The organism is Methanosarcina sp. UBA411, assembly GCF_002495725.1.
Lineage (GTDB): Archaea > Halobacteriota > Methanosarcinia > Methanosarcinales > Methanosarcinaceae > Methanosarcina.
The window spans coordinates 1-53,319 of sequence record NZ_DAGK01000016.1 but is presented as its reverse complement, the minus strand read 5'-3'; the positions used below and the strand labels follow the sequence as shown (position 1 = coordinate 53,319).

Genomic DNA, 53,319 nt, shown 5'->3' with positions numbered 1-53,319 from the left:
GGCATAAGATCCTTAAGAGCTGTGACTCCTGCAGTCATTGCATCGGCAGCCATCATAACATGTGGCAGGAACAGTTTCCCTCTCTCAAAAAGAATTCCTACCTGATTCATGCCTTCAGAAAGCCCTTTTTCTATAATTTCAGCCGGTTCCATTACTTCTTTTGCTTTCTCGACAGCAGCGAGCACTACATCTCTTTTACAGGAGATGACTGCATCAGAAAGCTCCTGAATAAGTTCTTCTTTAGTTGCCATTTTTTTATACCTCCATGAATACCAGAAGCTCCCTTCAGTGCCTGAAGAGAAAAAATGAATCTGGAATTCTAATCGGATATTATATAAATTCTGAATTATTTAGCCCAACCTGTATAGTATTTTCAAAAAAGGAGAGAAATTGAGTACTGCCTGCGCATTTGAATAGCCAGTGCGATCTGACTGCCCTAATGGACAGAGCCCAAGTTATGAGATTTTTTAATGATATTAAAAATTTCAATGCTATTTTATAGAATTAAAATTTAAGACCCGACAAATAAAAGTCCAATAAGAGAAATAGAATAATCTCAAATTGTACAATAAAAAGAGAGACTCGGTTACCTTAATATAAGTCCAAGAAAAATCAAAGGTTATTCTGGTTTTGGTGACCCCAAATTCGTTTACTTTAATTCATTTACTTTTAACTCGTTACTTTGAATTTATTACTTTGAATTTATACTTTGAATTTATACTTTGAATTTATTACTTACATTTTTGATTCTTCCATTATGCAGAACCTGATCTCCTCATGATATTCAGGAGTTTGTCTACAGTTCTTCAGGAAAAACTCAGGCTTTTCTTTTTCTTTGAGTAGTTCCGGTTTTTCGGCTTTCAGGCAGAAGTATTCCCCCTCAAACCGGAATTTCCTGAAAAGCTCGCAGGTCTCACAGAGACATCCTTCTTTTTTTCCATGTCCAGAAGATTTACCCTTAGAGCAAAACATCCCTTCACCGCCGGAATAGGAAGGACAGTTTTTGCAAATGCAGGCTTTAAGGTGATGGTATGAGTTGCAGATCCCAAAATATCTTCCATATTCTTCCCTGGTCTGCTGTATGATATCGAATTCTTTCTCCCCGGACTTTCTACTTATCCCGATATCTTCTACATCTTCTGCTGCAAGCCTGGAACTCAAAACACTCCTCCTGTATAAAGAAAGACATGATTTATAAGATGTCAAAATATATTATGTATTGCTTAAGGATTTGAAAAGTGCATTTTAGCTGCGGTAGTTAAAGGATTTTTGGATCCGAAAGGGTTATTGGAGAGTTGGTAACTATGGGATTCAATCAACTAGCTGAAAGCGATGAACTTATTCTTGGTGAAGCACTGGAAAGGCAGCAAATTCTGGAAAGAGTAATCAATAACAGCCTTATTATGGCTTTTCTCTGGACCCCAAACGAGAACTGGCCTGCTAAATACGTTTCGGAAAATGTAACCCAGCTTGAGTACAGCGCAGAAGATTTCCTGACAGGAAGGATAATGTATGCAGACATAGTCCATTCTGAGGATATAGATAGGGTTAGAAAGGAACTTAGCCGGTGCTGCGAGGCTGGAAATGACAGCTTTATACAGAGGTATAGGATTCTTACCGGGAAAGGGGAAGTTCGCTGGGTAGAAGAAAAAACCTTTATTCAGCGTGATGAAAAAGGAAATGTAGATAATTTTCAGGGAATAGTCAGGGACATTACGCAGGAAATTAAAAACGAAAAGGCACTGAGAAACGCTCTTCAAAGCCAGAAAGCCCTGATGGAAAAGCAAAAAGTTCTATTAGAGAAACAGAAAGCACTCGAAACCGTAATTAACAATAGTCCGATGGTAGTATTCCTCTGGAAAGCTGAAAAATACTGGCCCACTGTGTATGTGTCTGAGAATGTCAGGCAGTTTGGATACACTCCAGAGGATTTCATTTCTGGAAGAATCCTTTATGGGAAGATTATCCATCCAGAAGACCTCTTTCTTGTGGAACTTGAGCTTGAGGAAAACTGTGTAGAAGGAGGAAAGGAATTCAACCGTCAATATCGAATTCTTACGCAGGCTGCTGACGTCCGCTGGATTGACGAAAAAACCTTTATCCAGCGCAATGAAGAAGGAGAAGTTACTCATTTCCAGGGCATTATAGAGGATGTAACCCGACATGTAAAAAGAGCAGAACCTATAGATCGAAATCGGGAAGGTGAGAGGCAAAACTAACTGGAAGCCTTAAATTTAGACTGGGTATTAAATAACTTAAATTATTTCCGGAGTTTTTTCACAGATCAACTTAGTTGATATAATATCAAGAAGGTAAAAGTAAATATATTATTTAAATGTAATACTAATAAATAGTATAACTATTTAAAAGTAATACTAATGAATAGTTCAAATAATCACTATCCTATACTATCGTAATGGAAATTTCATATATTCATTTAGCTTTCATACTTTCTTAACAAATAACTATTTATGTTTGAGAATATTAAGAAGTGTTTGCAGGTTTTAATAGAACTGCAGGATCTGCAGCCTCTCCAAATGCCTGAGTGTAAGGACTGGAAACAAAGAATGCTGAGTAACACGGAAATATATAGAAAAAGTATCAAAAAGGATATAAGAACAAATTGTTCCCCAAAAAGCTAAAGAGGGTTACACCCCGAAACCGGCTCGGTTACAAGGAGTTTGAAAGAGTAATCTAACTGTTTTCGGGGTCAAATTTCAAGAGCTTAGTCTTTTCTATATCCAACGAAATAAATAGAGAATAGAACTAGCAGACCAACTATCTTCTCTTTTTTACTCTGAATCCCCAACTTACAGGCTCTACCTTAATTGATCAAAGGTTCGAATCCCTTCTACTGCACCAAATTCAAGGAAATCGGTGATTATATTCACCAATCAAATTTTTAAATTTGGTTACTTTTGGATTATTATTTTGTGTCATTCTATGAACTTATACACTCTAGCTATAAGTAATAAGCTTAAGTTTTTCATGCGCGATTAAAGCTTGTTTTATAAATATTAGAGATACTATTATTATTTAGATTAAAAACTATTTACTCTTAAATCCAGCGATAAAAGTGCTCATAAAAATCGTTCGATTGGAACTTAAATTTATCTGGTGGGGAAAAAATGAGAACGGAGCTTATTGTTTTAATTATTTTATTTAGCATATTTTTGTCAATAGGGTGTACGAATAAAAACGAGACAGATTACGTTAAGATTCAGAATTCTCAATATTATCCAGATTCAATCACAATATCTTCCGGTGATACAGTAAGATGGACAAATCTTGATTCAACTAATCATACAGTCGTGGGGACTGATTTCTCATCCGGTAACATAACAAGTCAGGACTCATATGATCATACATTCACGAAAGAAGGAACTTATAGTTATCACTGTTCAATTGAGCCTTCCATGAAGGGCGTTGTCATAGTAAAATAAAGTCTCTACAGAGATTCAAAATTGTTAAACCGGCATTCATAAATTTCCTTTTTAAATAATTCACTCTAATTAGTAAAACTATTAAAAGAGTGCATTTAGCGTATAATTTTTTTCTGTAATGCGAAGATGGTAAAGTTATAGATCCGTCTTGACAGTGCCTGACCTGCCCGTATTTTCATTTGGAATTAAAATTTGACCACAAAAAATACAGAATAAGGGAACTTCTTAAATACTTCATGTCGAAGCTTTGTTTAAAAGCTCCCTAAAGATTCTCATAAAAATTATAAATATCGCGGCAAAAATATAATAATTATGTTATAATTTCAATATAATATTAACTTTAGGATAATGTCACCTCATTTTCTTTGAAGTTCTGTTTTTTTCTCTCAGTTCTTATTCTTCACCGAACTTCTCACTCTCTAAAGTTATGATATTGTCAACCGACGACTCTCTCATCATATTGGCTTCCCCCTGTTCCATCCCTTCTTCGGATTCAAAAATCTTCCTAAGGTATTCGAGTACATCGTCTCTGAGGTTTTCATTTTCAAGAGCAAAGTCCACTATTGATTTTACGTATCCTAATCTGTCGCCGGTATCGAACCTTTTTCCCTTGAACCTACAGGCATAGATCATCTGTGACTTACTAAGAACCCGGATACCATCAGTCAGCTGGATTTCGTTTCCAACTCCGGTTCCAGCTTCTTTTATACCGTCAAAAATTTCAGGGGTGAAAACATAGCGGCCTATTGCTCCAAGATTGGAAGGAGCATTTTCAGGTGACGGTTTTTCGACGATGTCCTCCATTTCAAAGAGAGAATCATTGAGAGTTTTTCCCTTTATAATCCCGTAGCTGCTCAATTTTTCATAAGGAACCTCTTCAACTGCAAGCGTGGACCTACCATATTTTTCGAAATTTTCAATGAGCTGGGCAGTGCAGGGCTTGTCATTCACAATAATATCGTCTCCGAGAAGTACGGCGAAAGGCTCGTCTCCAATATGGTTTTCTGCCCTGAGGACTGCATCTCCAAGACCATTGGGCTCTTTCTGGCGGATATAGTGAATATCAACAAGTGAAGAAACGTCCCTGACAACCTTAAGAAGTTCAGTATTGTGCTTTTTCGCAAGGTGCATCTCGAGTTCAGGAGAATCGTCGAAATAGTCCTCAATTGCTCGTTTGCCCCTGCCTGTGATAATGATAATATCCTCAATTCCAGAGGCTATGGCTTCCTCAACAACGTAATGAATTACAGGCGTATCAATTATAGGAAGCATCTCTTTTGGCATTGACTTGGTGGCAGGCAGGAAACGGGTTCCAAGGCCGGCCGCAGGGATAAGTGCTTTTTTAACGGTCAAGTTTTACGCTCCAAATTATTTGGAAATATGATATTAAAGTTCTTAATTATATGAGATTTAAATTATACTTTACCTTATGATTAATTTTTCTCTACCGTGACATCAAAAAATCAAATAAAACTCAATTATAATGTAACCATTTTACTTTTCCTGAAGTTAGTAATATAAAAAACTAATATAAGTATAAGTTAATATAATTTGCAAAAAATCATGGAGCATTGTAAGAAAAAAGACGATAAACTTTGAAAAAGAAAAATGATAACCAAAAATTCCCTTGATGCAAGAATTATATGCATGCACTGATTCAGAATATCGGGGTCAATATCCTTTTGAGCTTTAACGGCACACTCAACGCAAAGTTCTTGCCCTTTGATCGTTACTGAATTTTCAACTTCTTTTCCACAACTTTCACATTTCCCCATTTATTTTCACCTTCAAGTGGCTGTATAAGTTCACATGTAAAGAGACTTCTTTACGGTATAATTAAATTCAGTATAAGAAGTAATTTTGCCTTTGGAAGAAATATCAAAAGTAACTTTAGCGATAGAATCTCACAATATTATACAAAGAGGCATGAATAAATTATTAACAAAGATATGATTAATAATATAAGGAATAAACTATTATTTAGGAGATATTTTAATTGAAACTCTAAAACCAAAATTAGCCGCAAGCTACAATCAGGATTTTGTACTGGACTACAATGCCAGAATATATAAATTGGAGATGCATACTTCCTAAAAACAGGAATATGAGGGGGAAATAATGGCAAAAAGATTAAAGGTCGCAAATCCAGCCCGCTGCATAGGCTGCTACTCCTGCATGATGGCCTGCGCAAGAACCTGGTATGATACCATATCTTTAAAAAACAGTCGAATTGATATCCAGACACGTGGCGGGATCGAAACTCCTTATTCTCAAATCGTCTGCCATGCCTGCATAGATCCTCCGTGTATGAGGGCCTGTCCGCTGGGCGCGCTTACCAAAAGGAAAGGAGGAGGAGTAAATCTCAATAAAGAAATCTGTGATGGTTGCGGAAACTGCATAGAAGCCTGCTTAATGGGAGCTATCCATCTGGATGCGGAGAAAAAAGCTGTAATCTGTAAGCACTGCGGCGTCTGCCCGAAGTTCTGTCCCCATGATGTTCTGGAAATGATTGAGGTTGAAGACAGCGGAGAAATAAAGATTACTGATACGGGTCCGGCTCCAGATACAAGCCCGGTTAGCTCGACGGCATCCCATAAAGACCTTTATGGAGAAGAAGAACATGGGGAGGAAAAATGACAACCGAGCAATATGCTATTGAGGGGCTTAAGAATGTACTATATATTGACCTAAACAGCCAGAGCTATTATGTTAAGGAAAGGCGAGACCTCTATGAGAAATATCTGGGAGGCGTGGGAGTTGCCACAAACCTCATGCTCGAAGAGTATAAAGAAGGTACAGGCCCGCTTGATCCGGAAATGCCAATCATCCTCAGCACAGGGCCCCTCTCTGGTGTATATCCTACCTGCACCAAGGCTGTTGCACTGTTCCGCTCCCCTCTTAATGGAGAATTAGGAGAATCCTATGCAGGCGGCCATCTTGCCATGTCCATGCGCTATTCAGGGTACGAGACTATTGTTATTAAAGGAGCCTCACGATACCCTGTGTATGTTGCAATCCACGACGACAAAGTTACCTTCAGGGACGCATCTTCCATATGGCATCTCTCTTCAGCAATTGATGTGGGAAAAATCCTGCGAGAAATCGAGCCAGGTGCAGGCAGACGCAGTATAATTCGAATTGGACCTGCAGGAGAACGAGGGATCACATATGCTGATGTCAATGTCGATACCTATCGCCATTTCGGACGCCTCGGGCTTGGAACGGTTTTTGGGGCAAAGAAACTTAAAGCTGTTGTTATTTCCGGAAACAAGGAGCTAAAAAGCCCTGAACACAAAGCCTATCGAAAGACTGTTAGCATGCTCTATGACATCATTGTGAAAACAGGACTTACTGAAAAATACCATAACCTGGGCACAAGCGAAAATATTCTGGTTTTAAACGAACTCAAAGGCTTGCCTACACGGAATCTACAGGCAGCCTCTTTTGAAGGAGCTGAAACGATTTCAGGAGAGCTTTTTGCCGAAAAGTATCTTCTCAGGCGGGTTTCCTGCGCGGGCTGCCCAATTGGGTGTATCCATGTAGCCATGCTAAAACGTGCCTTCTCAAAAGCGCATGAATATGAGGCTCTGAATATTTCCTATGATTTTGAATTAATCTATGCTCTCGGTTCGAATCTTGGCGTAGCTGATCCCGAGGCCGTGCTCGAACTGATTGACGCCTGCGAAAAAGCCGGAGTTGATATAATCAGCATGGGAGTTGTACTCGCCTGGGCTACTGAGATGCAGCAGCGCAGGGAAATTTCCACTAATGAGACTCTTGGGCTTAAACTTTCCTGGGGAGATAAAGCTGCATATCTTAGAGCAATAGACCTTGTAGTCCAGGCGCCAAATGAGTTTTACTCAGCCCTTGGAAAAGGGGTGGAGTATGCCTCAAAGAAGTACGGAGGAGAGGATTTCGCAATTCGACTTGGGGGGCTGGAAATTCCGGGTTATCACACAGGGCTTGGAAACGTGCTTGGACTCACGGTAGGCGCCAGGCACTCTCATCTCGACAGCGCAGCTTATTCCGCAGATCAGAAAGCATTTAATCAGCCAATTTCGGATGAGCAAATTGTTGATTATATAATCGAGGAAGAAGACCGACGCAATGTCCTGAACTGTATGGTTTCCTGCCTTTTTGCCAGAAATGTCTACACATACGAAAATATAATTCTGGCCCTTAAAGCTCTGGGAATAGAAAGAACCGAAGAGGAATTGAAAGCACTAGGAAAGGATATTTTCAGGAAAAAGTATGCATTGAAAAAGAAATTCGGCTTCAAGTTCGAAGACCTTAAAATCCCAAAAAGATTTTTTGAAACCCCCTCTACTACAGGGATGATCGAGGAAAAAAGGGTCAAGCAGGCAATGGAAATATACAGAGAAAAAAGGGGGATTTGAGTTAAGAGATCTCTTGAAGGCAGATTAGATCCTTTCTACATTTACTGAAATCCTGCTCGTATCAAGAATACTTGTCTACTCCCAATGCTACCTCTATTCCCAAAGGTAATGAAAAACCTCTGTATACCGCAAAAAGAGAATTAAAAGAAGAAACAGGTTTTGAGGTTGATGGCGAGTTTATTGATCTGGTAGAGTTGAACAGTCCGGATACAAGATGGTGCATGTATAGGCTCTTGAAAAAGACCTAGATGTAACCAATATTGTGAGTAATACGTTTACGCTCGTTAGTTCTTGCGAATCAAAGATTTATTACAATGGGATCGCGGAGGGGCACGAATACCCTGACTTTTATGCAAGGGATGAAGTGAACCCTTGCTGGCTTTTTGTTTTCGACTTTAATATCTAAATCGTCACTTCTTTGTAAAATGATCGAAAATCTGGCAAAGATTTAATGGCAGAGTTTCAATAACTTAGAACAAAGAAACCTTGTTAAAGAACACTATAAATCATTTCCGAGTAACCAGGAGAGAGGCCCGAAGCATACTCCATCCTTTTGAAGTTGTCCGACAATTCAATTTCAGGGCAAAAACACGTGAAAAATAAGGCATATAAAGCCTTTAAAGAGAAAAAGACGAATTTTGGATATTACCGATAGTAATTGTCGGACAGCCTCTTTTGGGTGGGATGGCCGTCCACAATTTTATTTTTCTTTATATTCAGAACTTTCAGAGTTCTGAGCCGGATTTACCCTATCGTGTATATACTCGCTTACCTGCTGCCCAGGTTTCAGCAACAACGGGAGGGTTTTTTGGGTCGAGGTTGCCCTCGAGGATTACGAGGTCCGCAACCATGCCTTTTTTCAGCATACCTCGCTCTTTTTCTTGTCCACCAGCATAAGCGCCACCTGCGGTATACATCCAGAGCCACTGCTCAAAAGGAAGCACCTGATCTGGAAAGATGACATTGCCTGCTCCATCGCTCATAGTTGATCCCATCACAGAGCCCTGAATCGGATCACGAGCGTCCATAAATCCTCCAGGATTATCACTGCTGGAAGCCACAATCACTCCTCCTTTAACAAGGTCACCATAAGCATACCACTTTCCATCATCTAACACAACCTGTTTTGTATTTTGAGCCCTGGAAAGAAACTGAGGCTGGATACATGCACATCCTCCCATGCCAGCAAGGCGTTTTATCTGTAATGAGTTTATGAGAGTTACATGTTCCAAGCGTGGGCGCATTTCAAATCCTGCTGGAGCCCGAATAGCAGCATTTTCAAAGGCTGTAAGTACAGCATCTGTTGTAGCGTTCCCAAAAGAATGGACACATACCTGGAATCCCTTTTCAACTGCTGAAAAGAGCATTTCCTCAAAATCATCCCGGTATTTACCGCTGTTTATAGTCTGCCCTCCAATTTTGAGAGAAAAGGCTACTGTTTCTGCTGTTGCGCCGTCAGCGAATAACTTGACTGGGCCCACACGCAGCCTTTTATCTCCCATTCCAGTGACCTGTCCTTGAAGCCGATGGTTTAGCTGATTATCAAGAAGAGTCCCTCCATGCGGCATCATTAGCACCGAGACCGGAAGCCGTCCTTCGTCGTGGAGTTTTTTATATGCCGCCTCAGCATCCGGTGTGACTCCCGGATCGTGGACAGCGGTGATGCCAAATTGGAAAAGCTCTTTAGCACGTGCCTCGATAAGGTCTGCAAGTGTGTCGATATCAGTTTCCATCACCAGTTTGAACACAGGAATCTGAGCAGATTCAACAAGTACTCCCGTTGGTGTTACGTCACTTTCCCGGAGAATAATCCCACAGCGTGGGTCAGGAGTCGCTCTGTTGATCCCCAGAAGTTCAAGTGCTTGGGTATTTACTACACTTTGATGGAATGTAGTCTGGATGAGAAGAACCGGCCTTTCAGAACTGACTTCATCCAGATCTTTTTTAGTCAGATCGACTCCTCCCATTCTGGCATCGAACCAGCCAAAACCGACAACCCATCCTTTTCCCGGTTCTTTTCGAGCCTGTCTTTTAATAGCCTCCAGTATAGCTTCCTTTTCCGTTAGGCCTATTAGGTTCGCCCAGGTAGGGAGAAAGCAACCAAATGAAGAAAGGTGATTATGAGAGTCAATGAAAGCAGGAAGTAAAACACGGTCTTTCAGGTCGTGAATTTCTGCATCTGGAAACGATTTCAGGATACTTGTGTCACCAACTGCAGCGATTTGACCTTCCCTGACAACTATGGCATCCGCATATTTTTGTTCCGGGTCCATAGTGAGTATCCGACCACCTTTGAATGCGATAGTTAAATTATTTTTTGCGTTAACAGTGTTATTCATAATTTCTCTCCTAAAAATCTCATTTTTTATTGTTTACGAGTCCCTGGCAACAGCTAGATCAGATCTTATTTCACTATTGCATGGGCGAAATTAGACAGGCAACACACTGGTCGACTTTCATTGATCCCCTTGAAGTAGATTTTTTTGTAATCCTCACTGGTCACGTTACAAATCCTGGAAAAACCGTGCTGAGAGATAAATGACTCTAACATTCCGTCCTTGACGCCGAATTTATAAGGCTCTCCCTTTTGTGCCATATCTTTTGTAGCATTCTTTATCTCATTCTGATTGCATGCGGTACACTGCACACCGCATATTCCATTCGTTCTGTATATGCTGGATTCGTATACGTAGTCGAAGATTATGGCACTTCCAGTTTCCGAGTTTTTTGAGATGAAATATAGCATCTCATCAACGGCTTTCGGTGGAAGGTAGTAAATGAGCCCTTCGATGATAAAAACGGTCTTCTGCGACTTTTTATATCCATGTTCCAGCAGCCGCTGGCCAAAATCTTCGGTCTCGAAATCAACTGAAACATACTCTACGTGGTCCGGAAGCGAACCAAAGATATCTTTGATTTTTTCAATTTTGACGCTTTGAGTTTCTGGGTGATCTATCTCAAAAACCTTTACATTACCCCTGAGACCTTCGATTCTGTATGCCCTGGTATCATATCCGGCGCCTAAAATGATCAGTTGCTCAAGACCTTCGTTTATTAATTTCTTTACAAAATCATCAAAATACCTTACTCTTGCTGAAAGTGAATTGTGCACTCCAGGGAACGGAGTTTTAGAAGGGTCATGGGCCGCCATTTCCATAAACACCAAATATTGCGGGCTAAGAAAGCGGGAGGCATAAGGGTCATAGCAGATGCGTTCACCTTCTGGCTTGAGCGATTCAAGAGCTCTAACAAATGCCACATTTTCTGCTGTAATGCTTGACCCTTTTTTCTTCTCAGCAGTCTCAAAAGTCTTATTTCTTGTATTGTCCATTTTTTCCATAACTTTCATCTCCGTGAGTTTACTTCTATGTCTCTTGATCCTGATATCTCACCTATTTTGAAGTTTTTCATCCTAGTTTACCGGTTAATAGTATGAGTAATATTTGATAGTAAATAAAGTTACTCATTGGTAACTTTAGTTTTCCATCGGTAAATTATATATGAGTTGATACTAAAGTTTGAAGCGGTGATTATGTTGTCAAGGATGCTTCCTGAGTACAGGGAAGAGGCAAAAAAGAGGATTGTTGAAGCAGGGCTAGAGGTAATGTATGAGAAAGGATACTGTAGCACTACAATGGAAGAGATTGCTCGCCGCCTTAATGTCAGCAAACCCGCCCTATATCGCTATTTTAAAAATAAGGATGAACTAGTCATAGAAAGTGCAAATTACCTGCAAACACAGTATCGTGAGATAAAAACAACCCGAAACCCTGACATATGCCCGGTTGACGAATGGATAGGAATTTTCGATCAACTAATGTCACCTGACAAAAAAATACACGCACTATACTTTGAGATTCTCGGGATGACAGTACACAAACCTGAAGTCCAGAAAAAGTCGGTCGAAGGGATGAAGAATGGTATTGACCAACCAGCTCATGAAATCGCAGAACAGCAACAGAAAGGCCTTATTCCTGCCGATGCCGATCCGCGTACCCTTGCAGCCGCTATCGTGTCGCTATTCAACGGAATGCGAGTTCTTATTCTTCTTGGTGTTGCCTGGGAAGAGGTACGTTTTCGATGGATAGAAATACTCCAAAATTTGTTCGAAATTAAAAAAGGACAGGCAGAATGCCCTAAGAATTGTAAAAGATTTAGAGATTGTAATCCTTCACCAAAAACATGAATGTAATCTCCTGGAAGAATTTCAATTATTCCTTCAAGAGTCCCAAGTTTAATAGGCTCTCCTGCTATGCCATTCAGATGGAAATTATAGAGCCAGAATGCTTGAAAGGGGATTGAGGGTATATCTGCAATAATTAGTTGCAATGTATTTTTATCCTTCAATATAGTCAGGGCTTACAGTCAAAATCTTTTCATTCATTTCAAGCTCATTTTTTATTCTGGTTGCATCTTTTTCCGGGATCCAATTCTCTGGTTTATTCCAATTCTGAGACCCATCTCCAAAAAGAACATAACACACCACGGACTTTTCCACCTGAAGATTATATTTTTCCATTACCTTCAGAAAAGTTTCATCTTTAAGACCTTCTTCGGATACAATGAGATAAGAACAATTTTCCTTTTCGATTTCAGGGAATCTGGGTTCAGGGATTTCAGGATTTATAGGATCATTCCAATTCTTCTCTTTTCTCAAGTCATCTTTTTTATCGTCATCTACTTTTACGTAGTATATATTTCCCATATAATCAACGTTATACTCCAGGATACAGCTTCGGGTCATGTTACAGTTTTCAAGTATAGCTTTAACTTCCGGCTCAGTGGTTCCATCTTCAAATTCTATAAATAAACCGCCGGCTCGCACTCCTTGAACTGGCTTTTCCGTATCAATTGACATTTCAGAGTCAACGTGTGTTGGAGTAAATAATACCAATGGTATTAAGAGAATAAGAAAAGCAATGAAAACAGCGACAAACAATATTTTATAAATAGATCTATTCATCATTGGAAATCACCGCAAAAAATTGAGGGATTTTACATTCTCATATGAGAGTACTTTGATAAGTTCACTAAACTCCATAAACTCTTTTTTGTTAACTCCTTATAAGTTTTCTCTCCATAGTATCAAACAATCATAGATATGGAAATAATTATGGCTTGAAAAGTACGAAAAACACTGAGTTTTGATAATTTGCCCGGAAAAAACCTATAACTATTTATTTGGAAGTCATTAAAATATGTTAAAGGTATTAAGTCAAACCTGATTTTTAACCCGTTAGCTGAGGCAGCAGAATGAGAAATATTACTAAATATGGAATTTTTTTATTTGGGGTTCTTTCTTTACTGACATTAAGTGTTTTAGTACTGTCCAATCCTTCAAATGAGAATACTGAACTTGAAAACAGTAGCAATGAACCTATTGATTTTGGCATATGTATAGACTTTATACCATACACCCATGAGGAGTTAAAAGACAACTCCGATACTATTGTAATGGGTACAGTTAAAGAAAAACTTCCACCCAGATGGAATACGGCAGATGGAAAAAAACCGAACAAATTACTTAATAAAATTGAATATCCTGACGACATCATTTATACTGACATCGTTATAAGTGTTGATGAATACCTGAAAAACCCGTTATCGTCTAGAGAGCTTATTGTAAGAGTCACCGGTGGGACGGTTGGAGATTTTAGCATGACTACAGATGCTGATCCACTATTCAATACTAGCGAAAAAGTTTTGCTCTATTTGAGTAAAGATGAAAGCTCCAGTACCGGGAATATTGGTCCTGAACACTTCATAGTTACAGATTTTTACCGTGGTAAATATACATTAACAGAGGATGGAAAAGCTATAACCCCTGATGAAACCGTTACTCTTGAAGAATTATTGAACACAATTAATCAAATCAATAATAACACAAATGAAACCAAAGCATCAGATAATAAAGAAACAGCAAATATAGAAACAGCAGGTAAGTAAGAAGAATTTGGTTCTACTATTGAATCAAACAGAATTCCTTTCACAAGCTTCTTCTGGCTGCTTTTAGCATTGCTTGGGGCAGTTTCAATTGTAAGACGCATGCAGCAATAAGCTATTTATAATCTATTAAATAGCTGTTCAGCCTTATTTTTATTTATATGACAGTGCCTATGGTTTACATGAAACCGGAAGATAAAAGCAGTTTGGTGAGGAAGTAAAAAAGTGAGTGTTTACAGTAATGGCATTCTTTTGTTCAGGTTCAGGAACGAAAAACTCGAAGTGATGTTAGCTCATCCGGGTGGGCCAATCTGGTCAAAAAAAGACCATGGGGTGTGGTCGATACCTAAAGGGCTGCCCGAAGGTAATGAAAAACCTCTGGACACGGCAAAAAGAGAATTTAAAGAAGAAATAGGTTTTGAGGTTGACGGCAAGTTTATTGATCTGGGAGAGTTGAACCAGTCCGGATACAAGATAGTGCATGTATGGGCTCTTGAAAAAGACCTGGATGTAACAAACGTTGTAAGTAATACATTTACGCTTGAGTGGCCAAAAAACTCCGGGAAAGTACATGCGTATCCCGAGGTCGACAAAGCAGGCTGGTTCGATATCGAGCTGGCTAAGGAAAAAATCCGAAAAGGACAGATAGGTTTTATTGACAGGCTCATGGATATCTTAAATTACTCCCGGAAGGAAGAAAAATTGGATAAGAAAAAAAGATACCGGCAAACCACACTATTTTGAAGATAGAAACAGCGACTTCCTTCTCGCTTTTGTTCATTTCAGCCACTGAAAAAACTGATGGGGTTTTAACCCCTGAGAATATTATACTTTGAGAAGTTTAAATCTTCTGGAAATCAATCTTTATTTAGCGAATCTTGTTCTCGAATATATAGTACACAATCTGTCAATATGATCCCATATAACATCATATGAAAATCTAACATAAGAGAAAGGATAGTTTACCCAGAAAACCACTTTCCTGAAATTCGATAGGTCTCTATAGTCCTCTACCCACATGGATTCGCTTAAAAATCCCTTCCAAATAAGAGATTTTTGCATATGTTTCCATCGCCTGAACATATGGACTATTATGAGTAAGAAGGCACAAGCGATGGCGAATTGTTTTTTTGTCATTCTTTCACCCTCAACGACTTGATAAACTTAATAAACTTAATAAATTTATGAAATAATCTCGAATAGGGTAAAATTTTCCTGTATTTAGCTAAAGTAAACCCCAAACCAACCTTTTTGAGATTCAAATCCTTGTTGGAAAATTGTCAAACTCCTTCAAACAATAAGGAAATCTTTTTTTGATAGCTTGATGTGTTTAAATACATCTCCTTTCGCCTATATATTTTTGCTTCAAAAAGATCTGTAAAGTTTTCAAATGTTTTTCAGCCGATAGTAAATCTATAAATTTTTAATTTTCTGCACGTAGCCTTATGCCCTTAGCCTTATGTCCTGCTTGATTGTAATAATAGGTTCCTGGCAATAGCGACGGACTTAATCCGTTTACGCAGTATTTATAGATTCGAATCTTACTCCTCGCATTAAACTTTTGGGTAATAGGTAACTCAAATTTTTTGTACGTTAGTGCAAACTTATGCACAACCATTAATTTCTAATAATTCCTTGATTAAAAATACATACTAGTTTTACAACTTCTTCTGAATAAAAGTCAAAAAAACGCAATAATAGTGTAAAATAAATATATTGATACTTTGTTTTAATCGTCATCTAAGCGTTTTTATTTTAGAAATGTATCTTTTATCATTGAAGCGATCGCCAACGTAAAGTACAATATTTTTGTTTTTTTGAGCAAGTTTAAAAATTCCTTTTCGTTCTTTATCGTGTTTCATTTTTGTGTAAAAATCCCAATAATCACATTCGTCAAATGCATAAATTGGCATATCTTTTTGACTTCTCCATATAAGAAAATCTTCAAACAAATTGGCATCGTGTTGATTTACAATTGTTCTGAGATCAAAATAATTGAAAACACAAACTGGATATTTACATTGATCAATAGGATTATTCGGTAATAGAGTTTTTATCCTTAAATTTGGAAAAATCCCTTCCACTACAACAATTATTCCAGTAAAGTTTTTTATTCCAAGATGACATATAAATTCAGAATCTTTATGGGATATAGCTCTTTCTCCTTGTTTTATCCCAGCTCTGATTGATTTTTCTATATCTTTTTGGATTTTATTTCGATTACCTTTAAGAGATTCTGTAGAAATATTTCTGCTTTTACATTCAACAAACCAAGTTGAATGCTTTAAATTAAGCAAACCATCAAGTTCAAACCCTTCATACTCGAGGTTCCTCTTTAACTCTTTTTTAATTGGTATTTCATCAATTAAGTCAAGAATTATGTTTTCAAATACTCTTCCTTTTGTGGAATTATAGCTCTTAGTTTTACTGAGTAAAATATCAATTTTATGAGGTAAATAGAAGAAAAATGCCTCAGGATCAACAAGAATAACTTTTTCTCCATAATAAAAAAGCGGATACTCTCGGAATCTTAAATCAAGCTCAACTTTTATTTTTGTGATATTGAAAGAATATAACTCTAAATATTTAGTAAAGTCATCTTTACTAAATGGATAAATTTTTTCCACTATTTCATCAAATCTAAATGTAGAAATATTCTTCCAATTCTCAATATATTTCTTATCGGGCACTCCAAAATAATTCGGGTTAGCATAATCTTCCTTTGTTTCAAATTGATATTCTTCAAACTCAGAAATTTGGATGACTCTATCTAAATAGTCTTTCCATATTACAAACGATATATAAGTAAATGCTTCAAGTGACATGTTGTAATATTTAAGAAAAACATCTATATATTCATAATATTTTAAATTAATATAATCAATAACATTTTTTGTGTTAATATTAGATGTTATTACAAAATCATATCTCTTAAATAAATCCTCTAAGATATCACATTTTGACGAAGAATTTGTAATTTCATAAATTGGATTACTGACAATATTTTTATGAATATCTAACTTGTCAATCTTTTCACTAAATAATTTTTTTATTAATGGTTGTAACAAGTTTCTTCTTTCTGGATTAAAATGATAAATTGCCGCTAGTTCATAAAATTGGTTTAGATTGAATTCATCCATATTCTATAAATCTGTTGAACCAACACATATAAAATTATTCTGTATTCCTCTTCAACATCCTTTCCACATTTCTTATATCTCTTTAGTTAAGCTTAAGAGTGATCGTTTTACATGATTTTGCTTATTAACTATCACTTTAACATTCAAAGGCAGATTTCCAATATTATTAACTTCTTGCTTAGTATAATAATTTTGAATGTAAGATAATAAGATAATTTTTTGTTTAAGTATATTTTCACTCCTTTTACAGCTCCCATTGATGCCGTTTTACTATTTTACTGTAAAATTTACATTTTTTACATTTAACAGTAAAAACTATACATATTTTACTTTTGACCTGAAACCAATGCCTCCCATTTATTCACCCTTTCCAGAACATGAGCATTAAGAGTAAACGGCTTATCCGACTTGGCATTCTGCTTCATATAATACAATGTACCTTTAGAAAACCCTAGTTTCTTCCAATCAACATAAGAAATATTGAGGATCTTTTGCCTTATGTCATAAGAATCAATCTTTTCAATTTCATATTCAGGCTTAACAAAATCCAGTTTTTCCTTTTTGCTTATAAGTTTCTGGTTGCAAAATAAGCACGTTCACGCTAAGAGAAAAATTATTTACTAAACATTAACAAACTTTGTAACATGAATTTCGGATTTTTGATTTTTCCGGGTCTCGATTTGCAGATTGCCCTTCTCTGGACTTCCTCCTTGTGCCGGCGGCGAAGGCACGCGCAGAGAGGTAGATAATCAGTCTCTTATTCAACCCGTCGCCTGGCAGGCAAAATCCAGTAAAACTGTACCTTCAGTCTGTATTGAAATTTTTATTTGGGAGAGTCGAATCAATCTAGCAAGAAGATAGTGCATATTCCCAGAAGGAAAAACACTTACGGAAAGATTCAAAAGGAAAAGAAAATAAAAAAGAACAAATTATCTGCGTTTTACTACTTTCTGTGCCGCTTTTTGTGCTGATTTTTCAGCGGCTTTCTGTGATGCACGTTCAGCTTTACCCTTTGGTGCCCTCTTTGCATTCTGTTCTTTTTGTGATTTAACTTTATCAATGATTGACGCCTTTGCAGGCGAAGATGTTCTCGTTTTCTCTCTATTTGCCTCATCTATAGCTTTTTTAGATTCCTTTTTGGTTTCAATTTCTTTTTTGCCGAAAATCTTACTTAATATGCCCAATTTCTAAACCTCCTTTGCTTCCTTATAATACTATTTCCATGTTAATTAGCTCATTCTCTAAAACATGGAAGAAAAAAGCAGCGGGTAAAATTCAGCTCAATGTCGGTACTATCCGTCCGGTAAGTCATATGGAGTAATACACATAATTCTACAAGCTGCTGAGTATTTGAGGAAAAGAGACTGAAAAATCCTCCAATCACTCAAAAATATTTCAAATATCCAAAAACCTCTTATTATCTCTCAAAACTTCCTTAACTCTCGGAAAACTCTCAAAAGTTTCTCAAAAGCTTCTCAATCTCCTCAAAATCTCACTGCCACATCACTTCAAGGGATTTCCTACGTGGGATTCCATAGATCTTGTACCTGGGGTTGCCGAACATCATTGCGTAAGCAATTTTCCTTCCTGCGGGCAGATTGAGTTCCTTCTGGAGAGGTTCGTAGGACATGGCAGCCGCTGCAACAAAACCCGCCCAGCAGGTGCCGATTTCGAAAGCCGGCGCAGCTATATCAAAATGCGTGAGGGCAATGATAGCATCAATAGGTGCAATCGGGCTCTCTTCAGGAATGTGAGCGAATAGCAGGTGTGGAGCACCCCGGCAAATAACATCGATTCCCTGTTCCCACGCAGAAATAAGCATCGGTACAAAACCGCTCATCGGGTGTGGGGTGTTCAGCAGTGTTCTCATCCACTCGATAGTGAGCCCGGCAATTTTCTTTACTTTCTCCGAATCATGGATAACCAGCCACTGAACTGGCTGCCCGTTACCTCCGGATGCAGCATAGCGGGCAATGTCTAGTACTTCAAGGATTTTCTCCTTTGGCACAGGCTCCCCGGTAAAATGACGAATTGACCTGCGCTTCTTGAGATAAAACCCTATATTCTCGGGAGAGATAGTACCTGTATCTGCAGGCAGAAGAACTTTTTCGTCAGGGCGGAAATTCAGAATGAGAGCCTGAGATGGGCAGAAAACCTCACAGTGTCCGCAATACATACAGTGTGGAGCATTTATGTCCTGAACTTGGGGAAAATGAGTTTCATCAACCTGATCGATAAGACCAAAAGAGCATATCTTTACACAAAGGCCGCATTTTGTGCAGCGATCCTGATCAACAATAATGTGAGCCATTATATCAAATCCTGTCAAAGTAAATACATAAAACAGCCAATGTTTATTTACTTTTCTTTTTTTCTCTGCATGTGAAACCTCATGAATTTGATAACTGCATGGGCAAAGCATAATTAACTGGATTCTTTTCTATTTTCAGTATTCCATCGAGTTAACCTTTATTTTAGTCTATTGTAAATCTATTACTCTTATGTCTTAATTTTGCACCTTTTTACCCGACTCCTTTCAGAAAAAGAGAAAATAATCCCGGATATAATGGCTTTTCAGATTAAAACAAAATGATTCTTGATCCTTACCATTCCTGCCTGCTTCGCGATCTCCAAACGGAGGGATTGCTAATTTTCTACGCTATTTTACAGCAGATTTTCATCTGCCCATCTATCAAATACCTTCAATTGCTCTTCCGTATGGAAGTAATGCTCCCCATGCTCGAGAACTTTAACTGCTGCTTGATACCTTGCTGCAAATGCTGAAATCTCGTCCCATTCAGACAGATTATCGTCAGAACCGTATAAAATGGAAGTAGGTGCTTTCCATTCAAAACAAATCGGGTTTTCTTTCACATAGCAATAATAGTTCCATTCCAGTGTCTGTCCAATCGGCAACCGGATCTCATGCTCTGCTTTTAGTCTTCCTTCACTTACCTGGAAGCCTTCCATCATATTGTATATGATACGTTCCATATTGACGACGGGCGAGAGAAATAAACTTTGTTTTATGTTAAGATCGTGATAGGCAAGCAGACTGAAATAAACTCCCATGCTGCACGCAAACAAATGAATGTCAGATGCAAGCGACTTTGCAAATTCATAAACAGCCGTCAGATCACTTACACAATTTTCTGGAATACAGGCATATTCCTCATTTACACGTTCACCGTGCATAGGCAGGTCAAAACTTAATGCCTGGTAACCTTTTTCAACGGCCTTTTGTGCCATCATGGAAATTACGGTATCCTCTTTATTAGAAAGGTTGCCATGAACTTCAATCAACAGCTTTTCACTCTGCTTTCCCCATAGGATGGCAGGAATACGAATTTTATTATTTAAGATATAAAAATGTCTTTTCTCCATTTTCTCACTTATCTACGAGCAAAAAATAAATTTTATTCACATTCATTCGACTCAGTTCCAAGATCTGGTGATAAAAGTAAGTGTAACATCGCACATAAATTCGTAGATTTATAATATGAACTATTATATCAAATCCCATTAAGAGTAGATTTATTACTAGCAACAATTATTTACTTTTCTTTATCTCTCTGTTTGTGGAATGTGGACGATTTTTCAGACAATTTTGTGTAATTAAGCTGTCTTTAACATCAGATCGCCTTCGTTTTTAACATCGGATCGCCTTCAGACGAACAGGAACAATCTAATAGCTAACCCTTACTCACTTCGACCATGGAAACGTTTTTTTTGCATATATATTACTCAATCGCTCTTTCACTCACTTTTTCCGGGAAACCAATGTACTCAAGCGCCCGATTCCGTATCCGGATCATATCCTGCTCTCGGGAAGAACTGTTATTTCTTATTGGTTCGGCAAAAGTAAGCGAAAACACAATTCTTCCACCAGCCCCGATCCCTCCGAGGATCAACGGAACAATTTCACTGATTGCCGGCAAAAAGACCATGCGATCTAGCTGTAGATTTCCGTATGTAGTTTGTAGATTCAGTTGTCCTAAATTTGAAGGAATTGTCCCGGGAGTCATGTTCTTGTTATTGTGTGTAAACGAAAATGCCACATTTTTTCTATCCTGAGCAAAACGTGACAGGTTGTCTGTCTGGGAATACGCTTCAGGAATAGCTTTAAATATTGGCCCAAAACTGGCAAAAGCGTCAATGAAAGACGGTTCAAATCCTGGGATTTCCAGGCCTGTCGAGTCCAGTTTTTCCACACGTTTGTGTACCTCCTGATGCAAAACAGCAGCGTTCTCCCTGAAGGTTTTTTTCACATCATAGGTGTAGGAGAAGCGCGGAGCTCCGACACAAAGGCAAAATACGTCGCCAACCGATGTAGTTGCATATCTTCTCAGGTCGAAGGGGACAGAAACCAGCTTGAAGTTTTCGGTAAATGGACCTAATATATCATTATGTGCTGCAATAAATGCTGCAGTCACTGCCGACCCTACTGTAACTCCTTCTTTTCTGCATTTCTCTAGAAAAATCTGTGACTCCTGGGTATCAAGCTCAATTAACACAGCGCCACACTTCATTTTTTCCCAATAAGCTCTGGTGATAGCAGCATAATCTGCCTGGAAAAAGTAGTGTGGACTTTTTTTCCACTTCCTGTTAGCATTGTACACAAAAAGCTGAGTAAGAATTGCAGAGAGGGAAAAACCACTTTTCTTTGGAATTAATTTCATTATGTCAGGGGGATTGAGTACAGTGATCCTGCGTTCAGGGTCAGCATAATAGATTAAAATGTCACGGACCAGATTTGCCAGTGCCATCCCATCACAAATGCTGTGATTGCACATGACTATAAGATCTGATATTTCAGGGGAATGCAACAATATGAACCGAATCAACGGACCTTTTTCCAGCTCAAACGGGACCCTTTGTTCGTATTGAATTTCTTCAAACCATTGAGTATCCGAAGTCATTTTTGTAACTTTCAATGGAAGAGCAGGAACATTATTATTAGAAAACCAGGCATTGTGTCGTTCATCGAATACGATTTTAGCTCCGACGAGTGGATGTATTCTGCGAACCGTATCCATAGCACGGAGTAGCTCATGTTCTGATACATTTCCGGCGATCCGTGCAACAATTGATACATTGCACCCTGGAGTAAATAGAAAAGCACGTTCAAGATTGGTTACCTGGCGTACACATCCAGGAATTCCTGCACTATTTTTCGCACATTCATTCTGCATTATTACATCACCTTCACTTTCAATACCTGTCGAATTACACACTTTTTAGTGGAATATGCAATGTCCAGAAAAGTGAGCTAATTTTGTCTTGTGAAGGCAACTCTGGCTCTTCCTTCTAACCGAACTGTTCGGCTTCGGTTAGCTATGGACATTGTAAAGCAGTTTATTGTTGAATAAAACTTTGATTATTTTTTATTGATAGCATTCGCTATTCTGATTGTTGTTTCAATAATCGCATCATGGAATTTTCTGTGATCCCGTAATCAATGACTCAGTGTTTATTGCTGAAAATTTCAGTCTTAATTATCACACTTTTTTTCCGGCGACCGAGAAATTGCTGGACAGAGGAATTTTGGCAGCATCTTGACATATGTATCGTAGCTTATTCCCTGTGCTTTAAAACTGTTTTTAATGGAAGGATCAGGGGCGACAACATTCAAACTAATCATCTGGATGTACATCCCAAGCAATATGGGGTCCAGGTCATTTCTAATAGATCCATCTTCAATTCCCTCCCTTACAGCATAGTGCACAAGAGGCATATATTTCATAGAGAGTTCCATCATTGTTCGCGCATTTTCTGGATCAATTCTCTGAAAGAGCTGGGGACCGAAAGTAGTAGCCATGTCGTTATATCCTGGATTTTCCTGTGAATATTCGATAAACCACTGGATCATTATCTGAATTTTTTCGAAGCCTGTTTTCCCGTAGCTCATCTTTTCGATCATAGCTTCAACAAAGTCCGTCCATTTTCGGGAGATGATGGCAAAAAAAAGTGAATCCTTACTTTTGAAATAGAAGTAAAGTGCACCTTTACTCAGTTCAACTTCCTGTGCTATTTCATCCATAGATACTTTATCATATCCCTTTGAATAGAACAGCCTCTCGGCTGCGTCTAAGATTTCATTGCGTCGTTTCTCTTTTTTTCGTTGTTGCCTGCCTGTGACTACCATAATCTTTCCTTGTATTTCCACTGTGAGTCAATTTTTAACTTTTAGTCGATTTTCGACTTTAAGTCAATATTAAACTCATGGTCAAATAAACTATATAAAGATTATCGTTTAATTGTCTGGCACTCGCCCAAAATATAAAAAATTAAAAAAGAATACTTTAATTCCAATGTTCTGTACATTTATTTTCGGAGTTTTTGTTTTTCGTTAATATCAAGAAGCATCGACTTCAGCTAAAAATTCAAGAGCAGGTTTGAGAAGCAAATTTAGATCCTGTGATATGAACAGATGGTCTCCTTCAACCAGGACAAGCTTTGCACTGGGAATTCCTCCAGCCAGCTCTCGAGTGATCTTCATAGAAACAGCCTGGTCCTTTGTGCCGTTTACAATGAGAGTGGGTGCTTCGATCTGGCCCAATAATTTTCTACCGTCGAAATTCAGGGGTGCTAAGCCTTGCCGGGCGAATGATTCGGGCGTTGGTGGGTACTGCTGTTTGAAAAGAAAGTCTGCACCCTTCCTCATCTGCTTTTTGCCTCCGGGTATTCTCCACATGAGGCCCCAGATCACATTTCTCGGAAACGGAACCCTGTGGAATGCCACATGTAGTACCAGACTCTTGACACGCTCAGGGTATTTGGCAGCAAGCGCCAGGGCTATGCACGAACCCATGGAAGAGGCAATGAAGTGAGCCCGTTTTATTCCCAATAAGTCTAAAAGATCAATTGTATCCTCTGCCATCATCTCAATAGAATAAGGGATATCCGGTTTGTCTGTTCTTCCCGAACCCCGGGTATCGAAGACAATCACCCTGTATTTTTGAGCATATTTATCCAGATAATCGGACTTCCCCTTCCCCTGAGTTATCGAGGAGATTTCAAATCCCAGTCCCTGGATCAATACCAGCGGCTCACCCTTGCCGTGGATCTCGTAGTACATGTTTATGTCATTGACTTTTATTGTCGGCATAACTTCCCACCTCTATCATTTTTTATTATTGATCACTCTTTCATTCCCGATCACATTTTGATTACACTTTCAATAGCATCCGCTATCCCGATACAGGTGCAATATCCGTCTCTTTTTCGTGTTCCCGGTGCTAATCGAATTATTGTTTCTCGATGACGCTGTCGTCTAGGCCCGTTTAATCTGCATCCGGGCGTTTTTCAATAGCGTTGCCGATAAAGAGAAGAAAATCTTTTACAAACTGATGGTAGCTGATTCCTTCGGCTTCGAGTACTGTTTTCCAACCGGGGTCGAGGCAGACAATGCTATTGGACATAAGGGCCATGAAAAAAGCAAGTTCCAATGGGTCAATATCATTCCTTACTGTCCCATCAGCCATACCTTCTCTAAACACTCCATGGTGCAGGAGAAGGTCTTCTTTCATGTGCTCCATAAAAATATGCAGCTCTTCATTCTCCAGTTTCCTAAATAGCTTCGGCCCGTTGGTGCAAACCATCTGATAGTATTCCTTGTTTTCGTGGACGAATTCAAAGTACCTTTTTCCCATCAATTTTGATTTTTCCCGACCAGATAACTTCAGGTCTGCGCACTCCCGGAAAATCTCATGCAGCTCATCTATTTTGCGTAAAATGATGGCAAAGAACAGTGCATCCTTATTCTTAAAGTAAAGATAAAGAGTGCCTTTGCCAAGTTCCACTTCTTTTGCGAGCTCTTCCATGGACACGTTGTCGAAGCCCCTGGAAAAAAATAGCTTTTCAGCGGCATCGATAATAGCATTCTTCCTTTGTTCTTTTTCTCGTTCCTTTCTGTCAGCGGTTGCCATCATCTTCACCATTGTGACCGATATCCATAATATGACCATCAGTCATTATATGAAATAATGTAAATCAATATAAGGATTCCGTTTTATGTTGATTACTTGTACTTAAACTGAATATTCCTGTCCATACAATACTTATTCACGCTTGGAGAGGATCATAGGTTACTGAATGCTATTAAAAGACTCCGCTGATACTGTGCAGTAAAGCAGGAAAAACACCATTTAATAGAAAATAGCATGATGAAAAATCATGCAAAAAATGAATACTATATGAACAGAGTTATCAGCTACATATAAGCGGATGTGGGTTTAGAAGTCAGTGTATCCAAAACTTGAATTCTCTTTGGATGAAAGTGCTTTCAAGTACTTTTATTTATTGTGCCTGTTATTCGAAGAATATCATGTGCGTTTTTTGATTAAGAAAAATTAAATAAACTTTGATATTTAAACTCTTAAGAAGGGGACGCGAATATGGACGCTGAAGAAATTAGGACTATCTTCAAGTTTTCAGCTTTGGAAAAGAATATGATCTCCAGTTTTGGAATCGAAGAAGAGCTGTTTCTTCCTTTTCTGCTTTCACTGAAATCAGGAGGCTCATGGAGTTATGCCTCTGAAGAAACAAAAAGCATCGCAGTAAAGGATGTCATCACTTTTTATGATGATGAGAATAAGATTGGCTATACTCTGGAAAAGATATACTTCTTTGTCGATCCTAAGGTCGTAAAAGAAGAAGGGTTGGTCTCCAGACTGGAAAAGTGCGGGACAAAAGAAGAAAGAGAACTTGTTGAAAGGCCCTACTTTATAACCCTGCAAGCGAAAAAGATCATATTTGCAGAGGTAAACCCAAGCCTCAAGAAAATAACAGTCAGGGAATTAAAGAAAAAACATATACAACTGAAAGGTACCCCGGCATATAGTGCAGCTCATGAGCTGGAGCATCTTGAAAAGGGAGAGGTAAAAGGAATTCCTATATGGATTTTTGAATACGTTAAAGAACAATAAAAATCTCTAGAAGAAGATCAAGCAGATGTTAAAAGTATATGACTCACGTGGTTGAATCTTTTTCTCAAGTTGTATTAAAAATCCTTGTTATTATAAATCGCAATGGGGATAGATAATAGTCAGTCCCGGTTATCTGAATTCTTGTTTTACGAAGGGCCGCCAGACAAGCTGGTAAGGGTGCTTATATTTCCTGTTAATTGAAATACGTTTTCCAGAGTCAAGAGAATTAGGTTTGATTCAGAGTAATAGCTTGTTCTGCATTTTTGAGAGTTAACATGTAAAATTTTTAAAAGATTAAATAATTATAAAGGGTAGAGATTATGCGAAGTTCTGCAGAGCTTGAATATAGTAAATAATGGGTTGGAAGCTGCTATATAGTCAAAATTAAACTTATGGAAATTGTATCGTTGCTTATTGTGGATATTATCGCTGAAGCTAACATATTATGATGACATAATACCTGGAAAAAAGTAGAACATTACTATCTTTATGGAAATTGAGATTTGGCAACAGCAATACAAGTGAGACCTTAATTAAACTATAATTTTATAGGAAGAAATGGATATGCCTCTCACGAAAATAAATGCAAAAATAGCTTTCTTATTGTTTGTTTTTGCCATTTCAACAATATTTATTATCTATTCAGAAAACAGTGGAAAATATCCCGACAATATCCCTGGCAATCTTAGTAATAACTCAACTAATGCCAACGTGAACTCTGGAGATTTAATACAAAAGAAAGTCAGCAATACTAGTTCTGATGATACTGTTATTGTTTACCCTGGAGATTCAATACAACAAAAGATAAACAACATTAATTCTTATGGCACGGTTTTGGTTTACCCAGGGTTATATAAGGAAAATTTGGTTGTAGATAAGCCTTTATCTATATTATCGAAACAAGGTAAACCTGCGGATACCGTGATTCAGGCTGCAGATCCGAAAAATGATGTATTCCACATAACTGCGAACAACGTAACAATTAATGGATTCAATATTACGGGATCACAGGGCAAAGCCGGTATTTATTATACGGGATCTAATGGGAATATAACTGGAAATACATTGGTTTATAATAAATATGGAGCCTTCCTGAAAAGTTCCAGTGATATCATAATTAGAAATAATACAGCGTTTCGGAATGCATTTGGAATTTACCTGAGCAACTCTAGTAGGAATACATTAGAAAATAATGAAGCAAATAACAGCTCACATTGCGGTATTTATATGGAAGATTCCACTGAAAATGAATTAGATTTCAATGTTGCAAACTCAAACAATGAGTATGCTGTGTGTCTCAAAAATTCAAACAATAACTGGTTAACAAGTAATAACATGTCCAATAACGAGCTAAAGGTTGATATAAATGGGATTAATCTTGAAAATTCCAACAGTAATAAACTAATAAGTAATTATATATCAAATAGCTGGAAGGGTGTAGACCTAACCAATTCTTCAGATAATGAGCTAAGCAAAAACAGAGTTTCACATAACTATTTCAGTATTAGCCTTCAGAATTCGAATGATAACAAATTCCTGAACAATACTATTGAATTACATCCATACACGTTTTCAATCACACTTGGGAATTCTCAAAATAATATATTTAAAGGCAACACTGTAGGTTTGAATAAAGAAACTGCAGATATGAATAAAGAAATTAAAGTGTTTTACACCCCCGGCAGTAGAAATAATACAATCGAAGGCGAACTGTATACTTATCATGGAAAAGGAACTGGTGTATTCAGAGTAAAATAATGTACTGAGTTGCTCATAATTATAAAATATCAAAAATAAGTATATAAAATGGGAGAATAGTAAGATTTTCTCCCAAAATTCTTTTTTACAAAATTATTTTTGCCTGATAATATTTTTGACCCGCCTGTCCCATTCCGTAGACTCAAAAAGTTCTTTCAATTCAGGAGAATCATCGATGAAGCAGAAACCCCAGTAAACCGCAGGCAGAAATTCCCGTTTCCACTGCTCTTTCTTCTTTTTGTCGATGAACTGGTAGGTTTCCGAAGATGAGAGGCGGCTTACGAACCCAAGCACCTTCACAAGCTCAGGAATTGTTTTCTGGGCTGAACCCAATTTTAGGCATTTAAGTCTGAGACTGTCTATCTTCCGGGTGTCTGGCTCAAAACCCAGAGTTTTTAAGATCCGGTTTTTCTCGGGCATCGAAAGGTGTCCGCCGTTGTACTTAAGGGAATTCAGGGCTTGAAGTTTCAGCAGCCATTCGACTTCCCCGAAAACCTTTGGTTTGTGCTGCCTTGAAACGTCCCCCAACCTGCGGTCTTCATAGGCTTCGCACTTGAGCTTATTTATATTACCTGCGAGCTCTGCAAGCTCTTCTGCGTCCCTGAGTTCTCTGACTCGGAATCTCAGGGTAGCCCGCATGAGCTCACGCTTTTCCCTCTCAAAAGCTCCGACGTCCTTTTCCTCTGTCAGCGCGAGCAGGCGCGAGAAATATTTTGCTCGAATGGAAGTTGGAGGAAGCCTTACCGGGATTTCCCTAATCTGAGCTCTTTTTCTTTTCCCTTTTCCTTGAGGTCCAAGTTCCACTTTCTTAATCTCGATCTTTCCTTCTTCGATTGCCCGAGCTGCATCGCCTTCTGAAAAAAGTTCTTCAAGGCGGATCTCAGGCTGGAGCATCTGCACCTGGTCAACTTTTTCCCCGGAAAAAACTCCTTCCCCAAAACGCTGGTAGAGAGAGTCAATACTATCTGAAATCTCAAAAATATTGCCCTGTTGCTTTCCTGAGATAGAAGAAAGCCTCGTCACCCTTCCGACCTGTTGTTCAAAGAGCCGCATACTAAGAGTGGGGCGCAGCAAAACGAGGGCTTCAAGTCCAGGAAAATCAAACCCTTCAATCAGCATGCCTACGGTACACAGCACATAGGGGGGTTTTCCTATCTCCCTGAAAGCTGCAAGAATAGCATTTTGTTCATTTTTGGGCAGCTCTGAACTTATAAAAACCGTATCTCTTAACTCACCTTCAGGGGTATAATTCTCAAAATTTACGGGCAGGATAGGCTCGGAGTTCTTTTCGGATTCCTGGATTGAGACTTCCCCATTGAAAACCGAGGAAGTAAGTTTTGCATGGAAAGCATTAATTTCCTCACCGTCAGCCCCTACGCCATAGACACGCTTCCGCACAGGGGCGCAAAACACAAGCGTTTTTGAGTTTTTCTTTTTTATCATAGAATCGTACACGTCTTTTGCAAGCTGGGTTCTACGAACCACCTTTTTCAACTTGTCGGGAGTGCTGCAGTCAAGGAAAAGATCCTGTTTATCAAGCTCGTCAAGCCCTTTTTCAAAATCAAAGATTTCGAAGATATCCTCCGAACTCTCGGCAATCGTATACTTAAGAGGAGCAAGTTCTTCGTCCAGAATGCACTCAGGAAGAGTTTTTGCGTAAACCTCCCTCATATCCCCTGCAATTTCATCCACGAACTTGACATTTCCAACAACCCCCTGGAATGGAGTTGCAGTCATTCCTAGGATTTTTGTCCTTTCCCCTAGTTCATTAAGGAAATCATTTCCTTTATTGTTGATGAAATTATGAATTTCATCCACGATTGCAAGGTCAGCAAGTTCAAGAATCAGGTCTTTGATCTCAGAGCTTTGCTTTCCAAGTATGGTCTGAAGCGAGGCAAAAAGCACAAAACCTTTATCCTTTCCCTGCCCGAAAACTTTCAAAGTTTCAGCAAGTCCTTTTCGGTCCACCTTACTCTCGGATGAGAGAAGCGCGCTGTTGGGAAAAAGGGGCTTATTTATCTTCCTGTCATAATAGGTCTGGCTAAGAAGAGGATTGTTTTTCGAGACAAGGAAAAGTACAAGTTTTCCTTCGTCGTAGTACTTTTTCATTATATGTTTCGAAAGAAAAGTTTTACCCCAGCCTGTAGGAACCTTGATATAGCCTCTTTGATTGGTTTCAAAATATTTCAGAATATCCTTAAATATTTTCTTTTTGTCTTCTCTCAATGGCTCAAGCTCGACGGTTTCCATACCGACTGCGGTTTCATTTAAATCTGTCATCAGTACGCTGTCCTTACACTTTTCACGGTAGAATTTTTTTATATTGTAGAAACTTTTTATTAAATGCAGAAATCCTTTACACTGTAGAAACTTATTCATATCTGCCTAAAACCAGAAAATGTCTTGCAAAGAGGTTTCTGGAAAACTGGTATAGCCACGCAACAGAAAATGCTGCGTGCACAATAAACCTGATAAGAACTAACTCCCCATAACTTACAAATAACTAATAAAAATTTTATTTAACGAATAAAAATTTTATTTCAGAAAACTTAAGTCATGAGCTTTCGTCTAGAAGTTGAAAAGAATAACTCTGGAACTGCTTTCATTTAAAAAGAATCCTTTTTCAATAATAAGAATTACGCTAATATATATGTTATGCCAAAAAGCCAGAAAGAAGAAGTAAATAAGGAATTTTGCTTCTTCTGGCAGCCTCCGAAAAATATACTTGAAAGAGTTCAGAAGCTTTGAAAATGTTTAGAAGAACTTGGGTCTTACAGAAAGGTATTTTGCAAGCGGCAGTTTCTTGTACGGTTTTCCTGCTATCTCACCTCTTATCCGTGCATTAAGTTCTTCAGGAGTAATTTGAACTTTTTTAGGTTTATCCTGTCCGGATTCCTCCCTTACAGTTACATTAATAGTGCCATCTTCAACTTCTTTATCTCCAATGACCACGACGTAAGGGACCCATTCTCTGCCTGCTTCCCTGACTTTCTTTCCTATTGACAAATCGCGGTCATCGATATCAACCCTGCAGTCCAGTTTCTGTGAAACCTCTTCGGCAAAAGCAAAGTGTTTTTCTGAGATCGGCACAATTCTGACCTGGGTAGGAGAAAGCCATACTGGAAGCATTGGAACCTTTCCTTCTTCGGTCTCCATTGCAGCTTTTTCGAGAAGGGCGTAAATACAGCGTTCGATTGCCCCGCTCGGAGAGCAGTGAAGCACTGTAGGCCGTTCCAGTTTGCCGTCAGCACTTACATAAGAAATATCATATCTTTCGGCGTTTTCCACATCAATTTGGACCGTGGAAAGTGCGCTTGCCTTTGCAAGGGCATCTACGAAGTTAAACTCGAACTTGAGCACGAAGTAGAAGAAACGGGTGTCCCACATCTCCACAAGCACGGGTTTATCAACGGTTTTTGCCATATTGACTATAAGTTCTTTATTCGACTCATAAAAGTCCTTGGTAAAACGTATGGCAACCTCATAATCTTTAACATAAATTCCCATATTTTCAAGTACATTGATACAGAGGTCGTACTGCTGTTTGAACTGATCCACAGCCTGATCCATATCCGCGCAGAGGGTGTGCATGTCAGGCATGGTAAAAGCCCGAAGTCTTCTTAAACCTACAAGCTCTCCCCGCTGTTCCTTCCTGAAACTGTAGCGGGTCATTTCGATCATCCGAAGAGGCAGGTTCCTGTAGGAAATCGTCATGTCGTGGTTCATAAGGAACTGCCCGAAACAGGCTGCAAAACGCAGGAACATCTGCCGCTTGTCGGATTCGATAGAATACTGCCTTGCAGGGAACCTATCTAGATATTTCTTCAGAGTAGGATGGTTCATGTCATACATGATAGGGGTTTCAACTTCCATTGCCCCGAAATCGGTTGCGACATCAAGCACGTAATTTTCAAGGAGGGATTTTACAAGTCTCCCTTTAGGGTAATACCGCATATTTCCGGAGTCCGACCCTGGCTCGTAATCCGCAAGCTCAAGTCTCCGCATAAGCTCCACATGAGGAGGAGCACGTTCAACAGCCCTGCTCTTGGAAATTTCATAATTTACAAACTTCTGAAGTTTGGGGTAAGGTGTAAGGTCGAAATTCTCAACTTCGTGAAGTTCTCCATCAGTGGTAAGGATGCGCCAGTAAGACTTTGCAGTACCTTCGGCTTTAAGGGCTTCGGAGACAACCTCTTCTTTTTCCCCGGACGCTTCAACTTTTCCTGCTGCCTTTGTACTCTCTTCAGGGCGTATGCTCCTTGAGAGTTCGGAAAGCGGATGCCCTTTACAGCTGATATTAAAAGCCTTATACCACCCGAAAGGAGCACGTTTTACCTCATACTTACCTGAGAGTGCAGTTTCTATTCCTTTCAGTACCTGTACTGCAACTTTCGGAGAAGAAAGGTCAGAACTTAAGTGAGCGTAAGGGTAGAGCATTACACGGTTGGTTTTGACCTGGGCAGCTACCTTTTCGATTTCGGAAACAGTCTTTTCTATTGTTTCCTCAGGATTTGCCTCGTCTACACTTTCAACAGCCATAAAAGCGGTAAGTGCTTCCTCAAGTCTGCCGGACTTTAAGGACTCTTCAATTTTTTCAGCAACTGGAGTTTGTTTTTTGGTTTCGTATTCAATATAATCAGAGTGAATGAGCAATAACTGCATTCTATCACCTGTTTTCGATTAGCTTCGGCGTGGAAATTATTCCGAATTATTTTTCGGTTGAATTTTTCCCGAATTAGCTTCGGTTTAGAATTTTGTCCGAGTTATTTTGGTTGAATCAAATAATTGATTTATGACAGACTGCGGTCTGTACAGTAAGTAGATCTTGGTTAAAGGAGTAAAGAAGAATATATGACAGTCCTAATATCCTTCAATGATATAAAATAATCCCTTTCGATTGATATTTTTGAGCATATCCTGGAAGTGCTCCACGACCTCCAATGTTTTTTAGCTCACTTTCTAAGCTGATTTCGGAAATTACTTTTCCAAGCCAGCCTTATGTGAGTGTCCCAGGTTCTTGAGGTCTGCGCAGGTCTCGGCAAGTTCGGAATGCGTATGTTCCTGATAAACTCTGTAAGCCGCAACCAGAGCACCTAGGAGAATAGGAGCTGCAAAAAAACCTGCAATCCCTCCGACAAAAGCTCCGCCCAGGAAGGCAAGCATAAGCAGCATCGGGTGAATATGGGATTTCAGGCTGGTCAGGTATGGCCTAAGAATCAGTTCTGGAGGGCCATAGATAATGAGGGAGGATACTATAAAGAAAAGGGCTGCACTTTCAAACCCGGATTCAAGGTACCGCATTAAAGCCAGAGGTGCCAGCACCATGTACCCGGCAAAAAGAGGAATTATCGAAGCCATGAAGATAAGGGTTGAAAGTGCAAGCACATGGGGAAGCCCAAAAGCATAGAAAACTAAAACCGAGGTTACGCTTACTATCAAGGCAGAGTAGGCGTTGCCTATGAAAATTCCTTTAAGGATCATATCTAGGTGAAGTGCATAACGGTTCACAACTCCTTTGTACTCTTTTGGTATCACGCCAAGAAAAGCCAGGTAAAGCCGATCCCCATCAGCGAGTATAAAATAACAGAAAATTATTGAGATTATAAAATTTATAAAAAAGAGTCCGATGCTCTGGGCATATGAAAGAAGTCCTACACTGCCTACTACAGGGAGTAGCGAGGTAAAAAGATCCCATATAGTGGAATTAATTCGTTCTATAATTTTTTCTGGAATGTTTAGAGAATTTATGAAATTCAGAATTGCTGCCGCAACTGCCGTCTGGTTTTCAATAACCCAAGAGACCTGGTTAATTATTTCAATAATGCCTGCCCCGATAATGAATACTATAGGGATGAATATGCAAAGACTGGCAGTAAGAGCTCCGATTTTTCTGTGTTTTTTGAATTTTATTCGGATAGGCCTGGCAATGTAAGCAAAGACTAAGCCCAGTACGATTCCGTCTGCTAGCGGCAGCAGAATTAGAAGCGAAAAGTACAGAAGCAGCGCTACTGCCAGGGCCGCTCCGATTTTCCAGCGGCTGGCGATGATCTGGCTTACTCCATCAGGGGTTTGGCTCGATCTCATTTTTATTTCCGTTTGGATAGGTAGATAATAGCGGTTTTAAGTCGATTTAATAGGTTTAAGTCAAATTAACAGGTTTAAATCAAATATATGCGGAAAATAATATAAGTACAAGATCTAAATTCAATTAGAAAATGCAATATCTAAATATAATTAGGAACTATTTAAAAATATCATAGAGATAAAAAGTCCAGACTTTTGATCAATCACACCTTTGACCTTTGATTCAGGTCAGGTACAAGTTTATCAAAACATCGGGTTACCACACAGGACTCTGTACATTTTCCACATCTGATGCAGGCCTCGCTTACATGCGGATTTTTTCCATTGAGAGAGGCTGCGCCGACCGGGCAGGCTTTTACACAGATCTCGCAGTTTCGTACAAATTCGACAGTTTTCGGAAACTCAATCTCGGTATTCAAGAAGAAAGCTTTGAGTTCCCTTTGCTTAAGGGAAGTGCGGGCAAGATCAAGCACTACAAGGCTGTTTTTTCCGCCGCTGAAAAACACATAGACAGGCAGGTTTCGATATTCGTTCCTGGAAATAATCCCGCGAATAGTATTGATTGCGTTTTTTCAAGCACCTGGAGGTATTTTGGTTTTACTTCCTATTCTTCTGGCTTTATTCATGGTTTATGAGATGCATATAACGTGTAGAATTTTTTTTTATAGTTGCAGATCGTATTTATTGGTGTATTCAATCTGTATGGTTGGATTTGGAGAAAGAAAGGATGATAAATAGTAAAGATGGAACATTAGTGCTGTGTATTGCTATGGCATTGTGTCTATGTTTGATACCATCAGCAATGGCTTCGACCGAAGAACAGCAAACCACCCAAGTTGAAGATGATGCTCAGTTAAAGATAGAAGCTTTGGAGGCTAAGCTGGGTGAGGAAGGAATGCAGAAAATTGAAGATTACTTGGCGCTGCAGGCTTCTTTGCCGGATGTAGTTAAACGTATGCCATTTAGAGGACTTGCTTTTGCTGCTACTGATCCTGAAAGTCAAGCCATTAAAATGGAATATATTGATAACTTCAATGTTTCTGAGACTGAGAAAGAGAGGTATAAAGCTGGACTGCAAGACATATGGGATAGGTATCCGGATAAGATCACAAAGGACGACTATGCTTTCATGAGTGAGTTGGGTCCAATGATTGAAGAAGAGGCTTTAAGGGAACATCCAGTTGTTAGGATAATGTGGTCACCAGGTAAATGTCATCCAGATTTTGCTTATTATGCTTGTGATGGGTCTGCTTATAGAAATTATGCTAGAGATGCAGCTGACGACCCAGATGATTCTTGGTTTGAGCTTCCAGGATATCGGTACTATAATCATTACTGGGACGCTGATTGGAATCTAGGAGGTGCACCAGGTAGATGTGATGGTTATGCTGGTACTGCGCAAATCTGGGTTGATAATGGAATGCTGGTGCAAGCACATCAAGATTTTGGACTTGCCAGTCACTATTTGTCGGATACTGGCAATCCATTCCATTCAGCTGGAGCAGTTAATCAGATTGGGGATTTTGTGGATAGTCTGTTCAGCAGTCAGAATCATGATCTGTATGAAATATACATCTATGATCGGTGGAATACTGGTTATAATTTTGGTGGCTATGTCAGTGGCAATACTCAATCTATTACCGTGACTGATCCAGAACAGGCAGCTAAAGATAATGCCGATTTTAGTGCTCCGTACTTTGATTATATTTGGAATAAAGTGAATGATAACCCTCAGACATTTGTTTCTGATGCAACTGTTGGATACTATACCGCTCAGTGTGTCCGACAAACTGCAAAATATAACCATGGATTGTATGATTACATCATGTAAAGTTGACATAATCTGAAATCGTGTTTATGTTTAAGTAGATGCCTTTGAAGGCATCTCTTTTTTACTACTATTTTTCCTGTATGTGTTAAATCCAAAAAAACGGTGATTGATAACAGGCAAACTATAAATACAGTTGCAAAAATTATAATAGGTAATTAAAATATTACTATATTATATTACTATAGATCAAAAGCAAATGGTGATCTAAGTGGATTCTATTAGTCATTTCATTTTAAAAGTTAAGGGGAAAATGCCTTTTGAGGCTCTTCTTTTCATTATGCAACATATATGGCTTGCTATTTTTGTTTCAACATTGGGCATATCGATAGGGTCAGGAATTATCTTTGGTCTAGACATAGTCGCCTTGGTGATAACGCTAGGGATGTTTGCTCTGTTTTTCGTACCTATAGTCTCTATTAGCCAGAATGTTGTTCAGAGCAAGAAGGATATTAGAAAGGTTTTGTGCTGCGTACCTTTACTAATAGCTGCTGTATATCAAACTATAGTAGTTGTGTTTGGATATACTAAATTTATGCTCTATGAATCTCATCCGGACTCTTTGGTTTATGCTTTGCTACTTCCAATTCAGAAGCTGGCGGAAACTGTAATTTATCCTACAACTGATAAAATATTTTATATGGGCTTTCCTTATAACCAGTTGCCTCAATTTATAGCTTACGTTATTATTTTTCCGATCAGTTTGCTTATTTACTTATTGCCTTCGATAGATTATGACAGGAGAAAGATCACAAAAGAGATGAAACTAATTGCTTTGTTACCACTTCTTTGTATTGCTATTCCGATAATCGTGCAGACAGTTAAGATGAGGCTTGGATTGATCAACGAGCTCATGATTCAATTTTTCTGGTCTGAGATAATATCAAACATAAAATTAATGGGATTCTTTCTGATGATGCCTGCACTAAGTATCTTATATATAAGACACTATCACAGAGTGGTTAGAATTTCTACGGAGAAATTCTAAGATGAATTGGCGAGTTAAAAACACTAAACCAATCACAGAGTTGAACTTGCTTGATTTTGTACTTCAAGTGCATAAGTCCCATAACTATAATCCGAGACTTTTAAAATAAGGTAGAGGTTAATATCCAGACTTTTGATCAATCACACCTTAACCTTTGATTCAGGTTAGGTACGAGTTTATCAAAATATCGGGTTACCACACAGGACTCTGTACATTTTCCACATCTGATGCAGACCTCGCTTACATGCGGAGTTTTTCCTTCTAGAAAGGCTGCTCCTACCTGACAGGCTTTTACACAGATCCCGCGCAGCTTTGTACAAAACTCGACCGCTTCCGGAAACTCAATCACAATGTTCAGGAAAAAAGCTTTGAGTTCTCTTTGCTTAAGGGATGCCCGTGTTAAGTCAAGCACTACAAGACTGTCTTTTCCGCCACTGAAGAACACATAGACAGGCAGGTCTCAGTATTCGTTCTTGGAAATAATCCCGTGAATAGTGTTAATTGCATATTTCCCAAGCACCTGAAGGTGTTTTTTGTTTTACTTCCTATTCTTCTGGCTTTATTCATCATTGTTTATGAAATTGATATGACACATTGGAAAATTTTTTATAATCACGTGTCGTGTTTATTGGTGCATTAAATCTGTATGGTTGGTTTTCAGATAGTGTTTTTGAAATATATTAAAACGACCTAAACTCTAAATGTAACTCGGTGAAAATTGAATGCTATCGTTTTTTGGTCTCTAAATTCACACACATTCACCTTTAATTCCTGCACAAAAGTTCAATAAATTTACGTTTAATTGATAACAACAAAAATTGTGAAAACTGAAATTTTACTGCAGAAAGCGGATTTAAAAACAGCGCTCAAGCAAGATTATTGATAAAAGATTATTGATAAAAGGTAAATTTTTCAGTTCATTATAAATTTATAATAAGTAAACTCGATACTACTTTAGAGCAAAAGCAAACGGTAATCTAAATGGATTTTATTGACCGATTCATCATAAAAGTTAAGAAGATAATGCCTTTAGAGTCTTTTCTTTTCTTTCTGCATTATATATGGTTTGCTGTTTTTCTTTTAACAATCTTTGGAGATATAGTCGCCTTGGTGATGACGCCAGGATTGTTTGTTCTGTTTTTTGTACCGATAGTTTCTATTGGACAGAATATTGTTCAGAACAAGAATGATGTCAGAAAGGTTTTGTGCTGTGTACCTTTATTAATTGCTGGTGCGTATCAGACTATAACAGCTGTGGCTGGATATACTAGAGTTATGAACTACGGATCTCATCCTGATTCATTGCTTTATGCCTTGCTCTTTCCAATTCGGAAACTAGTGGAAACTGTAATCTATCCTATAACTGGTAAAATATTTTATATGGGTTTTCCGTATAACCAGCTGCCTGATGCTATATTCTATATTGTCATTCTTCCGGCTAGTCTGTTCATTTACTTATTGCCTTCGGTAGATTACGACAAGACAAAAATTACAAAAGAGATGAAACTAATTGCTTTATTACCACTTCTTTGTATTGCTATTCCGATAATTGTGCAGACAGTTAAGATGAGGCTGGGATTAATCGATGAGCTTATGATTCAATTTTTCTGGTCTGAGATAGTCTCAAACATACAACTGATGGGACTCTTCCTGTTGATGCCTATACTAGGTATCTTGTATATAGTGCACTATCATAGGGTGTTAGATAAAGTAGTTAGAATTTCTACGGAAAAATTCTAAGATTAGTTGGCTAATTAAAAAACACTAAACCAATCACAGAGTTGAATTTGCTTGATTTTGTACTTCAAGTGCATAAGTCCTATAAATATAGTCAGGAATTTTTTAAAAAAATAGTATAGGAGTTAAAAAAATATTATATAGGTTAATATCTAGGCTCCTGGTCATTTTATACTTTCAACCTTTTATCCAGATTAGGTACGAGTTTATCAAAGTATCTGGTCACCACACAGGACTCTGTACATTTTCCACATCTGATGCAGGCCTCGCTTACATGCGGATTTTTTCCATCGAGAGAGGCTGCGCCGACCGGGCATGCTTTTACACAGATCCCGCAGCCGGTACAACGAGAAAGCCTTGTAAATTGCTTTGCCGCCTCCTTAAAAAGCAAAACCGCTTTTTCTTTTGTTTCCGAACTTGCAAGCAGATTCCCATTCGAAAAAAACTTTACAGTTCCGGTTCCGGTTTTAACTAGCAGCATCCCCAGGTCTTCCGCATAAACCGTATTTCCGAGGACACTGATGAAACCTGCAGCCTCTTTTTCCCTTATGCCTTTCACTGCTGCTTCTATTGAATAGCCGCCTGCCCGGCAGGGAGAAATTCCTGATACGACTTCAATTTCAAAGTTCTCAGCATTTTCTCTTGGAAGCACGGAAATCCCAAGCTCATCAGCCAGCCTGAGCATTTTGGGAGGCAGTTCCTTCCAGCGCCAGAACCCATGCTCTATAAATTTTTCAGAAAGCCCTCTGGATTTCGCCCATTCCAGCAGGAAAGCGTTCCACTTCGCGTACATTTCAGGGTGCAGGTCTTTTACCCTGATGTACTCAGCAGCAAGAGCAGACGGGCAAAGCCAGCATCCCACCCTTTCAAAACCAAGGTCATAGAGAGGATTGTAGGGAAGCTGTCTCCAGTGTATGTAAAGCCACACCTCAATTGCCTTCCAATCTCTTATAGGGAAGATATTGAGCTGGGCAGGGACAAATGGGTTTGTTTCGCTTGCTGCAATCCTTGCCCTTGAGAAAGACTCGTGCTTTCGCTTACCGTCTATTGTAAGGTAAGCCACGCCACTGTCTCCTTTTCGAGAGGAGTCTCCTTTTCCTGTCTCGAAGTCTCCTGCCGATGCCAGCTTGCAGACCTTGCAGCACCAGCGGAAATCCTTTGCAGGAGGCCCTAATTTTCCTACCTGTTCCCGAAAAGCGGAGCCTGCACTTGCCTCGGTGAGTGGAATCTCTCTTTCCCGGCAAAAGCTTCGCACAAACTCGACAGTTTCTGGAAACTCAATTCCGGTATTCAGGAAGAAAGCTTTGAGTTCCCTCTGCTTAAGGGAAGACCGAGCCAAGTCAAGCACCACAAGACTGTCTTTTCCACCGCTGAAAGAAACATAGACAGGCAGATCTTGGTATTCTTTCCTGGAAATAATCCCGCGAATAGTATTGATTGCGTTTTTCCCAAGCACCTGGAGGTGTTTCTTGTTGGCCTCTATGCATGCCTCAAGATCCGGAGTCTCAGGACGAAGCGAAGCTTCACTGCTGTCAACCTTTCTGATCCTAAGAACTTTTATCTCGGCTCCAGTTGAAGCTTCTGATTCAGTTAGGTTCTCAGGCTCAGACGGGGTTTTAATGTTAAGAAAGTCCACGCCGTCAATTAAAGAAACCCCATAGCCTGTAAGGCTTCCTGCGGTAACAAGGACAAAATCTCCAGCTTTTATATTGCTATCAAAGGCCTCAATTGATTCTGCTGCCACACTTTTTCCGTTAAGGTGCCGGTTTGTTTTCTTAAGTTCGACTTTCCTGTCTTCAGCGTATTTCAGGAGAATTTTTGCGCCCTGGAGCGAAGGTTCAAAACTGTAATCCATTTCCGAAAGTTCAAACCGAAGAAATCCGAAAATAAAGCCATCTACGAGCACTTCGTCGGTTTTATCCTCACCAGGAATTTTATTTAGAAGAATAAGTTTCTCGCCCAGAGGATTGCAACCAAAAGCTGAATAAAGCTGCCTGTCCAGGACTTCTCGCTCGTAAGGGGAACAAAAACGGACGTCTGCAGGCTGGGAGAGCTGAAGGACTTCCCCTTTGCTTCCGCATCTTCCACATCTTTCCCCGATCAATGGCAGATTACATTTTCCGCACCAGAAAATATGATCGTCTTCATACTCAAAGCGCTGGAAGTTCTTTTTCTTAGAGGAAACTGAATCCGGATTTTTTTCAGAGCCAGACCTCTTGCTGAAAGCGTGCTTTCCCTCAGAAGGCTTTCCTTTAAAATCTGTGTATTTGTTTTTTCCCCTGTTTTTTTGGGCCTGAGAATCCCTTCGACCCGAAGTCCTTGGAGTTTTATTATCTAAAGTCCTTGAAGCTTTATTATCCGAAGCTTGGGAAGCTTTTTTATCCGTAATTTGAAAATTTCTTTTCTCCGAAGTCCGGGCTTTTTTTGTTCCCTGATTACTTTTTTCTGGTTTCTTTAGGCCTGAATCCTGAAATTTTTCTTTTTTCTGTTGCATAGAAACCCTGATTAGTGGTTTGAAGAAATCGTTAAATATTTGATAGTTTAGTTTTATGGTTCAATCACATGGTGAGTGCGTTTATCAATATATCAAGATTGTGAAGCGTATAATGCTTTTTAGATCTATATATAGTTCATCTGGTATTTTAAGCACTACTCAAGATTAATTGGATTAATTAGAAACTCGTCAGCTCGGTGAGGAACCGGTTTGACTCAAAAAGAATAATCTTACCGGCAAAAAGGCATGTTAAACGATAAAAAAATTATTATAATAGTAAAAAGATCATTCTTATCAACAAAATCCACGTGTCAGAATAAAGATAATTTTACTTAGTATAATATTATTGTAAATCACGTTTAATATTATGCAAATCACGTTTATCTGAAATTACAATTTTTATATACAAAAATTGTAATTTTACTTATATTTATGAATTATGAGTATATTAAGCTTCCTGATATTGAAAGGGCTTATTCTCGAAGGTAACACGGTATGAAATATGATATTGTTGTAGTTGGAGCCGGGCCTGTGGGATCCACTGCAGCTCGCTATGCGGCCATGAATGGAGCAAAGGTTCTAATGATTGAAGAACATGCTTTCATAGGGTCGCCTGTAGGCTGTACCGGACTCTTGAGCACCAGAGCGATTGCAGAATGCGAGCTCAAGCCCTCGGATGAGTTTGTGTTCAATTCCGTACGCGGAGCCTTTGTACATGCTCCGGATGGGCAATGCCTGCCAATCGATGGAAAGCAGACCAAGGCATACGTGGTTTCGCGAAAGAACTTCGACCGCGCCCTTGCAGTAATGGCTGCGGAGGAAGGTGTGGAACTCTCTCTCAGGACAAGGGCTGTGGGATTAGAAAAACAGGATGCGGAATTCGAAAAGGAAGGACAAAAAAATCCTCAGATAAAACTCAGAGTAATCAGAAACGGAAAACCTGAAACGATCTGCACATCTGTCGTGATAGGGGCAGATGGCGTAAAAAGCCGGATAGCCAGCTATGCTGGACTTAAAAAACCTGCCCGCGTACTTCCGGGAATCCAGATTGAAGCCCCATATGCTTCGGAAAATAGTGACTTTGTAGAACTTTTCCCAGGTTCCTTTGCTCCCGGTTTTTTTGCTTGGACCGTACCTGTTAACGAAAAAATTTCAAGAATCGGGCTTGCACTTGAACCCGGACTTGCCTGGAAAGATGGGCAGGAAGATTGCTCTCCTCTTTCATATCTTGAAAAACTCCTTCGCTCCAATCCTCATTTAAAAGCTAGATACTCAGGAGGTATGCTTGATTTTGTAGTAGGAGGAATCCCTATAGGGCCTCAGGAGAAAACAGCGTCGGATGGAGTTTTACTAGTTGGTGATGCTGCCGGACAGGCAAAGCCGACTTCAGGAGGGGGAATCTATACCGGAGCTTTTGCGGCAAAAATCGCTGGAAAGGTTGCTGCACAGGCTGCCCTTGAAGGAGATACCTCAGCAGAGAGGCTTTCCGAATATGACCAGCTCTGGCAAAAGGGCCTTGGAAAAGAACTTGAGATAGGCATGAAAATTCATGACTACATCGGAAAGCTGGAAGACAGGCAGTTCAATGACCTTATAGGTTCACTAAATACTCCTTCGATTCTGAACACCATTACCGAGTATGGAGACATGGACCATCCTTCTATCCTTCTGAGAAAGCTAATGTTTTCAGGAAATTCCTTAAGACTTATGAAAGCTTTTGGAACCTTCTTAAGAACGCTCTTTTGACATGCTAGTAAAGTCCCTTAAGATTCAGGCTTTTTTCATTTCGCCGGCTTCGGCTTAAAGAAATAGAATGGGTTTTTTAAAATTAACTGGGGCTTATATAAGCAGGACGATTTGAATGTACAGATGCAACAAATGTGGATACCTTTACAACCCTGATTACGGGGACTCCTCACAATCCATAGCTCCGGATACGCCTTTTCAAAGACTCCCAAAGCCGTGGAAATGCCCTAGATGTGGAGCCCCTAAAGAGAAATTCAACAAAATTTGATACTAATCCTTCAAAAAATGGTGTATATTAAAAATTCTCTTCGCTCATCCTGTTTCTTTCAAAGTTAAGAATTTTTCTGATGATTATTTTTTTAGACCCGACCCAAAGCTCCTCATTTTCAGGGTAATTTTCCTTCGCATACTCAAAAAGCTCATTTACGCTCATATCATCAAGTTTTCTCTTGAGTAAATTAAAATCTTCCACAAAAACACCTTCTTTATAAATTTAAGCTTTAATCTAGCTTTCAATACTTGTCTTTATCTTGTTAAAGTGCAGATTCAAAGATAGCAGGTTTTTTATAAATATTTATAGTTAATTGTCTGGACTCAATAAATCTTTACCTTGAACATATATAATAAATTTAATGCAAATTAGCAGAATATTAATATGTTAAGAAATTTAAACATAGTTATAGGATAGTACTTAAAAAATCAACCTGAAATTTGAACTCTGACACAAAAACCTTTAAAGTTGACAAAAAATTTACTAAAGTGGTATAGAATCAGGAACAGGTGACCCTGGCATAAATCAGAACAGCAGTACAGATGCAGAAACCGAAGAAAACTGGATGAGAGAATTTCTTTTAAATAGCCCTGACCCTATCCTGAGAATTGGAACAGAAGGAACGGTTCTTTACGCAAATAAGGCCGGAATATCCCTACTTGAAACTATTAAAAGCCAGGTTGGGGAAAAAGCTCCTGCTGAAATCCTGAAGGACGCCAAGCGAGTAGCAATTCGAAAGAAACCCGCGCAGACTGAACTAAAAGCAGGCGGAAAAATTTATTCAATTGTTTTTACTCCCTTGCTTGCATCCGAAGGCACGATCGTCTCTGCATTTGAGATCACTGTTCTCAAGCAAACCGAGGAGAAACTGCTTTTAAGAAAACGAGAGCATGAGGTACTTTCTCAGATTTCCTTTTTATCTTTCAAAATTCAGGATTTTCAAGCTCTGCTTTATCAAGCCCTGCCTATGATTGCCGCTACTCTTGGCGCAGAATACTGCAGCGTCCTGAAACTTTTACCTGATGGAAATTTTATATATGAGACAGGAATCGGCTGGAAGCTAGAGAATACAGGTAGGATCATTAAAAAAGATTCAGCTTCGAGAGCAGGCTACACCGTACTTTCAAGCCGACCTATTCTGCTAGAAAAGCTGGATAGGAATAATTCCATTAGAACAATGGGCCTTGAAGAAGGTCAGGATATAATCAGTGGTATAAGTGTGCTCATAGGAAGTATTGAAAAGCCATATGGAATACTGACAGCTCACAGCACGAGAAAGGAGAAATTTACCGAAGAGGATACTTGTTTCTTAAATGCAGTTGCAATAATCTTTTCATTTACAATTCAAAGAAAAGAAGTAGAAGCCGCACTCCAAGACAAAGTGTATTTCCTGGAAACGCTACTGGACACTATCCCGGCTCCCGTGTTCTACAAGGACAGAGAAGGCATTTATCAGGGCTGCAACGAGCTTTTTGCAAAAATGATTTTCGGAAATTCAAAAGAAAAAATAGCTGGACACTCCACTTACGACCTTTTCAGAACAAAATCTTCAGAACTTGATGAAGTTTATGAAAGAATGGACAGGCAGCTCTTCCAGAAAGGAGGAAACCATGTTTACGAATCCAAAGTATTGTGCTCTGATGGGCTAAAAAGGGACTTCATTTTTAATAAGGCCATATACAAAAGCTTCTGCGGGACTGTAGAAGGGCTTATTGGGGTAATGCTTGACATTACAGGGCGCAAAAAAATGGAAGAGAAGTTGCGAAAAAGTGAAGAAAGATACCGCCTCATTGCAGAACAGACAGGGCAGCTAATATATGAAATTGATTTGAGAAACGGCAATGTTGAGTGGGCAGGAGCAGTTGAAGAGCTCACAGGTTATAGCAATAAAGAAATTGAGAATCTTGATTTTTATGATTGGCTTGAACATATTCACCCCGAAGATTATAGAAGAGTGCAGCAATCATTGAAGAATTGCTGGAATACAGGAGATAAGTTCAATGAGGAATTCAGGTTTAAGCGAAAAGATGGAAGCTATTTTTATGTAAAAAATAAAGGAATATTTCTAAGAGATGAGGAAGACCGCATGTGCCGGGCTCTTGGGGCAATGGTAGACATTACCGAAATTAAGCAGTCCTCAGAAAAATTGAAGGAAAGTGAAGAACTCTATAGGTCATTTTTACAGAATTTCAAAGGAATTTCGTTTAAACTTGACAGGAATCTTAAGCCCCTCTTTCTTGAAGGAGCCCTCGAAGAAATAACCGAGTATACAGAAGAAGAATTTCTCTCAGGCAGAATAAGTTTCCTTGACCTAGTTGCCCCGGAAGACAGATCGATATTCGATAGAAATAGAAAAAAAATGGCATTATCTCCAAATTCAATTATAGAGTACGAGTACAAGTTCAGGCGGAAGGATGGAAGTGTAAGGTGGGTCCATGAATTAATCCATAATGTTTGCAACGATTCAGGAGAAAACATATCTTACCAGGGATATGCCTATGACATTACCCAGAGGAAGAAAGCTGAGGAAACTCTTGAGAAAGCCGAGAAAATCAGCATGAGGGAGATCCACCATCGGATCAAGAATAACCTTCAGATAGTTTCCTCTCTGCTCAGCCTTCAGGCTGACAAGTTTAAAGATAAGGAGGTTATTGAAGCCTTCAGGGAAAGCGAAAACCGTGTAATTTCAATGTCCATAATCCATGAAGAGCTCTATAAGTCAAAGGATGTGAAAAGTATTGATTTTGCAGCATACCTAAGGAAATTGACTGCGGACATTCTGCATTCTTATAAGATAGGAGACGAGAAGGTCAAGCTTATCCTTGAAGTGGACAGTACACTTCTTGGAGTTGATACCGCAATTCCGCTGGGAATCATAATTAATGAACTTTTCTCAAACTCCCTTAAATATGCTTTTCCAAAAAGTGAAGAAGGAAAGGTCAGGATTTCCCTTTACCGAAATGAAGACGAATGTCAAAAAACAGGCGAAGACATTGAAAAGAAAGGCACAGAAAAGTCCTCTAGGTTTACGCTCATCTACTCAGACAACGGGACTCGTTTTTCGGAAAAAGTAGATTTTAAAAATCCGAAAACTCTAGGTTTGCAGCTTGTAAAAGCTCTCGTTGAGCAGATTAACGGAACAATAGAGCTTGAAATAGGGAAAGAAACAAAATACACTATCAGGTTCGAGGATAAGGGATGATCCTAAAAAAATATAAAAAATGCCTCCCGTACCTTACATTTCGATTAATTCCGCTTTCAAAAAAGAAATTGAGCTTTCAAAAAAGAAATTGAATAAGGTTCTCTTAATTTGATTTACTTGATCTGGTTTTGTTAATTTGATTCTCTTTTCACTTATTCTAAAATCAATCTTTTATAAAAAGCATTTTTCAATTCAGAAAGTTTTTGTCATATAAGCTTAGAGTCATATAAGCTTAGAAATAGTATCCCTATGCATCAAATTTTTTTAAATAAGTTTGATCAAAAACGGAAACTTTTTCAAAAAAGTTTTACCAAAACTTTGTCAGAGACTTGACATAACAAATTGAATCAGATAACACAGCTTCGATACTAAGAACTTTCTATACTAAGAACTCATATGCAACTTGATACCAGCTAAACTTGATTTATCTGGAACTCGTTATCAGCTGAAACTGGAAATTATTTTTGATACAGCTGGGAACTGATATTTTTGAAATTTAATATCGATTAATATTTGATGAAATAAGAATTATCGATTGATATTTGATAAAATAAAAATAAGAGACTAAAGAATAGACTTAGCGAGGATAGGCGAATTGTGAATGCTAATAGGAATTGATGTCGGAGGCACTACCACGGATGCAGTGCTTATCCGAAATGGGAAAGTATGCAGTACTGCCAAGGTTTCCACTGAGCCCGGAAATCTTCTGAATTCCTTAATTGAAGCCCTTGATGCAATAAGCAGAGATGTTGATCCTGAGCAGCTGGAAAGGGTGGTATTCAGTACAACCGTGATAACAAATCTTATCGCCGAAGGCAAAACTGACCGTGTAGCCTTGGTTCTGATCCCGGGACCTGGGATTAATCCGGCAAGTTATACATATCCTGACAGCTTTTTTATGAAAGGGGCTATGGATTACAGGGGAAGGGAAATTCATCCCCTTGACGAAGCCGAGATCAGGAAAACTGTAGGTTTGATCCGGGAATCAGGATTTTCGAGAGCAACCATTATAAGTAAATTCGGGCAGAGAAATCCTTTCCATGAACTCAGGATAGAGGAGATCTTCAGAGAGATTTATCCGGAATGTAAACTTGAACTTGGTCACAAGGTTTCGGGAAAGCTGAATTTTCCAAGAAGGATAGCAACTGCAATGCTTACCTCTGCTACAAGGGAACACTATCAGGAATTTGTTGAGAAAATCAAGAAATCCCTTGAGGAGAGAAATATCCGAGCTCCAGTGTATATTCTAAAAGCCGACGGAGGAACTTTACCGGTTGAGAAATCAATAGAATTTCCTGTGGAAACTATCTTTTCGGGCCCTGCTGCCAGTACAATTGGAGCTCTTGCCCTTACTCCGGAGGGACAGACCTCAGTAGTAGTGGATATCGGAGGAACTACCACAGACCTTGCATTAATTCTTTCAGGCAAGCCCCTTATGGCTTCTAAAGGCGCAAAACTTGGAGGTTTCCTGACACATGTCCGGGCCTTTGCAGTCCGCTCGATAGCTGTGGGTGGAGACAGTGTTGTAAGGGTTAGGGACTCGGATGCCGGCACAAAACAGATAACAATAGGTCCTGATAGGGCAGGCCCGGCTTACTGCATGGGAGGAAAAGAAACTACTCCGACTGATGCTCTGAAATTCCTCGGGCTTATTGAGGTAGGAAACCCCGAAAGTGCAGTAGAGGCGATAAAAGCCATGGCTTCAGCCCTTGGAAAATCCGAAACTGAAACCGCATCCCTGATTGTTGATAAAGTTGCGCAGAGGATTGCTGACGCAGTCAATGAAATGTTTTTTGAATGGGAACAGGAACCTGCTTACAGGGTATGGGAAGTCTTGCAAGAAAAGAAGGCGAGACCTGAGAATGTGGTCGGGATAGGAGGAGGGGCGAAAGGGCTTATTACCGAGATTGCGAAAAAACTTGATGCAAAGCCGGTTATTCCCGAATACGCCGAGGTGGGAAATGCAATCGGGGCAGCTGTTGCAAGGCCCACACTTACTCTGAACCTGCACATTGACACTGAACAGAAAGTCTACTCCGTCGCCGAGGAGGGGGAGATTGTCAGTCTAAACACAACAAACTTTGGGAATTTCAATAAAATCCGTCTCGATGAAGCTGAAGCCATGGCTGCAGAACTCTTGAGGGAGCGTGCGGAAAACTTTGGAATCTCCGAGTATGCGGACGAAGCCGAGGTTGTTAATAGTGAAGTTTTCAATGTCGTCAACGGCTGGTATACTACAGGGCGACTTTTTGACGTGAATATGCAGATTCCTGCAGGCCTGATTCCGGAATGGAAAAGGAGGGAAAAAGTATGAAACTGGGGCTCGGAAGACTCAGGGATGCACTGAAAACCGGCTCATGTTCTGGAGAAGGGGAGAAAAAGCATGTCGAAGGGAGAAATAAAGCCGAGAAAGAAGAAATGCAGACGATAAAAAATGAAGAAAATAAGCCTGAAATATCCGAGAGAAATGAAGGGAATACAATGGAATTGAGAAAGACAGGGCTGAAACCGAAAAAAGAACCATTATCCCCGGCAGACCGCACTGGAGCCGATAAGACAGGACTTATTTTCTTCCCTGCCTTTGACTGGGCAATTTCGCCAACCCATCCCGAAAGAGAAGAGCGCCTTCTCTATACCAGAGACCAGATCTTTGAAGAGGGCCTGATGGACCTGCCAGAAATAGCCGAATATAAACCCCGCCTTGCAGAGTACAGGGATATTGCTAGAGTTCACTTCTGTGTGCCTGATATAAAAGCCCAAGCTACAACCCCTCATCTGATCGCAGCAGGCAGTTGCCTGGTGCTTGGGGATGCCCTTATGAAAGCCGAGGTCAAAAACGCTTTTGCGCTTATCCGCCCGCCTGGCCACCATGCAATGACTGTAGCACATGGGAACCGGGGATTTTGCAATATCAATAACGAAGCTATCCTCGTCGAGTACCTGAGGAAAAAATACGGAATCCGCAGGGTTGCAATTGTGGATACTGATGTGCATCATGGGGATGGAACCCAGGAAATTTTCTATAATGATCCGGATGTGCTTTTTATCTCCTTCCACCAGGACGGAAGGACCCTTTACCCGGGTACGGGTTTCATAAATGAATTGGGAGGCCCAAAAGCCCTTGGAAGGACAATCAATATTCCCCTGCCGCCCGGTACCCCTGATGAAGGAATACTTTACGTGCTCGATACTCTGGTGCTTCCGATTCTTAAGGACTTCAAGCCCGAACTTGTCCTGAATTCTGCAGGACAGGATAACCATTATACCGACCCTCTCGCAAATATGCGCTTTTCCGCACAGGGATACGCGAAATTGAATGAGAAACTTGCCCCTGATATGGCCGTGCTTGAAGGAGGTTATGCAATTCAGAGTGCTCTGCCTTATGTTAATACAGGCATAATCCTTGCAATGGCAGGGCTTGATTATTCCTGCGTAAGGGAACCTGACTTTAAGCCAGGCATGTTTGTCCAAGCTGCAAGAGATAGAAAGACCCTGGAAGAAGTAGCTGCAGCCCAGCTTGAAAACTGGAAAAACAGAGACAGGCTTGTAGAGTCTGAGGTGGCAAAACACGGGGACTTTTACCGCCGGAAGAAGCAGATCTTTTACGATACAGATATGATTCAGGAGTTCCAAGAAGAAACGATACGGATGTGCCCTGACTGCCAGGGATACAAAACCATAGACTCCCATGCCCATAGAAGTGGAGATGATACCCGGATCTTCGGGGTTTCAATTCCGATCTATGCCTGTGAGAACTGTCAGGCTGAAGCCAAGGAAGAGTACAGGAAAAGTCTAAATCATCCGGAATACGAGTACGTCTACCTACAGGATAAAAAAGAAGACGAATATAGAGCATATAATATGAGGACAAAGCAGGAAACAGTTTATTGAGACCAAAAAAGACTTTTTAAGTAGAAGAATATTAAAAGATATATAGGTCTTTTTTCTTCATTTTATTTTTTTGCATTTCTTTTTTGTATTTCTTTCTCTTTTTTCTTCCTCTTTTTCGTTCTTCTTTTTCATCTTTCTTAATTTAGCTATTATCCGGGTATAAAATGGATTTCAGCCTACATATTTCTCCAATAGCTATAGGACAACATCTGAGATAGCTATAGGATAACGTCTGAGCACCGTTAAGCATCGTGTACAAGACTATAGCGCTTTTTGTCTGTATTCTTTATGAATGAGAAAACAGAGGAATATATACATATTTTTTATGATATAATTTGTAAAGAAGACACTACTTTTTAGAGAAACTTACTAAATATATTAATTTTACCCTTGAGACTCAAAGAATCAGGTTTTTCGTAGGTTCAATGAAAATTAAAAACGTAAATGAATGGCCTGAAAGGAGCTAAAAATACATATTCTATCATTATGCCAGCAGTCAGGTAGGTTAAGGAGAAACGAAATGTAGTCAGCGTTAACTTATTTTTGTCTTATATAAACAAAAAAAATATTGGAAAATAAAGGGAGATAAGGGGTAGAAATCAAGAGAGGATTCCGGTAAGCTATGGCATCATTTTGAAATTCCAATTTTTCATTATTTTTATTATATTCATATAAATAGTAATTAAAACCGACATGTTTATATTGTATTTGTAATTAGATTCTAATTAATTTAAGAAAGTTATATTTCTAATTTCTTTTACCTGTAGGGAGGAATATGAAATAAACAGAGTAAAACTTTTGTTACTAACCTTTTTAATATTCACGCTAAGCTCCTACATTGGAGCAGCGGCTGAGGTTCATCCAGGAGGTTCAATCCAAGCCGCCGTGAACAGTGCAAACCTTGATGGTGATACGATTATCGTATACCCGGGAACCTATGCTGAAAATATTGAGATTACTAAAAATAGTAATCTGGTACTTATCGCAGCGTCGGAGATTGATAAAACAATAACTAATGAAACGATAATTGTTTCCAATAACACAAATAAAAGTGTGATATCTGCTAGCTCAGTACCCAATTTAGTAATAAAAGGGTTCACGATCAGCGGAGCTGCAACAGATTTATCAGGAATTTATCTACGTAGCTGCAATAATGCAACCATTGAGCATAACAAATTTTTAAATGATGCAATGGGAGTATATGTACGGTCTTCCTTGAATACTACTATACGCAGCAATACAGCTATCAAAACAAGTGGAGTTGGAACTGGTAGAGGAATTAACATTGAGGGATCCGATTTAACCGCTGTTTCGAGCAACACGGTTTCAAATCATAGGTTTGGGATTTATCTTTCCGGATCCAGGCTTAGTACTGTCTCAAGAAATTCTATAAGCCAGAGTACTAACGACAGTATAGTTCTTGAAAAAGCATCAAACAATAATACCTTCGAAAACAATATAGTAAAATCAAATGCAAGATATGGAATTTCTCTTTCGGATTCAAGTAACAATGTCCTGAGAGGTAATAAAGTATACAATGGAACCAATGGAATTAACCTAGTAACATCTCCTGAGAATATAATTTCAGGTGCCATCTCACGTAACAATGTAGTTTCAGGTAACACCGTAGATTTCAGCAGTCAACACGATATTATGCTGGATAACACAAGCTACAACAATCTGATAAGTAATACGGTTTCAAGCAGCCAATACGGAATAGCTGTAAGGTCTTCTCACAATAACAAACTGACCGGCAATACTGCATATAACAATAGTATAGGCCTTTACATAACTCTGGGATCCAGCGGGAACACAGTTTCGGGCAATAAAGCAAATTCAAACAGAGGTTCCGGTATTAGTCTATATAGAGTCAGGGATAACATTGTTGAAAACAACGAAGCAAATTTGAACATCAACCAGGGTATCATTCTGGACAATTCAAGCAATAATAAAGTGTTCAACAACAGTGCATCCAAGAACGCTAGAGGCATTTATGTAAGTTCATTGTCTAGCAGGAACACACTTTCAGGCAACACTGCAAATTCTAACACTGGTAATGGTGGCATCGGAGCTGACGGTATTCTTCTTGAAAATTCAAGTGATAATGATGTTACCGACAACATTGCAAATCTGAACGGTAGGAATGGAGTCTATGTGACAAGTTCCAATAACAGTGACCTGATCAACAATACGGCGCAGAAAAATAAAATGGGTATCACCCTTTCCGGGTCATTAAATAACACGATTTCTAAAAATACAGTTACTGATTGCACTGATTCTGGATTATATCTCACGGTTTCCAGTAATGCAACCCTTTACAATAATGTAGCTTATGGAAATGGAGAAGGCATTACTCTTGACTCCTCTGAGAACAATGAAATTTCAGGCAATAACGTTAGTTTAAACGGTAACGGAATTTACATGTGTCCCAGAAGCTATGGAAATAAGGCTTATGATAACTATTTCAATAATATTGAAAGTAATGGAAAAATAAGAAATAACAGAAGCACTTGGTACATCGAAAAGAAAGCAGGTAAAAATGTTATGGGTGGAAAAACCATTGGAGGAAACTTCTGGGGAACCCCGGCAGGGATGGGATTCTCAGAAAATATGTCTAACTCTGACGAAAACGATGACGGTATTATTGATATTAATGTCCCCTTCGTTTCAAGCAATGGTATCGTTTCCTCAGTCAATGGAAATATTACAGACAACTATCCGCTGATACGTGTGGTGCTGCCTACCGCAAACTTCGATGTCAACACCACAAAAGGTATTGCCCCTCTAGCGGTTCAGTTTACGGATCGCTCACAGGACGCAACATCGATAATCTGGGATCTTGGTGACAAAAGCCCGAACAATACCAATAAAAGCTTTGTCCACGTGTACGAGAAGCCGGGAACTTATACTGTCACTCTGACAGCAAGTAACAAAAATGATAATTCCTCAAAAACTATGCAAATAGTTGTAGAGAAATTTTTAATCTATCCTGTTGCAGACTTCAGCGCTAATGTAACGAGTGGCTATGCTCCTCTTTCGGTCCTGCTTACGGACAAATCGCAAAATGCAACTTCAAGGAACTGGGATATTGGCAATGACGGAACTATTGAGTCTACGAATCCAAGTATTGTTTATGTGTTCACTAATCCTGGAACCTATCCTGTTAGTTTAACCGCTATCAATGAAAACGGCACTTCGCAAGCAAAACCTGCTACAATATCTGTTACAGAAAAAGGCAGTTCAAGCAACGGAGGCGGCCACCGTAGTGGCGGCGGTGGTGGCGGCGGTGGTGGCGGTGGTTCCCCTGAACCTGCGAGAAACGTAGAAGTAAAGGAACTTTCCCAGGTACGGGTTACGAGTGGAACTCCTGCCAAGTTTGATTTCGCAAAGAACGCAACCTGCGTTGTATATGTCAGCTTTGATGCAAAGAAGAGCGCAGGCAAGATTACAACCATTGCCGAGCAGCTGAA

General features: G+C 39.3%; 40 protein-coding genes. 19 read left to right on the top strand and 21 right to left on the bottom strand.

The window, feature by feature from the left end; translation table 11 throughout:
• Positions 1-251 (bottom strand): B12-binding domain-containing protein (locus tag BP861_RS06545; RefSeq protein ID WP_292373698.1); only part of this gene is annotated, 251 nt, incomplete at its 3' end.
• A 484-nt stretch (positions 252-735) separates the two neighbouring features.
• Complete coding sequence (locus BP861_RS06540) at positions 736-1,161, bottom strand: DUF2769 domain-containing protein (RefSeq protein ID WP_292373696.1); 426 nt, start codon at positions 1,159-1,161, stop codon at positions 736-738.
• Between the two features lie 143 nt (positions 1,162-1,304).
• On the opposite strand from BP861_RS06540, the gene BP861_RS06535 reads away from it, so the two are divergent.
• Together BP861_RS06535 and BP861_RS06530 are read left to right on the top strand one after the other, a co-directional pair.
• The gene (locus tag BP861_RS06535) at positions 1,305-2,219 is read left to right on the top strand and encodes a PAS domain-containing protein (protein WP_292373694.1); all 915 of its coding nucleotides are present in this window, start codon (positions 1,305-1,307) and stop codon (positions 2,217-2,219) included.
• Positions 2,220-3,128: 909 nt separating this feature from the next.
• A complete protein-coding gene (locus tag BP861_RS06530; RefSeq protein WP_292373692.1) occupies positions 3,129-3,443 on the top strand; it encodes a cupredoxin domain-containing protein in 315 nt (104 codons plus the stop codon).
• A gap of 393 nt (positions 3,444-3,836) precedes the next feature.
• Here the strand turns inward: BP861_RS06530 and galU are convergent, their stop codons facing one another.
• Positions 3,837-4,796, bottom strand: coding sequence for a UTP--glucose-1-phosphate uridylyltransferase GalU (gene galU, locus BP861_RS06525; RefSeq protein ID WP_292373690.1), 960 nt, complete (start codon positions 4,794-4,796; stop codon positions 3,837-3,839).
• 765 nt (positions 4,797-5,561) lie between these two features.
• Here galU and BP861_RS06520 point away from each other — a divergent pair.
• From BP861_RS06520 to BP861_RS06510, 3 genes are all read left to right on the top strand, one after another.
• Positions 5,562-6,080, top strand: a complete 519-nt coding sequence (locus BP861_RS06520) for a 4Fe-4S dicluster domain-containing protein (protein ID WP_292373688.1) — start codon at positions 5,562-5,564, stop codon at positions 6,078-6,080.
• Complete coding sequence (locus BP861_RS06515; protein ID WP_292373686.1) at positions 6,077-7,840, top strand: aldehyde ferredoxin oxidoreductase family protein; 1,764 nt, start codon at positions 6,077-6,079, stop codon at positions 7,838-7,840. Before BP861_RS06520 ends, BP861_RS06515 begins: the two co-directional genes overlap by 4 nt.
• Positions 7,841-7,911: 71 nt before the next feature.
• A complete protein-coding gene (locus BP861_RS06510; RefSeq protein WP_292373684.1) occupies positions 7,912-8,088 on the top strand; it encodes an NUDIX domain-containing protein in 177 nt (58 codons plus the stop codon).
• Between the two features lie 501 nt (positions 8,089-8,589).
• Here BP861_RS06510 and BP861_RS06505 read toward each other — a convergent pair.
• The gene (locus BP861_RS06505; RefSeq protein ID WP_292373682.1) at positions 8,590-10,179 is read right to left on the bottom strand and encodes an amidohydrolase; all 1,590 of its coding nucleotides are present in this window, start codon (positions 10,177-10,179) and stop codon (positions 8,590-8,592) included.
• Between the two features lie 65 nt (positions 10,180-10,244).
• Positions 10,245-11,180 carry a class I SAM-dependent methyltransferase gene (locus BP861_RS06500; RefSeq protein WP_292373680.1) on the bottom strand — a complete coding sequence of 312 codons (936 nt, stop codon included), beginning with the start codon at positions 11,178-11,180 and terminating at the stop codon, positions 10,245-10,247.
• A gap of 192 nt (positions 11,181-11,372) precedes the next feature.
• Between BP861_RS06500 and BP861_RS06495 the strand changes: the two genes are divergently transcribed.
• Entirely contained in the window at positions 11,373-12,026 is a 654-nt protein-coding gene (locus BP861_RS06495) for a TetR/AcrR family transcriptional regulator (protein ID WP_292373678.1), read from the top strand.
• A 150-nt stretch (positions 12,027-12,176) separates the two neighbouring features.
• Here the strand turns inward: BP861_RS06495 and BP861_RS06490 are convergent, their stop codons facing one another.
• A complete protein-coding gene (locus BP861_RS06490) occupies positions 12,177-12,806 on the bottom strand; it encodes a UPF0228 family protein (protein ID WP_292373676.1) in 630 nt (209 codons plus the stop codon).
• 287 nt (positions 12,807-13,093) lie between these two features.
• On the opposite strand from BP861_RS06490, the gene BP861_RS06485 reads away from it, so the two are divergent.
• Complete coding sequence (locus BP861_RS06485) at positions 13,094-13,786, top strand: hypothetical protein (protein WP_292373674.1); 693 nt, start codon at positions 13,094-13,096, stop codon at positions 13,784-13,786.
• A 222-nt stretch (positions 13,787-14,008) separates the two neighbouring features.
• Positions 14,009-14,527: an NUDIX domain-containing protein gene (locus BP861_RS06480; protein ID WP_292373672.1), complete on the top strand. Its 519-nt coding sequence runs from the start codon at positions 14,009-14,011 to the stop codon at positions 14,525-14,527.
• A 992-nt stretch (positions 14,528-15,519) separates the two neighbouring features.
• On the opposite strand, the gene BP861_RS06475 is transcribed toward BP861_RS06480, so the two are convergent.
• From BP861_RS06475 to BP861_RS06440, 8 genes are all read right to left on the bottom strand, one after another.
• Positions 15,520-16,923, bottom strand: coding sequence for a hypothetical protein (locus tag BP861_RS06475; RefSeq protein WP_292373671.1), 1,404 nt, complete (start codon positions 16,921-16,923; stop codon positions 15,520-15,522).
• Between the two features lie 929 nt (positions 16,924-17,852).
• Positions 17,853-18,107 carry a hypothetical protein gene (locus BP861_RS06470; protein ID WP_292373669.1) on the bottom strand — a complete coding sequence of 85 codons (255 nt, stop codon included), beginning with the start codon at positions 18,105-18,107 and terminating at the stop codon, positions 17,853-17,855.
• Between the two features lie 308 nt (positions 18,108-18,415).
• Entirely contained in the window at positions 18,416-19,252 is an 837-nt protein-coding gene (locus BP861_RS06465; protein ID WP_292373667.1) for a nitroreductase family protein, read from the bottom strand.
• 335 nt (positions 19,253-19,587) lie between these two features.
• Positions 19,588-20,307 (bottom strand): alpha/beta hydrolase, encoded by a 720-nt coding sequence (locus tag BP861_RS06460; protein ID WP_292373665.1) that lies wholly within the window; start codon positions 20,305-20,307, stop codon positions 19,588-19,590.
• 356 nt (positions 20,308-20,663) lie between these two features.
• Entirely contained in the window at positions 20,664-22,115 is a 1,452-nt protein-coding gene (locus BP861_RS06455; RefSeq protein WP_292373663.1) for a hypothetical protein, read from the bottom strand.
• A 299-nt stretch (positions 22,116-22,414) separates the two neighbouring features.
• On the bottom strand, positions 22,415-23,089 hold the full coding sequence (locus tag BP861_RS06450) for a TetR/AcrR family transcriptional regulator (RefSeq protein ID WP_292373661.1): 675 nt from the start codon (positions 23,087-23,089) through the stop codon (positions 22,415-22,417).
• A gap of 189 nt (positions 23,090-23,278) precedes the next feature.
• On the bottom strand, positions 23,279-24,001 hold the full coding sequence (locus tag BP861_RS06445) for an alpha/beta fold hydrolase (RefSeq protein WP_292373659.1): 723 nt from the start codon (positions 23,999-24,001) through the stop codon (positions 23,279-23,281).
• Positions 24,002-24,206: 205 nt separating this feature from the next.
• Positions 24,207-24,863 (bottom strand): TetR/AcrR family transcriptional regulator, encoded by a 657-nt coding sequence (locus tag BP861_RS06440; RefSeq protein ID WP_292373657.1) that lies wholly within the window; start codon positions 24,861-24,863, stop codon positions 24,207-24,209.
• Between the two features lie 456 nt (positions 24,864-25,319).
• On the opposite strand from BP861_RS06440, the gene BP861_RS06435 reads away from it, so the two are divergent.
• Together BP861_RS06435 and BP861_RS06430 are read left to right on the top strand one after the other, a co-directional pair.
• Positions 25,320-25,850 (top strand): RimK/LysX family protein, encoded by a 531-nt coding sequence (locus BP861_RS06435; RefSeq protein ID WP_292373655.1) that lies wholly within the window; start codon positions 25,320-25,322, stop codon positions 25,848-25,850.
• 564 nt (positions 25,851-26,414) lie between these two features.
• Positions 26,415-27,608: a right-handed parallel beta-helix repeat-containing protein gene (locus tag BP861_RS06430; RefSeq protein WP_292373654.1), complete on the top strand. Its 1,194-nt coding sequence runs from the start codon at positions 26,415-26,417 to the stop codon at positions 27,606-27,608.
• Positions 27,609-27,701: 93 nt separating this feature from the next.
• Here BP861_RS06430 and BP861_RS06425 read toward each other — a convergent pair whose 3' ends face one another.
• The 4 genes from BP861_RS06425 to BP861_RS15995 form a co-directional block, all read right to left on the bottom strand.
• Positions 27,702-29,888, bottom strand: coding sequence for a DEAD/DEAH box helicase (locus BP861_RS06425; RefSeq protein ID WP_292373653.1), 2,187 nt, complete (start codon positions 29,886-29,888; stop codon positions 27,702-27,704).
• A 474-nt stretch (positions 29,889-30,362) separates the two neighbouring features.
• On the bottom strand, positions 30,363-32,270 hold the full coding sequence (locus BP861_RS06420; protein ID WP_292373652.1) for a threonine--tRNA ligase: 1,908 nt from the start codon (positions 32,268-32,270) through the stop codon (positions 30,363-30,365).
• A 315-nt stretch (positions 32,271-32,585) separates the two neighbouring features.
• The gene (locus tag BP861_RS06415) at positions 32,586-33,692 is read right to left on the bottom strand and encodes an AI-2E family transporter (protein ID WP_292373650.1); all 1,107 of its coding nucleotides are present in this window, start codon (positions 33,690-33,692) and stop codon (positions 32,586-32,588) included.
• 203 nt (positions 33,693-33,895) lie between these two features.
• The gene (locus tag BP861_RS15995) at positions 33,896-34,198 is read right to left on the bottom strand and encodes a phosphoadenosine phosphosulfate reductase family protein (protein ID WP_349681006.1); all 303 of its coding nucleotides are present in this window, start codon (positions 34,196-34,198) and stop codon (positions 33,896-33,898) included.
• A 221-nt stretch (positions 34,199-34,419) separates the two neighbouring features.
• Between BP861_RS15995 and BP861_RS06400 the strand changes: the two genes are divergently transcribed.
• Both BP861_RS06400 and BP861_RS06395 read left to right on the top strand, forming a co-directional pair.
• Positions 34,420-35,523 (top strand): hypothetical protein, encoded by a 1,104-nt coding sequence (locus BP861_RS06400; protein ID WP_292373648.1) that lies wholly within the window; start codon positions 34,420-34,422, stop codon positions 35,521-35,523.
• A gap of 208 nt (positions 35,524-35,731) precedes the next feature.
• Positions 35,732-36,508 carry a hypothetical protein gene (locus BP861_RS06395; RefSeq protein ID WP_292373646.1) on the top strand — a complete coding sequence of 259 codons (777 nt, stop codon included), beginning with the start codon at positions 35,732-35,734 and terminating at the stop codon, positions 36,506-36,508.
• 136 nt (positions 36,509-36,644) lie between these two features.
• Here the strand turns inward: BP861_RS06395 and BP861_RS15990 are convergent, their stop codons facing one another.
• Positions 36,645-36,953 carry a phosphoadenosine phosphosulfate reductase family protein gene (locus BP861_RS15990; RefSeq protein WP_349681005.1) on the bottom strand — a complete coding sequence of 103 codons (309 nt, stop codon included), beginning with the start codon at positions 36,951-36,953 and terminating at the stop codon, positions 36,645-36,647.
• A 536-nt stretch (positions 36,954-37,489) separates the two neighbouring features.
• Here BP861_RS15990 and BP861_RS06385 point away from each other — a divergent pair.
• On the top strand, positions 37,490-38,248 hold the full coding sequence (locus BP861_RS06385) for a hypothetical protein (protein ID WP_292373644.1): 759 nt from the start codon (positions 37,490-37,492) through the stop codon (positions 38,246-38,248).
• 166 nt (positions 38,249-38,414) lie between these two features.
• Here BP861_RS06385 and BP861_RS06380 read toward each other — a convergent pair whose 3' ends face one another.
• Complete coding sequence (locus BP861_RS06380) at positions 38,415-40,739, bottom strand: phosphoadenosine phosphosulfate reductase family protein (protein WP_292373642.1); 2,325 nt, start codon at positions 40,737-40,739, stop codon at positions 38,415-38,417.
• 495 nt (positions 40,740-41,234) lie between these two features.
• On the opposite strand from BP861_RS06380, the gene BP861_RS06375 reads away from it, so the two are divergent.
• Entirely contained in the window at positions 41,235-42,485 is a 1,251-nt protein-coding gene (locus BP861_RS06375; protein WP_292373641.1) for a geranylgeranyl reductase family protein, read from the top strand.
• Positions 42,486-42,600: 115 nt separating this feature from the next.
• A complete protein-coding gene (locus BP861_RS06370) occupies positions 42,601-42,753 on the top strand; it encodes a rubredoxin (protein ID WP_292373639.1) in 153 nt (50 codons plus the stop codon).
• Between the two features lie 27 nt (positions 42,754-42,780).
• On the opposite strand, the gene BP861_RS06365 is transcribed toward BP861_RS06370, so the two are convergent.
• Positions 42,781-42,957, bottom strand: coding sequence for a hypothetical protein (locus tag BP861_RS06365; RefSeq protein WP_292373637.1), 177 nt, complete (start codon positions 42,955-42,957; stop codon positions 42,781-42,783).
• Positions 42,958-43,321: 364 nt separating this feature from the next.
• Between BP861_RS06365 and BP861_RS06360 the strand changes: the two genes are divergently transcribed.
• The 4 genes from BP861_RS06360 to BP861_RS06345 all read left to right on the top strand — a co-directional run.
• On the top strand, positions 43,322-45,958 hold the full coding sequence (locus tag BP861_RS06360; protein ID WP_292373636.1) for a PAS domain S-box protein: 2,637 nt from the start codon (positions 43,322-43,324) through the stop codon (positions 45,956-45,958).
• 601 nt (positions 45,959-46,559) lie between these two features.
• Positions 46,560-48,272, top strand: coding sequence for a hydantoinase/oxoprolinase family protein (locus tag BP861_RS06355; protein WP_292373634.1), 1,713 nt, complete (start codon positions 46,560-46,562; stop codon positions 48,270-48,272).
• Positions 48,269-49,849 (top strand): histone deacetylase family protein, encoded by a 1,581-nt coding sequence (locus BP861_RS06350; RefSeq protein WP_292373632.1) that lies wholly within the window; start codon positions 48,269-48,271, stop codon positions 49,847-49,849. Before BP861_RS06355 ends, BP861_RS06350 begins: the two co-directional genes overlap by 4 nt.
• 798 nt (positions 49,850-50,647) lie before the next feature.
• Positions 50,648-53,319 (top strand): NosD domain-containing protein (locus BP861_RS06345; RefSeq protein WP_292373630.1); only part of this gene is annotated, 2,672 nt, incomplete at its 3' end.

What these genes read in the sequence shown, in the direction of transcription:
- BP861_RS06490 (WP_292373676.1), bottom strand. Translation starts at nt 12,806, where the DNA reads ATGATGAATAGATCTATTTATAAAATATTGTTTGTCGCTGTTTTCATT.
- BP861_RS06475 (WP_292373671.1), bottom strand. Translation starts at nt 16,923, where the DNA reads ATGGATGAATTCAATCTAAACCAATTTTATGAACTAGCGGCAATTTAT.
- BP861_RS06350 (WP_292373632.1), top strand. Translation starts at nt 48,269, where the DNA reads ATGAAACTGGGGCTCGGAAGACTCAGGGATGCACTGAAAACCGGCTCA.
- BP861_RS06420 (WP_292373652.1), bottom strand. Translation starts at nt 32,270, where the DNA reads ATGCAGTTATTGCTCATTCACTCTGATTATATTGAATACGAAACCAAA.
- BP861_RS06530 (WP_292373692.1), top strand. Translation starts at nt 3,129, where the DNA reads ATGAGAACGGAGCTTATTGTTTTAATTATTTTATTTAGCATATTTTTG.
- BP861_RS06435 (WP_292373655.1), top strand. Translation starts at nt 25,320, where the DNA reads ATGGACGCTGAAGAAATTAGGACTATCTTCAAGTTTTCAGCTTTGGAA.
- BP861_RS06515 (WP_292373686.1), top strand. Translation starts at nt 6,077, where the DNA reads ATGACAACCGAGCAATATGCTATTGAGGGGCTTAAGAATGTACTATAT.
- BP861_RS06425 (WP_292373653.1), bottom strand. Translation starts at nt 29,888, where the DNA reads ATGACAGATTTAAATGAAACCGCAGTCGGTATGGAAACCGTCGAGCTT.
- BP861_RS06430 (WP_292373654.1), top strand. Translation starts at nt 26,415, where the DNA reads ATGCCTCTCACGAAAATAAATGCAAAAATAGCTTTCTTATTGTTTGTT.
- BP861_RS06440 (WP_292373657.1), bottom strand. Translation starts at nt 24,863, where the DNA reads ATGGTGAAGATGATGGCAACCGCTGACAGAAAGGAACGAGAAAAAGAA.
- BP861_RS06415 (WP_292373650.1), bottom strand. Translation starts at nt 33,692, where the DNA reads ATGAGATCGAGCCAAACCCCTGATGGAGTAAGCCAGATCATCGCCAGC.
- BP861_RS06375 (WP_292373641.1), top strand. Translation starts at nt 41,235, where the DNA reads ATGAAATATGATATTGTTGTAGTTGGAGCCGGGCCTGTGGGATCCACT.
- BP861_RS06360 (WP_292373636.1), top strand. Translation starts at nt 43,322, where the DNA reads ATGAGAGAATTTCTTTTAAATAGCCCTGACCCTATCCTGAGAATTGGA.
- BP861_RS06460 (WP_292373665.1), bottom strand. Translation starts at nt 20,307, where the DNA reads ATGGAGAAAAGACATTTTTATATCTTAAATAATAAAATTCGTATTCCT.
- BP861_RS06445 (WP_292373659.1), bottom strand. Translation starts at nt 24,001, where the DNA reads ATGTACTACGAGATCCACGGCAAGGGTGAGCCGCTGGTATTGATCCAG.
- BP861_RS06520 (WP_292373688.1), top strand. Translation starts at nt 5,562, where the DNA reads ATGGCAAAAAGATTAAAGGTCGCAAATCCAGCCCGCTGCATAGGCTGC.
- BP861_RS06505 (WP_292373682.1), bottom strand. Translation starts at nt 10,179, where the DNA reads ATGAATAACACTGTTAACGCAAAAAATAATTTAACTATCGCATTCAAA.
- BP861_RS06455 (WP_292373663.1), bottom strand. Translation starts at nt 22,115, where the DNA reads ATGCAGAATGAATGTGCGAAAAATAGTGCAGGAATTCCTGGATGTGTA.
- BP861_RS06385 (WP_292373644.1), top strand. Translation starts at nt 37,490, where the DNA reads ATGGATTTTATTGACCGATTCATCATAAAAGTTAAGAAGATAATGCCT.
- BP861_RS06500 (WP_292373680.1), bottom strand. Translation starts at nt 11,180, where the DNA reads ATGGAAAAAATGGACAATACAAGAAATAAGACTTTTGAGACTGCTGAG.
- BP861_RS06535 (WP_292373694.1), top strand. Translation starts at nt 1,305, where the DNA reads ATGGGATTCAATCAACTAGCTGAAAGCGATGAACTTATTCTTGGTGAA.
- BP861_RS06485 (WP_292373674.1), top strand. Translation starts at nt 13,094, where the DNA reads ATGAGAAATATTACTAAATATGGAATTTTTTTATTTGGGGTTCTTTCT.
- BP861_RS06380 (WP_292373642.1), bottom strand. Translation starts at nt 40,739, where the DNA reads ATGCAACAGAAAAAAGAAAAATTTCAGGATTCAGGCCTAAAGAAACCA.
- BP861_RS06400 (WP_292373648.1), top strand. Translation starts at nt 34,420, where the DNA reads ATGATAAATAGTAAAGATGGAACATTAGTGCTGTGTATTGCTATGGCA.
- BP861_RS06370 (WP_292373639.1), top strand. Translation starts at nt 42,601, where the DNA reads ATGTACAGATGCAACAAATGTGGATACCTTTACAACCCTGATTACGGG.
- BP861_RS06355 (WP_292373634.1), top strand. Translation starts at nt 46,560, where the DNA reads ATGCTAATAGGAATTGATGTCGGAGGCACTACCACGGATGCAGTGCTT.
- BP861_RS06495 (WP_292373678.1), top strand. Translation starts at nt 11,373, where the DNA reads ATGTTGTCAAGGATGCTTCCTGAGTACAGGGAAGAGGCAAAAAAGAGG.